The 57,490-nt window shown below is 73.1% G+C and carries 48 protein-coding genes (2 of these 48 only partly in view); 21 read left to right on the top strand and 27 right to left on the bottom strand.

Going from position 1 to position 57,490, the window contains the following annotated elements:
* Both PWG71_RS12825 and PWG71_RS12820 read right to left on the bottom strand, forming a co-directional pair.
* On the bottom strand, positions 1-1,385 hold the 5' portion of the coding sequence (locus PWG71_RS12825; RefSeq protein WP_274809912.1) for a PH domain-containing protein. 304 nt of this gene lie to the left of the window's left edge; the window shows 1,385 of its 1,689 coding nt (coding positions 1-1,385); the start codon lies at positions 1,383-1,385; the stop codon falls past the left edge of the window.
* On the bottom strand, positions 1,382-1,879 hold the full coding sequence (locus PWG71_RS12820) for a PH domain-containing protein (RefSeq protein ID WP_274809911.1): 498 nt from the start codon (positions 1,877-1,879) through the stop codon (positions 1,382-1,384). Before PWG71_RS12820 ends, PWG71_RS12825 begins: the two co-directional genes overlap by 4 nt.
* A 108-nt stretch (positions 1,880-1,987) precedes the next feature.
* Between PWG71_RS12820 and PWG71_RS12815 the strand changes: the two genes are divergently transcribed.
* Entirely contained in the window at positions 1,988-2,902 is a 915-nt protein-coding gene (locus PWG71_RS12815; RefSeq protein WP_274809910.1) for an SPFH domain-containing protein, read from the top strand.
* A gap of 15 nt (positions 2,903-2,917) precedes the next feature.
* Entirely contained in the window at positions 2,918-3,133 is a 216-nt protein-coding gene (locus PWG71_RS12810) for a hypothetical protein (RefSeq protein ID WP_274809909.1), read from the top strand.
* A 91-nt stretch (positions 3,134-3,224) separates the two neighbouring features.
* Here PWG71_RS12810 and PWG71_RS12805 read toward each other — a convergent pair whose 3' ends face one another.
* A complete protein-coding gene (locus PWG71_RS12805) occupies positions 3,225-4,886 on the bottom strand; it encodes an FAD-binding dehydrogenase (protein ID WP_274809908.1) in 1,662 nt (553 codons plus the stop codon).
* A 510-nt stretch (positions 4,887-5,396) separates the two neighbouring features.
* A complete protein-coding gene (locus tag PWG71_RS12800; protein WP_274809907.1) occupies positions 5,397-6,491 on the bottom strand; it encodes a Zn-dependent alcohol dehydrogenase in 1,095 nt (364 codons plus the stop codon).
* A gap of 172 nt (positions 6,492-6,663) precedes the next feature.
* On the opposite strand from PWG71_RS12800, the gene ku reads away from it, so the two are divergent.
* The 3 genes from ku (at position 6,664) to PWG71_RS12785 (ending at position 9,434) form a co-directional block, all read left to right on the top strand.
* Positions 6,664-7,593: a non-homologous end joining protein Ku gene (gene ku / locus PWG71_RS12795; RefSeq protein ID WP_274809906.1), complete on the top strand. Its 930-nt coding sequence runs from the start codon at positions 6,664-6,666 to the stop codon at positions 7,591-7,593.
* Between the two features lie 160 nt (positions 7,594-7,753).
* Positions 7,754-8,584 (top strand): dimethylargininase, encoded by an 831-nt coding sequence (ddaH, locus tag PWG71_RS12790; RefSeq protein ID WP_274809905.1) that lies wholly within the window; start codon positions 7,754-7,756, stop codon positions 8,582-8,584.
* A 226-nt stretch (positions 8,585-8,810) separates the two neighbouring features.
* Entirely contained in the window at positions 8,811-9,434 is a 624-nt protein-coding gene (locus PWG71_RS12785; protein WP_274809904.1) for a TetR/AcrR family transcriptional regulator, read from the top strand.
* A gap of 42 nt (positions 9,435-9,476) precedes the next feature.
* On the opposite strand, the gene PWG71_RS12780 is transcribed toward PWG71_RS12785, so the two are convergent.
* The 3 genes from PWG71_RS12780 to speB all read right to left on the bottom strand — a co-directional run bounded on the left by PWG71_RS12780 (position 9,477) and on the right by speB (position 13,602).
* Entirely contained in the window at positions 9,477-10,916 is a 1,440-nt protein-coding gene (locus PWG71_RS12780) for an aminobutyraldehyde dehydrogenase (RefSeq protein ID WP_274809903.1), read from the bottom strand.
* Between the two features lie 50 nt (positions 10,917-10,966).
* A complete protein-coding gene (locus PWG71_RS12775) occupies positions 10,967-12,442 on the bottom strand; it encodes a purine-cytosine permease family protein (protein ID WP_274809902.1) in 1,476 nt (491 codons plus the stop codon).
* A gap of 206 nt (positions 12,443-12,648) precedes the next feature.
* Positions 12,649-13,602 carry an agmatinase gene (gene speB / locus PWG71_RS12770; protein WP_274809901.1) on the bottom strand — a complete coding sequence of 318 codons (954 nt, stop codon included), beginning with the start codon at positions 13,600-13,602 and terminating at the stop codon, positions 12,649-12,651.
* A 232-nt stretch (positions 13,603-13,834) separates the two neighbouring features.
* Here speB and PWG71_RS12765 point away from each other — a divergent pair, with 232 nt between their 5' ends.
* Both PWG71_RS12765 and PWG71_RS12760 read left to right on the top strand, forming a co-directional pair.
* A complete protein-coding gene (locus PWG71_RS12765) occupies positions 13,835-15,349 on the top strand; it encodes a PucR family transcriptional regulator (RefSeq protein ID WP_274809900.1) in 1,515 nt (504 codons plus the stop codon).
* A gap of 412 nt (positions 15,350-15,761) precedes the next feature.
* Positions 15,762-17,081, top strand: coding sequence for a GAF domain-containing protein (locus PWG71_RS12760; RefSeq protein WP_274809899.1), 1,320 nt, complete (start codon positions 15,762-15,764; stop codon positions 17,079-17,081).
* 269 nt (positions 17,082-17,350) lie between these two features.
* Here PWG71_RS12760 and PWG71_RS12755 read toward each other — a convergent pair whose 3' ends face one another.
* Complete coding sequence (locus PWG71_RS12755; protein ID WP_274809898.1) at positions 17,351-17,869, bottom strand: hypothetical protein; 519 nt, start codon at positions 17,867-17,869, stop codon at positions 17,351-17,353.
* A 550-nt stretch (positions 17,870-18,419) separates the two neighbouring features.
* On the opposite strand from PWG71_RS12755, the gene PWG71_RS12750 reads away from it, so the two are divergent.
* Both PWG71_RS12750 and PWG71_RS12745 read left to right on the top strand, forming a co-directional pair.
* Complete coding sequence (locus PWG71_RS12750; RefSeq protein ID WP_274809943.1) at positions 18,420-19,652, top strand: aminotransferase-like domain-containing protein; 1,233 nt, start codon at positions 18,420-18,422, stop codon at positions 19,650-19,652.
* 48 nt (positions 19,653-19,700) lie between these two features.
* Complete coding sequence (locus PWG71_RS12745) at positions 19,701-20,651, top strand: D-alanine--D-alanine ligase family protein (RefSeq protein WP_446725018.1); 951 nt, start codon at positions 19,701-19,703, stop codon at positions 20,649-20,651.
* Between the two features lie 174 nt (positions 20,652-20,825).
* Here PWG71_RS12745 and PWG71_RS12740 read toward each other — a convergent pair whose 3' ends face one another.
* The 8 genes from PWG71_RS12740 to PWG71_RS12705 form a co-directional block, all read right to left on the bottom strand.
* The gene (locus PWG71_RS12740; RefSeq protein WP_274809896.1) at positions 20,826-21,764 is read right to left on the bottom strand and encodes an FAD binding domain-containing protein; all 939 of its coding nucleotides are present in this window, start codon (positions 21,762-21,764) and stop codon (positions 20,826-20,828) included.
* On the bottom strand, positions 21,761-24,361 hold the full coding sequence (locus PWG71_RS12735; protein WP_274809895.1) for a molybdopterin-dependent oxidoreductase: 2,601 nt from the start codon (positions 24,359-24,361) through the stop codon (positions 21,761-21,763). Before PWG71_RS12735 ends, PWG71_RS12740 begins: the two co-directional genes overlap by 4 nt.
* Before the next feature lie 174 nt (positions 24,362-24,535).
* Positions 24,536-26,338 (bottom strand): serine/threonine protein kinase, encoded by a 1,803-nt coding sequence (locus PWG71_RS12730; protein ID WP_274809894.1) that lies wholly within the window; start codon positions 26,336-26,338, stop codon positions 24,536-24,538.
* Positions 26,339-26,509: 171 nt separating this feature from the next.
* Positions 26,510-27,946 (bottom strand): NCS2 family permease, encoded by a 1,437-nt coding sequence (locus PWG71_RS12725; RefSeq protein WP_274809893.1) that lies wholly within the window; start codon positions 27,944-27,946, stop codon positions 26,510-26,512.
* 215 nt (positions 27,947-28,161) lie between these two features.
* A complete protein-coding gene (gene pucD, locus PWG71_RS12720) occupies positions 28,162-30,567 on the bottom strand; it encodes a xanthine dehydrogenase subunit D (protein ID WP_274809892.1) in 2,406 nt (801 codons plus the stop codon).
* Positions 30,567-31,934: an 8-oxoguanine deaminase gene (locus tag PWG71_RS12715; RefSeq protein ID WP_274809891.1), complete on the bottom strand. Its 1,368-nt coding sequence runs from the start codon at positions 31,932-31,934 to the stop codon at positions 30,567-30,569. The genes pucD and PWG71_RS12715 overlap by 1 nt, the downstream gene beginning before the upstream one ends.
* Positions 31,931-32,455, bottom strand: coding sequence for a (2Fe-2S)-binding protein (locus tag PWG71_RS12710; protein ID WP_274809890.1), 525 nt, complete (start codon positions 32,453-32,455; stop codon positions 31,931-31,933). Before PWG71_RS12710 ends, PWG71_RS12715 begins: the two co-directional genes overlap by 4 nt.
* Positions 32,446-33,318, bottom strand: a complete 873-nt coding sequence (locus PWG71_RS12705; protein WP_274809889.1) for an FAD binding domain-containing protein — start codon at positions 33,316-33,318, stop codon at positions 32,446-32,448. Before PWG71_RS12705 ends, PWG71_RS12710 begins: the two co-directional genes overlap by 10 nt.
* A gap of 225 nt (positions 33,319-33,543) precedes the next feature.
* Between PWG71_RS12705 and PWG71_RS12700 the strand changes: the two genes are divergently transcribed.
* Both PWG71_RS12700 and PWG71_RS12695 read left to right on the top strand, forming a co-directional pair.
* Positions 33,544-35,109, top strand: a complete 1,566-nt coding sequence (locus tag PWG71_RS12700) for a PucR family transcriptional regulator (protein WP_274809888.1) — start codon at positions 33,544-33,546, stop codon at positions 35,107-35,109.
* 31 nt (positions 35,110-35,140) lie between these two features.
* A complete protein-coding gene (locus tag PWG71_RS12695) occupies positions 35,141-35,842 on the top strand; it encodes a pentapeptide repeat-containing protein (protein ID WP_274809887.1) in 702 nt (233 codons plus the stop codon).
* On the opposite strand, the gene PWG71_RS12690 is transcribed toward PWG71_RS12695, so the two are convergent.
* Positions 35,826-36,650: an NAD(P)H-binding protein gene (locus PWG71_RS12690; protein WP_274809886.1), complete on the bottom strand. Its 825-nt coding sequence runs from the start codon at positions 36,648-36,650 to the stop codon at positions 35,826-35,828. The genes PWG71_RS12695 and PWG71_RS12690 overlap by 17 nt on opposite strands.
* An 81-nt stretch (positions 36,651-36,731) precedes the next feature.
* Between PWG71_RS12690 and PWG71_RS12685 the strand changes: the two genes are divergently transcribed.
* Complete coding sequence (locus tag PWG71_RS12685; protein WP_274809885.1) at positions 36,732-37,694, top strand: AraC family transcriptional regulator; 963 nt, start codon at positions 36,732-36,734, stop codon at positions 37,692-37,694.
* Here the strand turns inward: PWG71_RS12685 and PWG71_RS12680 are convergent.
* From PWG71_RS12680 to PWG71_RS12660, 5 genes are all read right to left on the bottom strand, one after another.
* Positions 37,662-38,621 (bottom strand): helix-turn-helix domain-containing protein, encoded by a 960-nt coding sequence (locus tag PWG71_RS12680; RefSeq protein ID WP_274809884.1) that lies wholly within the window; start codon positions 38,619-38,621, stop codon positions 37,662-37,664. The two genes, PWG71_RS12685 and PWG71_RS12680, sit on opposite strands and share 33 nt — an antisense overlap.
* Before the next feature lie 25 nt (positions 38,622-38,646).
* The gene (locus tag PWG71_RS12675) at positions 38,647-39,615 is read right to left on the bottom strand and encodes an alpha/beta hydrolase fold domain-containing protein (RefSeq protein ID WP_274809883.1); all 969 of its coding nucleotides are present in this window, start codon (positions 39,613-39,615) and stop codon (positions 38,647-38,649) included.
* A 94-nt stretch (positions 39,616-39,709) separates the two neighbouring features.
* Positions 39,710-40,621, bottom strand: a complete 912-nt coding sequence (locus PWG71_RS12670; protein WP_274809882.1) for an aminoglycoside phosphotransferase family protein — start codon at positions 40,619-40,621, stop codon at positions 39,710-39,712.
* Positions 40,622-40,692: 71 nt separating this feature from the next.
* Entirely contained in the window at positions 40,693-41,769 is a 1,077-nt protein-coding gene (locus tag PWG71_RS12665) for an endo-1,4-beta-xylanase (RefSeq protein ID WP_274809881.1), read from the bottom strand.
* Positions 41,770-41,828: 59 nt separating this feature from the next.
* Positions 41,829-43,082 carry a cytochrome P450 gene (locus tag PWG71_RS12660; protein ID WP_274809880.1) on the bottom strand — a complete coding sequence of 418 codons (1,254 nt, stop codon included), beginning with the start codon at positions 43,080-43,082 and terminating at the stop codon, positions 41,829-41,831.
* A 331-nt stretch (positions 43,083-43,413) separates the two neighbouring features.
* On the opposite strand from PWG71_RS12660, the gene PWG71_RS12655 reads away from it, so the two are divergent.
* Complete coding sequence (locus PWG71_RS12655; protein WP_274809879.1) at positions 43,414-45,228, top strand: serine/threonine protein kinase; 1,815 nt, start codon at positions 43,414-43,416, stop codon at positions 45,226-45,228.
* 54 nt (positions 45,229-45,282) lie between these two features.
* Here PWG71_RS12655 and PWG71_RS12650 read toward each other — a convergent pair whose 3' ends face one another.
* From PWG71_RS12650 to PWG71_RS12640, 3 genes are all read right to left on the bottom strand, one after another.
* Positions 45,283-46,212, bottom strand: coding sequence for a sucrase ferredoxin (locus PWG71_RS12650; protein ID WP_274809878.1), 930 nt, complete (start codon positions 46,210-46,212; stop codon positions 45,283-45,285).
* Positions 46,213-46,314: 102 nt separating this feature from the next.
* Positions 46,315-46,998, bottom strand: a complete 684-nt coding sequence (locus PWG71_RS12645; RefSeq protein WP_274809877.1) for a GntR family transcriptional regulator — start codon at positions 46,996-46,998, stop codon at positions 46,315-46,317.
* Positions 46,999-47,345: 347 nt separating this feature from the next.
* Positions 47,346-48,284: a LysR family transcriptional regulator gene (locus PWG71_RS12640; protein WP_274809876.1), complete on the bottom strand. Its 939-nt coding sequence runs from the start codon at positions 48,282-48,284 to the stop codon at positions 47,346-47,348.
* A 71-nt stretch (positions 48,285-48,355) separates the two neighbouring features.
* Here PWG71_RS12640 and PWG71_RS12635 point away from each other — a divergent pair, with 71 nt between their 5' ends.
* The 8 genes from PWG71_RS12635 to PWG71_RS12600 all read left to right on the top strand — a co-directional run bounded on the left by PWG71_RS12635 (position 48,356) and on the right by PWG71_RS12600 (position 56,677).
* Positions 48,356-49,645: an MFS transporter gene (locus PWG71_RS12635; protein WP_274809875.1), complete on the top strand. Its 1,290-nt coding sequence runs from the start codon at positions 48,356-48,358 to the stop codon at positions 49,643-49,645.
* Positions 49,646-49,680: 35 nt separating this feature from the next.
* Complete coding sequence (locus PWG71_RS12630) at positions 49,681-50,631, top strand: ring-cleaving dioxygenase (RefSeq protein ID WP_274809874.1); 951 nt, start codon at positions 49,681-49,683, stop codon at positions 50,629-50,631.
* Complete coding sequence (locus PWG71_RS12625) at positions 50,628-51,263, top strand: alpha/beta hydrolase (protein WP_274809873.1); 636 nt, start codon at positions 50,628-50,630, stop codon at positions 51,261-51,263. The genes PWG71_RS12630 and PWG71_RS12625 overlap by 4 nt, the downstream gene beginning before the upstream one ends.
* A gap of 162 nt (positions 51,264-51,425) precedes the next feature.
* A complete protein-coding gene (locus PWG71_RS12620) occupies positions 51,426-52,193 on the top strand; it encodes a sulfite exporter TauE/SafE family protein (protein WP_274809872.1) in 768 nt (255 codons plus the stop codon).
* 80 nt (positions 52,194-52,273) lie between these two features.
* Positions 52,274-53,152: an SPFH domain-containing protein gene (locus PWG71_RS12615; protein ID WP_274809871.1), complete on the top strand. Its 879-nt coding sequence runs from the start codon at positions 52,274-52,276 to the stop codon at positions 53,150-53,152.
* A gap of 563 nt (positions 53,153-53,715) precedes the next feature.
* Positions 53,716-54,750: a FecCD family ABC transporter permease gene (locus tag PWG71_RS12610; RefSeq protein WP_274809942.1), complete on the top strand. Its 1,035-nt coding sequence runs from the start codon at positions 53,716-53,718 to the stop codon at positions 54,748-54,750.
* On the top strand, positions 54,747-55,832 hold the full coding sequence (locus tag PWG71_RS12605) for a FecCD family ABC transporter permease (protein ID WP_274809870.1): 1,086 nt from the start codon (positions 54,747-54,749) through the stop codon (positions 55,830-55,832). Before PWG71_RS12610 ends, PWG71_RS12605 begins: the two co-directional genes overlap by 4 nt.
* A 35-nt stretch (positions 55,833-55,867) precedes the next feature.
* Positions 55,868-56,677 (top strand): ABC transporter ATP-binding protein, encoded by an 810-nt coding sequence (locus PWG71_RS12600; protein WP_274809869.1) that lies wholly within the window; start codon positions 55,868-55,870, stop codon positions 56,675-56,677.
* Between the two features lie 42 nt (positions 56,678-56,719).
* On the opposite strand, the gene PWG71_RS12595 is transcribed toward PWG71_RS12600, so the two are convergent.
* Complete coding sequence (locus tag PWG71_RS12595) at positions 56,720-57,298, bottom strand: GTP-binding protein (RefSeq protein ID WP_274809868.1); 579 nt, start codon at positions 57,296-57,298, stop codon at positions 56,720-56,722.
* Between the two features lie 21 nt (positions 57,299-57,319).
* Positions 57,320-57,490 carry the final stretch of a DUF742 domain-containing protein gene (locus tag PWG71_RS12590; protein WP_274809867.1) on the bottom strand. The gene runs 180 nt beyond the window's last position, so 171 of the gene's 351 nt are visible here — the last part of the coding sequence; the start codon falls outside the window, past its right edge; its stop codon occupies positions 57,320-57,322.

The raw sequence follows: 57,490 nt of genomic DNA, 5'->3' as shown, positions 1-57,490 counted from the left end.
GCCCGGTAGGAGCCGAACGCGTACCAGAACGCCATCGCGCCGAACGCGGCGCCGAGCACCCACCATCCCCAGGCCGGGGCGGACTCCACCGCGTACGTGGCCACCGGCAGCGGGTTGAGCTCCTCCTCGATCCCGTGGGCGACCTCCCACCAGGCGGCGGTGGCCAGCGAGTGCAGCCACGTCAGCGTCCCGGCCACGACCAGGCCCGCCACCGCGGCCCACCCGGCCCGCACGAACCGACGGCGCAGCGCGGCCCTCGGGTGCGGCGTCAAGGGCGGATCCAGGGGCGACTCCGGGGTCCGCATCAGGTCGGCGGCCAACGTGCGGGCGCGGGCCCGGGGCATGGCCGGGGAGAGGCGGCTCTTGGCCTGGGTCTTCTCGTCGTCACCCGCCGACAGACCGGTGGCGACCGCCCGTACGGCCGCGCCGCCCACCGCGCGCAGCACGAACGGTTCGTGCAGGGTGACGCCGTTGAGGCGGCGCCCCTCCACCGACAGCGACACGCTGGTGAGCAGGCCCCGGCGCAGGCGCACCGTTCCGTCGCCCTCCCGGGTCAGGCGGTAGTCCCACCAGGTCTCGACCGCCACGGCCAGGAGCACGACCGCGCCCGAGACCAACAGCGTCAACAGCGACAGCGGCACCACGACCAGAGCGCGGGTCATCACGAACGAGCCGATCTCGGCGGTGCTGGGCAACCCGGCCTGCTCGGAGATCCACCGGTAGATCCAGCCCTCGCTCTGGGCGTTGGCGCCGATCAGCGCGGCGATGGCGCCGATGCCGATGCCCAGGGTGGCGGTGGTGGCGGGGGCGTAGGAGAACCAGCGCGGGTCCAGCCGGGCCAGCTCCAGCCCGGTGGTCTCGTCGGTCTCCGCGCCCTCGGGGGTCGGACCGCCCGCGCCCGCGCGGTGGAGCAGTTCGCGGCGCAGCCGCTCACCCTGCGCGACGGTGACGAACTGGAGCTTGAGCCGGTCGGAGCCCGCCTGCTCGCCGGTGCCGATGGTGACCGAGCACAGGCCGAAGGGGCGGGTGTACAGCGGCGCGGCCACGTCCACGCTGCGCACGCGTTCGCGCGGCACCGAGCGGTAGGTCTTGGCGAAGACGCCCGAGCGCATCTCCATGCGCTCGTCGGTGACCCGGTAGGAGATCGCGCGCAGGATCACCATGTCGACGGCGGTCAGGCCGGCGATGAGGGCCAGGGCCCCGGGCAGGGGCGCGACGGCCCACCAGGGGTGGCCGAGGACGACGAGGACGACGGTGCCGATGATCGCGGTGGGGACGATGAACACCGCGCCGACGGCGGTGTCGGCCCACACGCTCAGCGGATGGATGCCCTGCCAGTCGCCCAGGGGGGTGCGATCGGTCGGCGGTGGCTGCACGGTGGTCATGTCGCGTCCCCCGGAACGGCCTGGGTGGTCTCGGTGAGCCGGTCGGCGACCCGCGTCGCCAACGCGTGGTCGAGGCCGGCGATCTCGATGGGGCCGGCGGCGGAGGCGGTCGTGACGGTCACGCTCGACAGTCCGAACGCCCGCTGGAGGGGGCCGCGTTCGGTGTCCACGGTCTGGATGCGCGACATGGGGGCCACCCGCCACTCCTGCCAGAGCCAGCCGCTGGAGGTGTAGACGGCGGTGTCGGTGACCTCCCAGCGGTGGACCCGGTAGCGCCACCGCGGCATCACCACGGTGATGAGGAGTCCCAGGCCGCCGATGACGGCGGCGGCGATGAGGAACCAGGGGCGTACCGGCTCCCAGATGAGCGCGGGGACGACCGGGATCACGGTCAGGGGCACGGTGACGGCCAGGGAGCGGGTCGTCCACCAGCGGACGGCTCGGGGGTCCACACGGTGCTGGGGTGGGCGCAGGCGCGGTGTGTCGGTGCTCATCGTGGCCGCGTCTCCTCTCGGTGTTCGGGGGTTTCGGAACCGGCTGTAGGAAAAGTGATATCACAATGCTATGCTCCGGTCATCACCCCCGAGGAGAACGGACCACAGATGGACGAACGGATCGAACCCGCGCCGCAGTACCGTGAGACCCCGGCCAGGACCCGGGACGGCATCGGCATGGCGGTCCTGGCCCTGGCGCTGATCCTGGTCGGGGCCGCCGTCGCCGGAGCGCCGTTCCTGATCGGCGTCGAGATCCTGCCGCTGTTCGTCGCCCTGCCGGTCGGCATCGTCATCGGCGCGATCGGCCTGTTCCTCTTTCTGGGACTGACCATGGTCGCCCCCAACGAGGCCCGCGTCGTGCAGCTCTTCGGCCGCTACGTCGGCAGTGTCCGCACCGACGGCCTGCGCTGGGTCAACCCGCTCACCGAGCGCACCGCCGTCTCCACCCGCATCCGCAACCACGAGACCTCCGTCATGAAGGTCAACGACGCCTCCGGCAGCCCCATCGAGATCGCCGCCGTCGTCGTCTGGCAGGTCGAGGACACCGCGCGCGCCACCTTCGAGGTCGACGACTTCGTGGAGTTCGTCTCCATCCAGACCGAGGCCGCCGTCCGCCACATCGCCGGCCACTACCCGTACGACTCCTACGACGCCGAGGGCGCCCTGTCGCTGCGCGACAACGCCGACGCCATCACCGAACGCCTGTCGAAGGAGATCGGCGAACGCGTCGAGGCCGCCGGCGTGCGCATCGTGGAGTCCCGGTTCACCCACCTCGCCTACGCCCCCGAGATCGCCCAGGCGATGCTCCAGCGCCAGCAGGCCGGCGCGCTGATCGCCGCTCGCGCGGAGATCGTCGAGGGCGCGGTGGGCATGGTCGACCGCGCCTTGGCCCGCCTGTCGGAGGAGCACGTGGTCGAATTGGACGAGGAGCGCAAGGCCGGCATGGTCAGCAACCTGTTGGTGGTGCTGTGCTCGGACCGGCCGGCCAGCCCGGTCGTCAATACGGGGACGTTGTACCAATGATCGGATGAGGTTGCCGTGCCGGAGCGCAAGAAGGTGCTGCTGAGGCTCGACCCCGCCGTCCACGACGCCTTGGCGCGGTGGGCGGGGCAGGAACTGCGCAGCACCAACGCCCAGATCGAGTTCCTCCTGCGCCGCGCCCTGGGCGACGCGGGACGGATGCCGAAGAAGGCCGGGGACATCCCCCGTCGCGGCCGACCGCGCAAGCAGGACCCCTCGGACACCGAGGACTGACACCCCCGCGCACACGACGGCGCCGGGCGCCCCGAGGGGGCCGCCCGGCGCCGTCCGCCGTTCGGCGGGTCCGGCCGGTGCCGGAAGAGGGTCAGAGGGCCGCGGCGGCGGCGCGACCGGCGGTGCGACCGGAGAAGAGGCAACCGCCGAGGAAGGTGCCCTCCAGGGCGCGGTAGCCGTGCACGCCGCCGCCGCCGAACCCGGCGACCTCGCCGGCCGCGTACAGGCCCGGCAACGGGGTGCCGTCGGCGCGCAGCACACGCGCGTCCAGGTCGGTGTGCAGGCCGCCGAGCGTCTTGCGGGTGAGGATCCGCAGACGCACCGCGATGAGCGGGCCCGCCTTGGGATCGAGGATCTGATGCGGTGCCGCCACCCGGATCAGCTTGTCCCCCCGGTAGTTGCGCGCCCCGCGGATCGCCGTCACCTGGAGGTCCTTGGTGAACGAGTTGACCATCTCACGGTCGCGGGCCACCACCTCGCGGGTGACCACGTCGGCGTCCAGCACCCCGTCGCCCGCGATCGCCTTCATCTTCCGGATGAGCGCGGGGAGCCGGTCGGCGACCGCGAAGTCCACCCCGTGCTCCTTGAACGCCTCCACCGGTCCCGGGGCGCCCGGCAGCACCCGCTTGAGGAGGAGCCCGACGTCCTTGCCGGTCAGGTCCGGGTTCTGCTCCGACCCCGAGAGCGCGAACTCCTTCTCGATGATCTTCTGGGAGAGCACGAACCAGGTGTAGTCGTGGCCGCTCCTCATGATGTGGTCGAGTGTGCCCAGGGTGTCGAACCCCGGGAAGCACGGGGCGGGCATCCTCTTGCCGGTGGCGTCCAGCCACAGCGACGAGGGCCCCGGCAGGATGCGGATGCCGTGGCGGGACCAGATCGGGTCCCAGTTCTGGATGCCCTCGGTGTAGTGCCACATCCGGTCCGGGTTGATGATCCGCCCGCCCGCGTTCTCGGTGATGGCGAGCATGCGCCCGTCGACGTGCTCGGGCACCCCCGACAGCATGTGCTCGGGCGGGTCGCCCAGGCGCGCGGGCCAGTTCGCGCGCACCAGGTCGTGGTCGGCGCCGATGCCGCCGGAGGTGACGACGACCGCCTGCGCGGCCAGTGCGAAGTCGCCGACCACGTCGCGGTTGCTGGCCTGCCCACGTTCGACGTCGCTGGGCGCGAGCACCGCGCCGCGCACCCCCGTCACGGTGCCGTCGGTGACGACGAGTTCGTCGACGCGGTGGCGGAAGCGCAGGGAGATCAGGCCGCGTTCGGCGGCGTCGCGCACCCGGCGTTCGAACGGGGCGACCACACCCGGGCCGGTGCCCCAGGTGATGTGGAAGCGGGGCACCGAGTTGCCGTGCCCGCCGGCCAGATGGCCGCCGCGTTCGGCCCATCCCACGATGGGGAAGAGTCGCAGCCCCATCTCCCGCAGCCAGGAGTACTTCTCCCCGGCGGCGAAGTCCACGTAGGCCTCGGCCCACTTGCGCGGCCAGGCGTCCTCGGGGCGGTCGAAGGCGGCGGTGCCCATCCAGTCCTGGAGGGCCAGCTCCTTGGAGTCGCGGATGCCCATGCGGCGCTGTTCGGGGGAGTTCACGAAGAACAGGCCGCCGAAGGACCAGAACGCCTGCCCGCCCAGGGACCGCTCGGGTTCCTGGTCGAGCAGGATCACCTTCTTGCCCGCGTCGGCCAGCTCGGCCGCCGCCGCCAGGCCCGCCAGGCCCGCGCCGACGACGATCGCGTCGGCCTGATCCGTTCCGCTGCTCATGGGGGTGCGTCTCCTCGGAGGTCGGCCGTGCCGGAGGGCACGGTGTGCGCGATGGTGACGACTGTGCTCCTTCGTGCGGTGGAGGGCAAGGGCGATGTGTGTCGTACGCCACGGCTTTTGTCAGGTGATGACAAACCCATCGGTACGCGCCCGGTGTTCGCCCCGGTGCCGTACCCGACCGTGGCGGTTCTGGTCGATCCGTGGGCCGCGGTGGCGGCGACGTCCCTGTTCGGTGCCGGGCGCGCTCGGCGCTCGACGGGCGGCGGCCCGATCGCCGTGTACGCCCTGACGTGGTTCTTCTCCGCACCGGCCTGCGCCGTCGCCTTCCCCGGGTCCCCGCCTTCCCCGGCGACGGTCGTGCTCGTCGCGGCCGTGTACCGGACCCGCTTCCCGAATCGGGGCCGCGGCGGGCCCCGCGGCCCCGGACCCACGAGCGCGAGCGGGAGGTGACGGCGGGGGGTTCCGAGGGGCGGACGTGAGCCGGGGGCGCCGGGCGGCGCCCCCGGTCGGTCAGGCGCCGAAGCGGATCAGCGAACGCCCGCCCTTGCCCTGGCCCATCCGCTCGAACGCGGCGGCGATCCCCTCCAGGGGGATCTCGTCGGTGACCATCGCCGCCAGCTTCAGATCGCCCGAGCGCACGCTCTCGGCGACGATCGGCACGTCGCGGGCCGGGTCGCTGGACCCGTACACGCACCCGCGCAGCGTGCGGGCCTGGTGGAACAGCTCCAGCGCGTTGAAGGTCACCTCGTCGTGGGCGGACCCCACGCCGACCACGGTGATCGTGCCCCCGCGTCGGCTGATGTTCCAGGCCGTGCGCACCACCTTGGCCGAGCCCACCACCTCGAACACGTGGTCGGCGCCGCGTCCGCCGGTGAGCGCCCGCACCGCCTTGAACAGGTGCTCGTCGGCGAGCAGGAACTCGGTGGCGCCCAGGGAGCGGGCCAGCTCCTCCTTGGCGGGGGAGACGTCCACGGCGATCACCGGGTCGGCCCCGGCCAGGCGGGCCGCCTGCAACACCGACAGGCCCACCCCGCCCAGTCCCATGACCACGGCGGACTGCCCGGCCCGCACGGCGGCGGAGTTGTTGACGGCGCCCCATCCGGTGAGCACCGCGCACCCCAGCACGGCCGCGGCCGCCGGGTCCAGGCCGTCGGGCAGCGGCACCACGGCGTCCGCGTCCATCACGGTGGCCTCGGCGAACGCGCCGCAGCCCAACCCGGGATGGACGGGGGTGCCGTCGGTGAGGTGGGCGTAGGGGACGGCGGCCCGGTCCAGGGCGTGTTTGCACAGGTGAGGCTCGTCGTTGCGGCAGAACCAGCAGGCGCGGCAGGCGGGCGCCCAGTTGAGGATGACGTGCTGGCCCGGGCTCACCGAGGTGACGCCCTCACCGACGGCCTCGACGGTTCCGGCGCCCTCGTGGCCCAGGACGGCGGGCCACTTCTGGGCGAGGGTCCCGTTGGACAGGGACAGGTCGGAGTGGCACACCCCGGCCGCGGCGATGCGGACCCGTACCTGACCGGGGCCGGGGTCGGGCAGTACCAGGTCCCGGATCTCGGGGGGCGCGCCCAGTGCGGAGAAGACGGCGGCCTTGACGGTCGTACTCATGGGAGGAACTCCAATCACGGACTGCCGTGACACTAGCAATACCGACCGGTCGGTTCACGAACGGGGCTCGGTATGGGAAGGTTTCGGTCCGAGGGATCCCCTGACCCGTTCTTTGTGCTTCTCGACCGGTATTTTGCCCGGTCACGGTGATCATGGGAGCAGGGGAGGCACCATGGTCAATCCTGTCTGGGTGGGCACTCTGATGTTCGGCGAGGTCCCGATAGGGGTCCGCCTCTACAGCGCCCGCGAACGGCGCGGTCCGGTCCTGCACCAGTTCGAACGCGGCACCGCCGACCGCATCCGCTACGTCCGCGTCAACGAGCGCACCGGCGAGGAGGTTCCCGCCGAGGACATCGTGCGCGGCGCCCGCACCGCCGTCGAGGACGAGTACGTCGTCCTCGAACCCGAGGAGGTGGAGGAGATCCTCCCGCACGGGTCGCGCACCATGCGCATCGACGGGTTCGTCTCCGAGGGCGCCGTCGGGCCCCTGTGGTACGCCGCGACCTACTACGTCGCCCCGCGCGACCCCGGCGACGCCGAGCCCTATCGGCTGCTCTACAGCGCCCTGGACCAGACCCGCCGGGCGGGCACCGCCACGGTGGTCCTGCGCGACCGCGAGTCCCCGGTCCTCATCGAACCGGCCCGGGGCGTGTTGTCGGCCTCCACCCTGTGGTGGCCGGACGAGGTGCGCACCCCCGACGACGTCATGCCGCCGGTTCCGCACGTCGCCCTGGGCAAGGAGGAACTGGCCCTGGCCCGCGAACTCGTCGGCTCCATGGCGATGGACTGGGACCCGGCCCACTACGACGACAGCTACGGCCACCGACTGACCGAGCTGGTCCGGGCCAAGGCCAAGGGGGGGACCATCACCCACCGTCCCGGCGACAGGAGCCGTCCGCGCCGTCCCGAGGGCCGCGGGGACGACGCGCTCCAGGACGCGCTGCGCCGCAGCCTGCCCGGCCCGCGACCGCCCGGCCGGGGCGAGGGCCGGCGCACCAAACGCGAACTGCTCCGGCGCGCCTCGGAACTGGACGTGCCGGGCCGCTCCAAGATGAACCGCGAGGAACTGGAGGAGGCGGTGTCCCGGGCGGGTGGGCGCTGATCACGATCCCTGCGGGTGCGGGGATCTTTTCATCGGACCGTTCCTCTTGGCCCGACCCGGGCGCGGGTATCCCTTCATCGAACGTGGTGGACCACGGGCGATAAAGACCTGTACCACCGCGGCTCGTCCCGTGTTCTGAACGGTTTTCACTGGAGGTTCAATGGAGAACCCGGCCGGTTCGGTGGCTGTTCGACGGCACTATCTGATGTGCCGTCCCACCTACTTCGCGGTCGAATACGCGATCAATCCCTGGATGGACCCGGCGGTGCGGGTCGACCGGGACAGGGCCATTCGACAATGGGAGGCGCTGCGCGACCTCTATCTCGAACTGGGGCACGAGGTCGACGAGATCGCCCCCATCGAGGGACTGCCCGACATGGTGTTCGCCGCCAACGGCGGCCTGGTGGTGGACGGCCGGGTCTACGGCGCCCGGTTCGCCAGCGCCGAGCGCACACCGGAGGGGCCCGCCTACCTGGAATGGTTCCGCGCGGCCGGGTTCTCCGAGACCCGCGAGCCCAAGCACGTCAACGAGGGGGAGGGCGACTTCATCACCCTCGACGACGTGATCCTCGCCGGTACCGGATTCCGTACCGACGCCGCCGCACACCAGGAGGCCGAACGTTTCCTGGGCCGCCCGGTCGTGACCCTGCAACTGGTCGATCCGCGTTTCTACCACCTGGACACGGCGCTGTTCGCCCTGCCGGGCGACCGTATCGCCTACCATCCGGGCGCCTTCTCGGCGGGGAGCCGCCGGGTACTGGAATCGCTGTTCCCCGACGCCCTGATCGCCACCGAGGACGACGCCCGGGTCCTGGGCCTCAACGCGGTCTGCGACGGGCGCAACGTGGTCATCGCCGCCGAGGCCACCGCATTGGCCGACCGGCTGCGCGCCGAGGGGCTGATCGTCCACCCGGTCGAGCTCGACGAATTGCGCAAGGCCGGCGGCGGCGCCAAGTGCTGCACGTTGGAGCTGCGCCCCGCGCGCCTGTGAGGCCGTACGCACCGCGCTGACAAGGGGCGGCCGGGAACCGCGCACTCCTGTGCGGCATCCGGCCGCCCAAACCTCCCCGAATGTGGGAAACGCCACCATGTGTAAGGGTGGACTCACCGGTAGTCACAGGTCATGCGGCCGCCACGGAATCCGAAGGCGTCCTCGCCGAAAACCGGGTGACGACAGGCCCTGGTGAAAACGCGGCAAACCAATAAAGTTCTGAAACGTGAAGACCAAACAGCGCAGACTGCCCCGTCGGATCCGTGAACAGCTGATGATCGATGCCGCCGTCACGGCCTTCTCCCGAAGCGATTACCACACGGTGCGCGTCGAGCAGATCGCCGAGGCCGCGGGCACGTCCAAGCCGACGATGTACCACTATCTGGGCTCCAAGGAAGGGATTTTCAACGCCTGTGTGCGCCGCGAATCCGAGCGGCTCATCCTCGCCCTGCGCACCGCCGCCCACGACCCCTCGATCCCGGCCGGGGACGACCCCCTGCGCCGCGGAATCCGTGCCTTCTTCGGATTCGTGGTCGACAACCGGGAGAGCTGGACCGTCCTGTACCGTCGCGCCGCCGCCCAGGGCGGCCCCTTCGCCGCCGAGGTGACCCGGGCGCGCGACCGCGTCCTGGCCGAGGTCACCGCCCTCATCACCACCTGCGGCGGCCTGCCCGGGGCCGCCGACTCCCGCGACGCCGAACTCCTGGCGCGGATCGCGGTCAGCACCGCCGACGCCTTCGCCGACTGGCTGCTGGACCACCCCGAGGAGAGCCCCGACACCATGGCCGACCACGTCACCGCTCTGACGTGGGCGCATCTGGAGGCCCGCACCGTCACGGCCGGAGGCTGAGGCGGGGCGCGTCCGTGCGCCGGAGCGCCCCGCCGCTCCGGCTCAACCGATCGCGCTCATCATGTGCTTGACCCGGGTGTACTCCTCCAGGCTGTAGGACGACAGGTCCTTGCCGTAACCCGAGTGCTTGAAGCCGCCGTGCGGCATCTCCGACACCAGCGCCCCGTGGGTGTTGATCCACACCGCGCCGAAGTCCAGCTCCGCGCCCACCCGCAGCGCCCGGGCGTGATCGGTGGTCCACACCGACGACGCCAGCCCCTGTTCCACGCCGTTGGCCAGCGCGACCGCCTCCTCCTCGGTGGCGAACCGCTGCACGGTGATGACGGGGCCGAAGATCTCCTCGCGCACGATCTCGTCATCGGGGCGCAGCCCCGTGACCACGGTCGGGGCCAGGAAGAACCCGCGATCGCCCACCCGGTGCCCGCCGGTCGCCACCGTCGCGTGCGCGGGCAGCCGCTCGATCAGCCCCAGGACGCGGGCGAACTGGTCGGCGTTGTTGAGCGGACCGAAGTCGCTCGTCTCCCCGCTGGGCAGCCCGGTGACCCGCTCCTTCGCCCGAGCGACCAGCTCGGCCACGAACGCGTCGTGCAGATCCTCGTGCACCAGCACCCGGGAGGCGGCGGTGCAGTCCTGCCCGGCGTTGAGCAGCCCGGCGGCCAGCACGCCCTCGGCGGTGTCGGCCGGGTCGGCGTCGCCGAAGACCAGGGCCGGCGCGTTGCCGCCGAGTTCCAGGTGCAGGACCTTGAGGTCCTCCGACGCCGCCTGGGCCACCTGCACGCCCGCCCGGGTGGAACCGGTCACCGAGACCAGCCGCACCGCCGGGTGGGAGGCCACCAGTCGGCCGGTGTCGCGGTCTCCGACCACCGTGTTGAGCACGCCGGCGGGCAGGACGCCGGCGGCCAGCTCGGCGAGCATCACCGTGGTGGTGGGCGTGGTCTCGGCGGGCTTGAGCACCACCGTGTTCCCTGCGGCCAGCGCCGGACCGATCTTCCAGACCGCCATCATCAGCGGGTAGTTCCACGGGGTGATGCCCGCGCACACCCCCAGCGGTTCACGACGGATCCAGGAGGTGTGGCCCTCCAGGTACTCGGCCGCGGCCCGGCCCTCCAGGTGGCGGGCGGCCCCGGCGAAGAACCTCAGGGTGTCCACGCAGAAGGGGATCTCCTCGTTCAGGACGTCCGCGCGAGGCTTGCCGGTCTCGCGGCACTCGGCGTCGGCGAACTCCTCCGCGCGGGCGGCCAGGGCGTCGGCCAGGGCGAGCAGGGCGTCCTGGCGGCGGGACGGGGTGGCACGCCGCCAGGCGGCGAAGGCCCGCAGAGAGGAGTCCATGGCCGCCTCCACCTCGGCGGCCCCGAAGACCCCGGACCGGCCGTGGACCTCGCCGGTGACCGGGTCGACGAGCTCCAGGACGGGGCCCTCCGGGGCGGGCAGCGGCTCGCCGTCGACGAGACCGGGCAGGGTGGCGAACTCGTGGATGCGCATGTGTCCTCGTGTCGATGGGGTGATGGAACGGGTGGGGCCGTGGGCGGTCGTCATCGGGCCGGGACGCTCGGACGCGGCTCCGGTTCGGGCTCGGACCCGGTGTCCGGCGCGGCCGGGACCAGTCGAGGCCCGGCGGGCCCGAACACCGACCGCGGCTCGGGGAAGAGCACCAGCGCCGCCGGGTAGACGACGGCGGCGGTAATCAGCGCCACCGGCAGGCTCAGGTCGATGCCGCCGGCCAGGTTCCCCAGCGGCCCCACCAGCATCGGTGTGTTGGCGAAGACCAGACCCATCGCGGCGGCGGCCAGCCAGGCGGCCATGGCGCGCCAGTTCACGCCCCGGGTGAACCAGTAGGCGCCGCCCTTGCGGCCCTCGTTGAACACCTGGAGGTCCTCGACCCGGTAGAACCCCCGCCGGAACAGGTAGCCCAGCATCAGGATGACCATCCACGGCGACGTGAGCAGCACGATGAGGATCACGAAGGCGTTGATCGTCTCGACGATGTCGAACAGGAACGTGCCGACGAAGATCAGCACCAGAGCCAGGCAGCCCACCACCACGGTGCCCTGCACCCGGTTCAGCCGCGGCACCAGGGAGGAGAAGTCCAGGCCGGTGCCGTACAGCGCGGTGGTGCCGGTGGAGAGACCGCCGACGAGGGCCACCAGCAGCAGCGGAAGGGCGTACCAGAGCGGGGAGACCACGGCCAGGCCCGTCACGTAGTCGCCGGGGTCGGCGACCAGGGTGGCGGTGGCCAGCCCGAAGAAGAACGGGAGCAGGGTCGCGACCTGCGCCAGGAACGGCGCGGCCAGCATCGACCGGGTGGAGTGGGAGGCGGGGATGTACCGCGACCAGTCGCCCAGGAACCCGCCGAACGACACCGGGTTGGCCATGATGGTCAGCACCGCCAGCACCCAGGTGGGCCAGAACCCGCCCAGGAGGTACTCGCCGCTGCCCGCGTACGACGGGTCGAAGGACCCGCCGTAGGCGACCACGCCCAGCAGCATCAGGGCGCTGCCGGCCACCACCGCGACCTTGTTGATCAGCAGCATGAACCGGTAGCCGTACACGCAGACCGCGAACACCGCCACCGCGATGACCCCGTAGGCCGCGGCGCGCAGTCCGTCACCGCCCTCGTACCCGAGGCGGGCGGCGGCGCCGACGATGGCGTCGCCGCTCACCCACACCGAGATGGAGAAGAACGCCACGGCGGTCAGCAGCGACAGCAGCGACCCCAGGGCGCGGCCGACCACGCCGAAGTGGGCGCCGGAGGAGACGGCGTTGTTGGTGCGGGTGCGCGGCCCGAACAGGGCCATGGGCGACAGGATGAGCGCGCCGACGATCACACCGACCACCGTCGCGGCCGCCGAGGCGGCGAACCCGAGCCCGTAGGCGATGGGCAGGGTGCCGAGAATGATGGTCGCGAAGGTGTTGGCGCCGCCGAACGTGAGCCGGAAGAGGTCGAAGGGCCGGGACGTCTGGGCCCGGACGGGGATCGGCGCGACCCCGTAGGTCTCGATCTCCGTCACCTTCTGTGGTGCTTCGATCTCTATCGGTGATGGGTCGTGGTGTGCGGACACGGCGTGCTCCTGAGGAGGGGGATGTCCCCGCGGGGCGTCGCGGGTGATGGGGATGAGAGGGGGCCCGACCCCGAAGGGGAGGGGTGCGGCGGCCGCGCGGCGCCGTTGACGCGCGACCGCCGGACCGGGGCCCGGACGGGCCGGGCCCCGGGGACTCAGGCCGTGCGGCCGTGGTTCAGCGCCAGCACGCCGACCAGGTCGTAGGCGACGTGGGAGGCGGCGGTGGAGGTGATCTGCGCGTGGTCGTAGGCCGGGGCGACCTCCACCACGTCGGCGCCCACCAGGTTGCAGGAGGACAGGCCTCGCAGGATCTCCAGCAGTTCGCGGCTGGTCAGCCCGCCCGCCTCGGGGGTGCCGGTGCCGGGCGCGTGCGCCGGGTCCAGCACGTCGATGTCCACCGACACGTACAGCGGCCGGTCGCCGATCCGCTGACGCAGGGCGTCGGCGATCTCGTCCACGCCCTTGCGCATGACGTCGGCGGAGGTGACGATCCCGAACCCGAACCGGCGGTCGTCCTCCAGGTCCTTCTTGCCGTACAGCGGGCCGCGGGTGCCCACGTGGCTGATCGCCTCGGTGTCGAGGATGCCCTCCTCCACCGCGCGCCGGAACGGGGTGCCGTGGGTGTAGGGCTCGCCGAAGTAGGTGTCCCAGGTGTCCAGGTGGGCGTCGAAGTGCAGCATCGCGATCGGACCGTGCCGCCGGTACAGCGAACGCAGCAGCGGCAGCGCGATGGTGTGGTCGCCGCCCAGGGTGACCAGGCGGGTCCCCGCCCGCACGAACTGCGAGGCGGCCTCGTCGATGGTCTCCACCGCGTCGCCGATGGAGAAGGGGTTGACCGCGATGTCACCGCCGTCGACCACCTGGGCGACGGCGAACGGGGACACGTCCAGCCCCGGGTGGTAGGGGCGCAGCAGCCGGCTGGCCTCGCGGATCGCCGAAGGGCCGAACCGGGCGCCGGGCCGGTAGGAGACACCGGAGTCGAAGGGGACGCCGACCACGGCGATGTCGGCCCGCTCGACCTGGTCGATGCGGGGCAGCCGCGCGAACGTCGCCGGTCCGGCGAAACGCGGTACGAGGCTGGAGTCGGTGGGTCCGATCGGTGCGCTCATCGGTCGGTGGTGTCCCTCTCGTGGTCGGCGCGCGCGGCGCGGCGGATGTCGGTGCGCACCGCGACGTCATCGGCGCAGGTCACACGCGTTTCGGTCAGGCTAGGCGGGAACAGGGTCACGCTCCAGTGGACGAATCGCACAGTTGAGTGTGTTCTTCTGGTCGGAACATCCCGAACGGTCGCGCACACGTCGACCGTGGTGACACGGGGGGAACACGGGCGGGGGAGCGCGGATGGAACGGGGCGAGGAACCCGGTGAGGTCGAGGGCATCGCGCTGGGAGTCGTGCTGGCCCGACGCGATCTGGACCTGCGCCCGGTCGTGGCGGCCGGGGACCCGAGGGTGACCTGGGCGGTGTCCAGCGAACTGGCCGATCCCACCCCCTATCTGCGCGGCGGGGAACTGCTGCTGACCGCCGGCAGTGACCTGCCGGCCGATGCCGCCGGGGTGCGCGCCTACGTCTCCGCCCTGGTGGAGACCGGGGTGGCCGCCCTCGGGTTCGGTGTGACCCCGGTCCACGACCTCGTTCCGGCCCACCTGGTGGAGCAGTGCCACCGACAGGGGCTGCCCCTGATCGAGGTGCCCCGGCCCACGCCCTTCGCCGCGGTCGGCCGGGCCGTCGCCGAGGCCTTGGAGGAGGTCCGTCTGCGGGACCTGCGCCGCCTGGGCGAGGCCCACCGCGACATGGCCCGCGCGATCTCCGCCCCCGACCCCGGCGATCGGATCCTGCGGGTGCTGGCCTCGGCCCTGCGCGCCTGGGCCCTGGTGCTCGCCCCGGGGGGCGGGGGAGCGGTGCGCGCCACCCCCGACGCCCCGACCGATCCGGGTCCGGAGACCGCCGAACTCCTCGACCGCCTCACCGCGCCGGCCGGACCCCGGAGCGCCAAGTCCCGCCTGGGCGACGCGGAGGTGTTCTGGCACACCGTGGGCACCCCGCCCCGCGAGCACGGGGTGCTCCTGGTGGGCCGACCCGAACCGTTGGGCGTCACCGATCGCGCCGTCCTGCGCACCGCCACCGCCCTGCTGGACCTGATCGCCCGCACCACGCCGAGGCCGCCTCCGGTCCCGGGCGCGCTCGTCGCCGCGCTCCTGCTCGACGACGATCCGGGCGCGGGGGCCGCACCGCTGCTGGCCGACCTGGTCGGCGCCCCGGACGCGATCCGCTACCGGGTCCTGCGGGCCGTCCCCGACGGACGGACCCGTCCCACCCCGCCCGCCCGGCTCCCCCTGCCCACGCCGGTCGTGGGGGCCCTCCCCGACGGCACGGTCCGCGCCGTACTCGCCGACAGGGGCGCCGCCGCGCACCGAGCCGACCTGGACGCCCTGGTCCCGCACGGATGGATCGCCGTGATCGGCGACCCCGTGCCGACCGGAGCGCTGGCCGGGGCGGACCGCCGGGCGGGCGCCCTGATGGCCCGCGCCCGCACGGTGGGCGCTCCGATCCTGTGGGAGGAGGACGCGGACCCCTTCGCGTCCCTGGTGGACGCGGCCGGCACCGACGCGTTCGCCCGTCGGGTCCTGGGGCCGCTGGCGGAGGACGACGACACCGCCCGGACGCTGCGCCGCACCCTGCGGGCCTGGCTGACCCGACACGGCGGCTGGGACCGGGCCGCCGCCGATCTGGGCGTGCACCGCAACAGCGTCCGCTACCGGATCGGCCGGATCGAACGCGAACTGGGGGTGGACCTGGCCGATCCCGAACAGCGGATGCGGCTGTGGTTCGCGCTCACCCGTCTGTCCGGGGGATGAACCGCGGTTTCCGTGCCGAACGGGGTACCGCGGGCCCGTCGAGGGCCGCCGCGTCCCGGAACCGGGTCCGTGGTGCACGTGCGTCCGTCCGGTGCCGACGCCCGACCCGAACGGGCATCGGCCTCCACCGGACCGCGGTGACCTGTGGTGATGGAATCGTCGGTGGGAACACCCCTTCGGCCGTTCCTGTCCGTTATCGGCCAATGGTGCGCCATCCCTTGCGCGGTGGCTGTTCTCGACCTTCGCGATGGTGGAGGCTGGAGGGCCACCCCGCGGCACCCCTCATCGAAAACGGAGGTGGAAGGCGCCATCGACTTCCGAAACGCGCCTCTGTCGCGGTTCGCTCACCGACGCCGAATCCGAAGCAGGACACTGGATGGACGCCACCGTGAACACGAGGTCAGGGAGCCTTATGTCGTTTCCCCCGTTGGACACGGCCCTGCCCGCAGGGGTCGATGCCCGCGAACACGCGCTCCTGCTGCGCCGGGTACACCAGGCCTCCCTGAGCGGGGATCCGAGTCCGGCCCGGCCCCGTCCGGTCATCGAGGACTCGTGGAGCCGGATGCGCCGTTTCGGCATCGACCCCGACGCCGGGCCGCCCCCGCGCATGGTCTCCCTTGAGGAACTCCACCGGCGCAGGGAGGACTCCCCCATCTCCGAGGTCCTGCCGCTCATCCGCCGATCACTGGTGTCGGTGGCCGACGAGGCCGACCACATCATGCTGGTCACCGACGCCTCGGGACAGATCCTGTGGCGGGACGGCGCGCACCGGATCCGCGCCATGGGCGACCGGGTCGGTCTCATCGAGGGCGCCTACTGGAACGAGGGCAGCACCGGCACCAACGCCATCGGCACCGCACTGGTGGTGGGGCGGCCGGTGCAGGTCTACTCGGCCGAGCACTTCGTGCGCAACCTGCACGCCCTGACCTGTGCCTGCGCCCCCATCCACGATCCGCGCGACGGCCGCCTGCTCGGCGCCATCGACGTCACCGGACCGGTCAGCACCGTCCACCCCTCCACGCTGGCCCTGGTCAGCGCCGTCGCCCAACTGGCCGAGGCGCACCTCCAGAGCATCCACCACACCCACCTGGAGCGGTTGCGCTCGGTCGCCGCGCCCCTGTTGGCGGGGATGAGGGAACGGGCCCTGGTCGTCGACGACACCGGGTGGACCGCGGCCGTCGTCAACATGGAACCGGTCCGCCGGGTCCTGTTGCCCAAGCACCACGAGACCGGGACCGCCTGGCTGCCGGCCCTGGGGGAGTGCTCCCTGGAACCGCTGCCGGGCGGCTGGCTCATCCGTCCCCGGCCCGCGGAGTGCGCCTCCCCCTCCACCGTCACCCTCGATCTGTCGGGCCCCGCTCCGGCGGTGACCGTGGCCGGCAGCAGTGGCCGTTGGGCGCACCGGCCCACCCCGCGTCACGCCGAACTGTTGCTGCTGCTGGCCGTCCACCGGTCCGGGCGCACCGCCGCCCAGCTCTCCCACGACGTGTTCGGCGCGGTCGGGCACGTGGTGACGGTGCGCGCCGAACTGTCGCGGCTGCGCCGTCACCTGGGCGGTATCGTGGAGAGCCGCCCCTATCGCTTCAGCGAGGACGTGGTGGTGCGGGTCGTGCTGCCCGACCATCCGGAGGACCTGTTGCCGGGCTCGGTCGCCCCCGGGGTGCGCGCCCTGCGCTCCCGGGTCGGTTCCGGCGAGCGGGCGATTCCGCTGGGTGCGGAGTCCGCAACCTAGTGCAACCGTTGCGGTCCGGCGGTCGGACGCGTTCCATGGGGTGTGCGCGGCCCCTACCGGGGACGATCATCGGGCGAGAGAGGGCACGACGGTCGTCGAACCGGGAGCGGTACCGGCGTTCGTCGCCTTCACGGACCTTGAGGGGGGTCCCGGAGGCGACGGGCGCGTCCACAGGCCGGAGGTGGGCCCGGGACCTCGGGGGAGTCCCCGGGCCGTCCGCGCGTCGGCGGCGTCCCGGCTCGGTCTCTCCGGGGCGCCGCCCTCCCCGTTCAGCCGCCGACGCGGGCCGTGTCCGACCGCCGCTGCGTCGCGTCGTCGGCGACGGTCGGCGCGCACTGGAGACAGTCCATGCGGAAGACCTCCTCGCCGTCGACGGTGCCCACGAACGTCCCGGGCAGTCCGTCATCGCCCACGGGCCGGGCGGCCAGCGCCTCACGCGACAGCTCCCCCTCGAAACGGACCTCCGCGCCCTGCTCGGTGGCCCCGGCGCAGTGGACGGTGGTGCCGTCCGCCCGGTCGGCGTCGTCGCCCGCCTCCCGGGAGGGCGAGGCGTCGACGGGCGGTGTGACGGAGCACTCCAGGGCACCCTCGATCGGGTGGCCCTCCCGGGCGAAGGCGCGCTCGGCTCCCGGGCGCAGCACGGTGATCGACAGGGCCTCGGCGGTCTTCTGCAACTCCACCACGGCGGGGTCGACCTCCGCCGCGGGCGCGCACGAGGCCAGGGCCCAGGCCGTCCCCAGCAGCAGGACCGCCAGCGGTGCGCCGGTCACGGTCGAGCGGACTCCCATGTCTTCCCCCCGGATCATCGGCCGCGCCCGCGGGGCGCGGTGTTCCCGCCCCCACCGTCCCCGAGGCGGGCGCTCCGACCCGGATCCGACACGGTCACCGGGGGTGAAGAATCGTTCATGATCCGGTCATCGGTGTGCGCGTCGCACCGGCGGAACGGGTACCCCTCGGGTGATGATCCGGACAAGTCCGCCGAAAGGGGAGAACGTGACTAAAAGCGTGAATCCCCATGTGGTCAGGGGGCCGGACCACGCCCTGCGTTACACTCGGTGCATTTACCGGACCGTGTTCGCGCACGGCCCGTCCGGCCCGAGCGTCACATCGGGATAGCCCCGGCCCGGCCGTCACCGGCGACCCGTGTGAACCACAGGTCCGTCGCGGGCGTCGTAACCAGGACCAACGATGATCCCGGAACGACGTCGCGGCGAACCGCCCGACCGTCCTTCCCAACGGAGGTGGATCGTGTCCACTGACCCCCGAGAGCAGCAGCCCGACCGACAGGGCTCGCGCATCGACCCGCACGTCGGCCGCTACGCACGCCGAGCACAGGGCATGGTCGCATCGGAGGTCCGGGCACTCTTCGCCGTCGCGTCCCGCCCCGAGGTCGTCTCCCTGGCCGGTGGCATGCCCAACGTCGCCGCGCTGCCCCTCGACCAGATCGGCGAACTCGTCAAGGACGTCGTCTCCGAGGAGGGCGCGGCGGCCCTACAGTACGGTTCCGCCCAGGGCGACCCGATCCTGCGCGAGCAGCTGTGCGAGTACATGAGGCTGGAGGGCATCAGCGCCTCCGCCGACGACGTCATCGTCACCGTCGGCTCCCAGCAGGCACTGGACCTCATCACCCGGGTCTTCGTCGACCCTGACGACGTCGTCCTCACCGAGGCGCCCACCTACGTCACCGCCATCAACACCTTCGCCGCCTTCCAGGCCGACATCCGGCACGTGGGCATGGACGAGCAGGGCGTGATCCCCGAGGAACTGGAGGAGGCCCTGGTCCGCGCCGAGCTGGACGGGCGCCCGGTCAAGTTCTTCTACACGATCCCCAACTTCCAGAACCCGGCCGGCATCACCATGAGCACCGAGCGCCGGACCGCGGTCGTGGAGGCCTGCCGGCGCCACGACGTCCTCATCGTCGAGGACAACCCCTACGGGCTGCTGCGCTACGACGGCGAACCCCGGCCCACCCTGTACTCCCAGGGCGAGGGCAACGTCGTCTATCTCGGCTCGCTGTCCAAGACCCTGTCCCCGGGCCTGCGCATCGGCTGGGCCCTGGCCCCGGCGGCGGTGCGCGCCAAACTCGTCCTGGCCGCCGAGTCGGCCATGCTCAGCCACTCCACCTTCAACCAGCTGGTGGTGCGCCGCTACTTCAACATGTTCCCCTGGCGCGAGCAGATCAAGGTCTTCAACGACATGTACAGCGAGCGTCGCGACGCCATGCTCGCCGCCCTGAGCACGATGATGCCCGACGGCTGCACCTGGACGCGCCCCGAGGGCGGCTTCTTCGTCTGGGTCACCCTGCCCGAGGGCATCGACGCCAAGGCCATGCTGCCCCGCGCCGTCAGCGAACGCGTCGCCTACGTGCCCGGCACCGGTTTCTACGCCGACGGCCGCGGTCGCCAGAGCATGCGGCTCAGCTTCTGCTACCCCACCCCCGACCAGATCCGCGAGGGGGTCCGTCGCCTGGTCGGAGCGATCGAGGGCGAAGTGGACCTGCGTGATACGTTCGGCACCACCCTGGTCCCACCCACCGAGGGCGACCAGGCACCCGCCCCCGACCTGCCCTGATCCCGAGGGGCATCGAGCACCATGACAGCACAGAAGGAGGTCCGCGCCGTGGCCGACCTTGACCGCGTTCTCGTTCTCGCCGGGGGCCTGTCCCCCGAACACGAGGTGAGCGTCCACTCCGGGCGCAGCGTCGCCGAGGCGCTGCGCCGCCTGGACGTGGAGGTCCAGGTCGCCGACGTCGACTCCACCCTGCTGGACCGCCTCGCCGCGGACCCGCCCCAGGTGGTCTTCCCCGTGCTGCACGGGTCTGCCGGCGAGGACGGCACCATCCGCGAGGTCCTGGAGCTGATCGGGGCCCCCTACGTGGGCGCCCGCCCCGCCGCCTGCCGGCTGGCCTACTCCAAGCCCGCGGCCAAGGCGCTCATGGCCGCCCACGGGGTGCGGGTGCCGCGCGGCGCGGTCCTGCCCAAGTCCGCGTTCCACGACCTGGGCGCACCGGCGCTGCTGACCCGCCTGGCCGACCGGCTGGGGTCGCCGCTGTTCGTCAAGCCCGACCGGGGCGGTTCGGCGTTCGGCGCCACCCCCGTCACCGGGGTCCAGGACCTGTCCGCCGCCCTGGTGTCGTGCTTCGCCTACAGCGACTCCGCCCTTGTGGAGGAACAGGTGCAGGGCACCGAGCTGGCGGTGGGCGTGCTCGACGCCGGGAACGGCCCCATCGCCCTGCCGCCGGTGGAGATCGTGCCCGACGGCGGCGTCTACGACTACGCGGCCCGCTACACCGCCGGGCGCACGGAGTTCTTCTGCCCGGCCCGGGTGACGGACGAGGTCGTCGAGGCGGCCCGCGAGGTGGCGCTCACCGCGCACCGCACCCTGGGGCTGCGGGACCTGTCCCGCACCGACCTCATCGTCACCGACGACGGCGAGGTCATCTTCCTGGAGACCAACGTGGCCCCCGGGCTGACCGAGACCTCCACCTTCCCGATGGCCGCGGCCGCCGCCGGACTGGACTTCGCGGTCCTGTGCCGTGAGCTGGCCCACCAGGCACTGCTGCGCGGCTGACCCGCGCGCGAAGGGGCCCGTCACCGGACGGGCCCCTTCGGTGTCTCCCGGCCCCATCGAAGGGCCGGTCGGCCACCACGCCACGGCGGCCCACCGGCCCGGTCGGACCCGTGTCACCGGCCCGACGCCCCGATGACATCACGTCCCCGCGGGGGCGGGCAAGGGGTGTTCGGATCAGGGCGACAGGGCCCGGCCGATCACGTCCGTGAGGGTGGCCCGCACCAACTCCACCTTGTAACGGCTGCCCGGCAGCGGAGAACAGCGCGCGACCACCTCGGCGAGCGCGGCGTCCACCTCCGGGCCGGGGGGCGCGCCCGGTACCGCGCCCACCAGCGCGGTCTCCACCTCCGGTAGCCGTAGCGGGACGCGGGCCACCGCGCCCACGGCCACCGCGGCCCGCTCCACCGTCCCGTCCGGGTTCGGTGACAGCCGGACCACCGCCTCCACCAGCGGCCACTCCGCCCGGGACCGGCCGGCGGCCCGTCGGTGCGCGACCCGATCGCCCGGTATCCCGGCCGGCAGCGTCACCGCCACCAGGATCTCGTCGGGCGAGAGCCGGTGGTCCCGCACGGGGTCGACGGCGTCGTACAGGTCCGCGATGGGCAGCGTGCGCGCTCCGGACGGACCGACGACCTCCACCCGGGCGTCGTGCGCCAGGAGCGCCACCGCCAGGGACGACGGATGCGGGGCCGCGCAGACACCGGAGTCGAACACCACCCCGTGCAGGTGATCGCCCTCCCGGGACGGGCACCCCATGCCGCCGGAGCGGGCGCACGAGAACACCGGACTGCGCAGATAGGCACAGCGGGTGCGCTGGAGCAGATTGCCGCCCACCGTCGCCGTCCCACGGATCTGCGGGGTGCCCAGCGCCCCGGCGGTCAGGGCCAGGGCCGGGTGGGAGTCCAGGCCGGCCAGCGCGGCGACCGTGGTCATCGCGCCGATCCGCACCGTTCCGTCGGCGTTAGGGCCGATCCCGCGCAGGTCGGCGACGCCGGTCAGGTCCACCACCGCGCCGGGAGCGGCCTGCTCGACGCCCCCGGCGCGGGGGCGGGCCCCCTCGGCCAGCGCGGCCAGGGCCCCGCCCAGCGAATCGGGTCGGACGATGGTGCTCATCGGATCCCCTCGATCAGTCGGTCCGGGCGCAACGGCAGGTCCCGGGGACGCCACCCGGTGGCGTCGAAGACGGCGTTGCCCACAGCGGCGGCCACGCCCACGACGGACACCTCGCCCAGTCCGACGCCGCCGCCGGGGACGTGCTCGAACCCCTCCCGGTGGAAGTACACCTCGGTCTCGGGCACGTCGCCCAACCCCGGGATGCGGTAGTCCTCCAGGTCGTCGGTGAGCACCGCGCCGGTGTTCGGGTCGTGGCGGCGCTCCTCGAACAGGGCCTGGCCCACGCCCTGCACCACGGCGCCCTCGCACTGGTTGCGGGCCTGGCGCTCGGAGTAGATCCGCCCGGCGGCGATCCCCGCCCAGCAGCGGGTGGCGCGCACCCGCCCCAGCAGGGTGTCCACCTCCACCTCCATCACGTGCACGGCGCCGCTCATGCCCCGGCCGATGGCCAGGTCGTCGGCCATCGCGGGGATCAGCGGCCCCCAGCGGTCGCGGACGCGCCCGCCCACCACGCTCAGCCCCTCGGCGGCGGCCAGCGCCTCCTTGAGGACGTGTTCGTCGATCGGCCCCCGCTCCGGGACCCGCGGGTCACGGTCGCGCAGCGCCGAGCGCAGCCGGTCGGCGGCGTCGGCGGCGGCCGGGCCCATCGACGCGGTGGTGCGGCTTCCGTAGGAACCGGTGCCGTGGACCGAGGAGGAACGCCCGATCTCCACACGCACCCCGCCGCCGGGCAGTCCCAGCCGGTCGGTGATGGTGTCGGCGAGCACGGCGCGGATACCGGTGCCCAGGTCCTGGGTGGCCGCGCGGGCCACCAGCGCGCCGTTCTCCACCACCAGCTCGACCCGGGCCCTGGGCCCGTACAGGTACAACCAGTTGGCGGCGGCCACGCCCACCCCGCGTCGGAACCGGCCGGTGCGCGGCCCCCGGGGGCGGTCGCGCCACAGGTCGGTGCGGGCGGCCCGTTCGTACAGCGCGCGGCGTTTGACGTTGCCGTCCCAGCGCAGCCGCAGGGAGAGCGGGTCCTCGCCCAGTCGGCGGGCCATCTCGTCCACCGCCTGTTCCAGCGCCCAGGCCATCGGCGGTCCGCCGGGGCCGCGCATGGGCAGGCCGGGCGGGCGGTGGGTGACCACGTCGAAGTCGCGCACCCGGCGGGGCGCCCGCCCGTACATGAGGAAGGCCAGGGTGGCGGTGCTGGACCCCACCGAGACGCCGCCGTCGCCGTGGGAGTCGACGCTCATCGCGGCCAGGTCCCCGTCCCGGTCGGCCAGGAGCGCCACCCGGGTGCGGGTTCCGGGCCGGTTCCCGGCGTCGGTGAGCTCCTCGGCCCGGGTGAAGGAGACCCGGACCGGGGCCCCGGCCACGCGGGACAGTTCGACGGCGGCCCGGATGTCGGAGGAGATCCCGTTCTTGGCCCCGAAGCCGCCGCCGACGTGTTCGGTGACCACGTGCACCCGGTCCCGGTCCAGGTCCCAGCGGGAGGCGACCTGGTCGGCCAGCTTGCTCACCGACTGGGTGGAGACGAACAGGCGCAGACCGTCCTCGTGCCAGTGGGCGACGCACACGTGCGGTTCCAGGGGACTGTGCAGATGGGTCGCGGTGGTGTACTCCTCGGCCACCAGCAGCGGGTCGCCGGCGGCCGAGGCGGAGCGCAGGCGCGCCACGGCGGTGGGGCCGCGCCAGCTCAGGACCCCCGGGCCGCGCACGTTGCCGGTCCACGGGAGCGGGGGGGTGGGGGCCTCGCCGTAGGCGGGGGCGGCGGCGCGGTCGGCCTTGGTGGGGTGGACCAGGGGCGCGTCGGGGGAGCGGGCGGCGTCGAACCCCACGACGGCGGGCAGCGGGTCGTAGTCGACGGCCACGGTGGCGGCCGCGGTCCGGGCGGCCTCGGGGGTGGGCGCGGCGACGGCGGCGATGGGCTGGCCGACGTAGCGCACGGTGCGGTCCGGGGGCAGGAGTTCGACGAGGGGGGTCCGCCCGTCGGCGGCGCGGACGGAGCGGACCCGGGCGTGGGGGAGGGTCGAGCGGACGATGACGCCCTCCCATGAGCCGGGCGGGGCGAGGTCGGCGCTGTAGCGCGCGCGTCCGGTGACCTTGTCCAGCGCGTCGAGACGGGGCGGGGCCTCCTCGGGTTCGGTGTCGAACTCCCCGGCGCAGGCGGCGGCGACGGCGGCGGCGATGCCCTCGTAGGCGCCGCAGCGGCACAGGTGTCCGGCCAGGGCGTCGGCGATGGTCTCCCGGTCGGGCCGGGTGTCACCGTGTTCGGCCCGCCAGGTGTCGACGAACACGGAGGCCTCGACGACGAACCCGGGGGTGCAGAAACCGCATTGGAGGCCGTCGTGGGCGGCGAAGGCGCGCTGGACGGGGTGGTCGCCGCCCAGCCCCTCCACGGTGGTGACGGTGCGTCCGGCCAGTCGGTCGGCGGGCAGCAGGCAGGAGACGGTGGGGGAGCCGTCGACGAGGACCGTGCAGGCTCCGCACACACCGGTGCCGCAGGCGATCTTGGTCCCGGTCAGGCCGAGGCCGTCGCGCAGGTGTGCGGCGGCCGTGGCGGTGGTCGAGTCGGGGACGGGGGTCGGGTGACCGTTGACGTGAGCGTCCATGTCCTCTTCCCGGAGACAATGTTGTCAGTGACAACGTAGGGGTGACGCCCCGGGGTGTCAACGGGATTCCCGGCAGGGATCCACTGAGGATCCACGTGGTCAAGGTGACGGTTCCCGACGTGACGGAAGGACTCGGACCACCATGCGCGCGGCCACGCCGCCCGTCCTGGGGCCTCACTCTCCACCGGTGCCGTCGGTCCCGGTACCGCCGCCGCCCTCGCCGGTGGTGTCGGTCCCCTCTCCGCCGCCTTCGCCGGTGCCGCCGCCCTCGCCGCCGCCCTCGCCCTCACCGGGGTCCGGGTCCCAGCAGGCCTCGGGGTCGGTCTCACAGTCGGGCGGGTCGACGGGCACGCAGTCCGGGTGGTGCGGGTCGGTGTGACAGTCGACCTCCTCACCGCCGCCGCCGCCGGTGTGCTCGGTCCCCTCGTCGGGGGGCGTCCAGGTGCCGGTCCCGTCGTCGGTGTCGACGGGCTCCTCCTCACCGCCGCCTTCGTCGCCCTCCTCGCCGGTGGCCGGGTCCTCCACGACGTCCTCGGACGAGGGGGTGGAGCCGACCGGTTCCACGGGCGGGGGAGCGTACTGGCCGGAGACCCAGAACAGGACGCCGCCCAGGGCGGCGAGCACCACCAGGGCCCCCGCGGTCACCCAACCGGCTTTGGAGCGTCGTCGACGCGAGCGACCGCCCCGCGCCACCGATCGGCCTCCGTGGGGAGGGGCGCCGTCGGGCGGGATGGTGCCGCCGGTCCGGTCGTGCGCCCCGCCCGGGGCGATGTAGGGGGTGACCCGGGTGGCCGGGAACGCCCCGTCGGGGCCGGATCCGGGGACGCGCGAGGTGGGCGCGCCGAGCCAGGGTCCGTCGGTGCCGTCACCGGCGGGGGCGCCGGTGCCCCCGCCGGCGGCCCTCGCCCCGGTGCCCTCGGCGCCGCCCGCCTCGGAGGCGGCCCCGGCGTGGGGGTCCACGGTGGTCAGGGCGCCGGTGCCGGGGCCGGTGTCGGGCGGACCGGAGTCCTCGCGGCGCGGGTCGGGCACGTACGGTGCGAGGCCCGCGACGGCCCCGGCGGCCCCGGCGGTGCCGGGTGCGGGGAGGCCGGGCACGGGGACGGCGTTGATCCTGGCGGTGTCGGTGACCACGGCGGTGGAGGTCTGTTCGAGCAGGAGGGTGGGGGCCTGGGGCGCGGGGCCGCGGCCCAGGAGCGCGCCCAGGACGTCCATGCCGGTGGGCCGGCGATCGGGCTCCTTGTCCAGGCAGCGTTCCAGGAGGGGGCGCAGGCGTTCGGGGACGTCGGTGAGGTCGGGCGGTTCGGTGAGGACGCGGTCGATGATGCCCATGGTCGTCTCGCCGGGGAAGGCGCGCCGTCCGGTGGCGGCGTAGACCATGACGGCGGCCCAGGAGAACACGTCGCTGGCGGGCCCGAGGGTCTTGCCCCGGATCTGTTCGGGGGACATGTAGGCGGGGGTGCCGGCGACGCTGGTGGTCTGGCGGGTGGCGTCGACGATGCGGGCGATGCCGAAGTCGATGACGCGGGGCCCGTCGGGCCCGAGGATGACGTTGCCGGGTTTGAGGTCGCGGTGGACGACCCCGGCCTCGTGGACGGCGGCCAGCGCGGTGATCGTGGCGATGGCGAGGCGGTCCAGGTCGGGTCCGGTGCGGGGACCGTCGTCCTGGACGGCGGAGCGCAGGGTGGGGCCGGGGACGTACTCGCTGGCGATGTAGGGCGGCTCGGCGTCCATGTCCGCGTCGATGATCGCGGCGGTGCAGAAGGGCGCGACGCGGCGGGCGGCGGCGAGTTCCTGGGCGAAGCGGTCCCGCTGGCGGGTGTCGCCGTCCCAGGCGTGGCTCAGGACCTTGACGGCGGTGGGTGTCCCGTCGGGGGTGTGGGCGAGGTAGACCGTGCCCTGACCACCGCTGTCGATGCGGGAGACGACGGTATGGGGACCGATCTGTGCCGGGTCTGTGGGGAGGAGCGGTGTGGTCATGGGTGCGCCCTGTCCGTGGGGAGCCGCCCGCTGCGGCCTCCATCGCTCACTGTGACGTGGTCGGCGGGGTGTGGGGACCTGACCTGAAGGTAATAATCTGCTTACTTTTTTCGGACGGGGAGGCCGGTCCGCCGTTTTTCGGGCGAACCGGCCTCGTTGTTCGGTGCGGGGTCAGAGCCCGAACGCGTGCATGGAGAAGTCGAAGAGGAAGACGGCGGTGAGGACCCACATGAGCGGACCGACGTCGCGGGTGCGTCCTTGGGCGGTGCGCAGGACGGTGTGGGCGATGATGCCGACGCCGATGCCGCCGGCGATGTCGTAGGCGAAGGGCATCATCGCGATGGTGAGGAAGGCCGGGACGGCCACTCCCATGTCGGTCCAGTCGATGTCGCGGACGTGGGTCATCATCAGGACCCCGACGAGGACCATGGCGACGGAGGCGGCCTCGGCGGGGACGATGGAGAAGACGGGCGCGAAGACGATGGCGGTGAGGAAGAGCCCGCCGGTGACGACGCTGGACAGGCCGGTGCGGGCGCCCTCGCCCACGCCGGCGGTGGATTCGACGAAGACGAGCGTCGCGGAGGAACTGGTGAGCCCACCGACGACGGCGCCGGTCCCGTCGGTGACGAGGATCTGGTTGACGCGGGGCATGCCGCCGTCGACGTCGGTCAGGCCGGCCTTGGCGCCGATGGCGAGGATGGTGCCGACGGCGTCGAAGAACCCGGCGAGGACGAGGGTGAAGAGGATGACGCCGGCGGTGGTGGGACCGGCGGTGGTCCAGGCGCCGAAGAGGTCGACCTGGAAGAGGAGCCCGAAGTCGGGGACGGCGATGGGGCTGTCGGGGAGTTCGGGCGCGCCGCCGCCCCATTGCGCGGTGTCGAGGCCGAAGGCGTGGTGGACGATGACGGCCAGGGCGGTGGCGCCGACGATGCCGTAGAAGATGGCGCCGGGGATGCCGCGGACGAGGAGGACGCCGGCGAGGGTCAGGCCGATGACGAAGATGAGGATGGGCCAGCCCAGGAGGTGGCCGCCGTCGCCGGCACCGCCGAGCTGGAGGAGGCTTCCTCCTTCGCCCTTGCTGACGAATCCGGCGTTGGTGAGGCCGATGAGGGCGACGAAGAGGCCGATGCCGACGCCGATGGCGATCTTGAGGTCGCGGGGCAGGGCGTTCATGACGGCGGTGCGGACGCCGGTGACGACCATGGCGATGATGATGACGCCCTGCCAGACGACGAGGCCCATGGCTTCGGGCCAGGTCATGACGGGGGCGGCCTGGTAGGCGACGACCGCCATGACCCCGAGGGCGGCGGCGCAGGCGATGGGCGCGCGTCCGACGATGCCCATCATGATGGTGACGAGCCCCGCGGAGAGGGCGGTCATGGTGGTGAGCTGGGCGGGGTCGAGGTGGTCGCCGTTGACGTCGGTGGCGCCGCCGAGGATGACGGGGTTGAGGACGATGATGTAGGCCATCGCCATGAAGGTGGTGAGTCCGCCGCGGAGTTCGCGGGCGGGGGTGGAGCCGCGTCCGGTGATGGAGAAGTAGCGGTCGAGCCAGGATCGACCTTGGGGGGCGGTGTGCGGGCGCTGGGCGCTGTCGCGTGTGGTCATGTCCCCTCCTGGAGGGAAACGGGGCGGCCTTGGGTCGCCTTTTGTGTTTGAACGATCACTCTGTGTGGTCGTCGGTGGCCGTGCCGGGACGTCGTCGTCTCCGGGGGCGCGGGGCGGTGGCGCACGTGTGCGTTGGGCGTGCGCCGTGGGCCGCTCACCGGGTGGGTGAGGGGGCCGGTGGTGCGGCGGGGTGGCCGCCGCACCACCGGTGGGTTCTACAGGGGGATGCCGACGATGTCCTCGGGGCGTACGGGCGCGTGGGTGAGCGCCCTGCCTGTGGCGGCGCGGACGGCGGCCACGACGGCCGGTGTGGAGGACAGCGTGGGGGGTTCTCCGGCGCCGCGCAGTCCGTAGGGGGAGTGCGGGTCGGGGTGTTCGAGGACCTCGATGCGCATGGGCGGGGTGTCGAGGATCGTGGGGATGAGGTAGTCGGTGAAGGACGGGTTGCGGATCTGTCCGTCGCCGACCTGGATCTCCTCCATGAGGGCCAGGCCCAGACCCTGGGTCGAGCCGCCCTGGATCTGGCCGATGAGCTGGAGGGGGTGCAGGATCTTGCCGACGTCCTGGACGGCGTCCAGGGCGATGACCTTGACGAGGCCGAGTTCGACGTCGACGTCGACGACGGCGCGGTGGACGCACATGCCGAACTGGGTGTGGGACGAGCCCTGGCCGAGGGTGGGGTCGAGCATCTCGGTGGGGCGGTGGTGGTATTCGCGGGTCTCCTCGACGACGGTGCCGTCGTCGAGGAGGTCGGCGAGGGAGACCAGGGCGCCCCGGGCGCGGGAGACGATCTTGCCGCCGGTGAGGGTGAGGTCGTCGTCGCCGACGCCCTCGGGGATGTGGCCCCGGCCGCGGGCGAGGGCGTAGACCTCGTCGCGGACGGCGTGGCAGGCGGTGCGGACGGCGCCGCCGGTCATGTAGCTCTGTCGTGAGGCGGAGGAGGAGCCCGCGGAGCCGACGCCGGTGTCGGCGGGGGCGATGACGACCTTCTCGACGCCGAGTTCCGTGCGGGCGATCTGGCCCTTGACGGTGACCAGGCCCTGGCCGACCTCGGCGGCGGCGGTGTGGACGAGGACGACGGGTTCGCCGCCGGCGACTTCGAGTCGGACGCGGGCGGTGGAGTAGTCGTCGAAGCCTTCCGAGAAGCAGAGGTTCTTGAGTCCGACGCCGTAGCCGATGCCGCGGACGACGCCTTCGCCGCGGGTGGTCCCGGCGACGCCGCCGGGGAGGGTGCGCGAGTCGGCGGGGTCGGGGAGGTCCTCCCGGTCGGGGGGCAGGGGGAGGTCGCGGGCCTGCCGGAGCATGTCGGCCATGGGCAGGGGCATGTCGATCTCTTGGCCGGTGATGATGCGCGATCCCTGGGCCATGGAGTTCTTGACGCGCAGGTCGACGGGGTGCATGCCGAGGGCGTCGGCGAGGCGGTCCATCTGGGACTCGTAGGCGAAGCAGGCCTGGACCGCGCCGAAGCCGCGCATGGCGCCGCAGGGCGGGTTGTTGGTGTAGACGCCGTAGGCGTCGACGCGGGCGTGGGGGATCTCGTAGGGGCCCAGGCCCAGGGAGGAGGCGACGCCGACGACGGCGGGGGTGGCGGAGGCGTAGGCGCCGCCGTCCACGATGACCTCGGCGGTGGCGTAGAGGAGGGTGCCGTCGGCCAGGGCGCCGTGCTCGTAGCGCATCTTGGCGGGGTGGCGGTGGACGTGCCCGTAGAAGGATTCCTCGCGGTTGTAGACGATCTTGACGGGCTTGCGGGTGTGGAGGGCGAGCATGCAGGCGTGGATCTGCATGGAGAGGTCCTCGCGGGCGCCGAAGGCGCCGCCGACGCCGGCCAGGGTGATGCGGACCTTGTCCTGGGGCAGGTCGAGGGCGGGGGCGATCTGGCGCTGGTCGACGTGGAGCCACTGGGTGGCGACGTAGAGGTCGACGCCGCCGTCCTCGGCGGGGACGGCCATGCCGGACTCGGGGCCGAGGAAGGCCTGGTCCTGCATGCCGACCTCGTATGCGTCGGCGACGATGACGTCGGCGCGGGCGCGCAGGGCCTCCAGGGCGGCGTCGGGGTCGCCGGTGGTGAAGTCGCCGGTGCGGATGGGCTGGTGGCGCAGGCGGTTGCCGCGCTGGTTGTACTCGGGGTGGTCGGGGATGGTGCCGGGTTCGTGGACCAGGGGGCACTGGGGGTCCATGGCGGCGCGGCGGGAGTCGGTGATGGGTTCCAGGACCCGGTAGTCGACGCGGACGCGCTCCATGGCGCGGCGGGCGGTCTCGGGGTGGTCGGCGGCGACGATGGCGACGGGCTCGCCCTTGTAGCGGACCTTGCCGTAGGCGAGGACGGGCTGGTCCTCGAATTCGAGGCCGTACCGCTTGGCGCCGGGGACGTCCTCGTGGGTGAGGACGGCCTCGACGCCGGGGACCTTGAGCGCCTCGGTGATGTCGATGGAGAGGATCTCGGCGTGGGGGTGGGGGCTGCGCAGGGTGGCGCCCCAGAGCATGTCCTCCATCCACATGTCGGAGGAGTAGGCGAACTCGCCGGTGACCTTGAGGGTGCCGTCGGGGCGCAGCGGGCTGGCGCCGATGCCGTCCTTGGTGGTGCTGGTCAGGTCGGTGACGGTGCGGGTGGTCGCTGGCATCAGCGGTTCACCTCCTGGGTGAGGCGCTTGTGGGCGTTGCGGCCGCGGGCGGCGGCGGTGTCGCGGGTGACGGTGGTGAGGTCGCCGTCGGTGACGACGGGGCGGGCGCCGACCCACAGGTGGGTCAGGGGCGGGGTGGGGCCGAAGACGGCGGCGATGACGGGGTCGTCGATGACGTCGTGGCCGAATCCGTCGACGCGCCACAGGGCGATGTCGGCGAGTTTGCCGACGGTGAGGGAGCCGAGCTCGGTGTCGCGGCCCAGGACGCGGGCGCCGCCGAGGGTGGCCATGTGCAGGGCCTGGCGGGCGGTGAGGGCCTGGGGGCCCTTGCGGGCGCGGGCCATGAGGAGGGCCTGGTGCATCTCCCCGGCGAGGGGGGTGAGTTCGCTGGAGGCGGGGCCGTCGACGCCGAGGCCGACGGGGACTCCGGCGGCGAGGAGTTCGGTGGTGCGGCAGATGCCGGCGCCCAGGCGGGCGTTGGAGGTGGGGCAGTGGGCGATGCCGGTGCCGGTGGCGGCGATGCGGTCGATGGCGTCGTCGGAGAGGTGGACGGCGTGGGCGAACCAGACGTCGGGTCCGAGCCAGCCGAGTTTCTCGGCGTACTCGACGGGGGTGCAGCCGAACTCGGACCGGCACTGCCGTTCCTCGTCGAGGGTTTCGGCGAGGTGGGTGTGCAGGCGGACGCCCTTGTCGCGGGCGAGGTGGGCGGCCTGGACCATGAGGTCGCGGCTCACCGAGAAGGGGGAGCAGGGGGCGACCGCGATGCGGGTCATGGACGCCGCCGAGGGGTCGTGGTGGGTGTCGATGGCGTCGGCGGTGCCGGCCAGGGCCCCGTCGAGGGTCTCCACGACGCTGTCCGGCGGGAGGCCGCCCTGGCTGTGGCCGCGGTCCATGGAGCCGCGGGCCAGGTCCAGGCGCACCCCCACCCCGAGGGCGGCCCGGACCTGGGCGTCGACGATGTCGCCGCGTCCGGCGGGGTGGATGTAGTGGTGGTCGGAGGCGGTGGTGCAGCCGGACAGGGCCAGGTGGGCGAGTCCGGCGGTGGTGGTGTCGGCGACGATCTCGGCGTCGAGGCGGTGCCAGATCTCGTAGGAGCCGACGAGCCATTCGAAGAGGGTGCCGTCGGTGAACAGGCCCTGGGTGGCCCATTGGTAGAGGTGGTTGTGGGTGTTGACCAGGCCGGGGGTGGCGAGGTGGCCGCGGCCGTCGATCCGGGTGGCGTCCGCGGGGATCAGGTGGGCGGGTGCGGGGCCGTCGCCGACGGCGGTGATGACGCCGTCCCGGGCGATGACGTGCCCGTTGGGGTGTTCGGCGCCGTCGACGGTGGCGATGTGGGCGCCTTCGATGACCAGGGCGTGGGTGCTCATGCGGGGCTTCCTGCGGTGTCGGTGTCGGCGCGGCGGGAGGCGGCCAGGTGGACGGCGTCGAGGATCTTCTCGTAGCCGGTGCAGCGGCAGAGGTTGCCGGCGAGGGCTTCGCGGATCTCGGAGTCGGTGGGGATGCCGTGGCCCGCGTCGACGGTGCGGTTGAGGAGGTCGTCGGTCTGGACGAGGAGGCCGGGTGTGCAGAATCCGCACTGGACGGCTCCGGCCTCGATGAAGGCCTGCTGGACGGCGCCCAGGGGGCGGTCGCCGCCCTTGCCGGGGCCCTCGGCGAGGCCTTCGACGGTGCGGACGGCGCGGCCCTCGGCCTGTCCGGCGGCGACCATGCAGGAGCAGACGGTGACGTCGTCGAGGTAGACGGTGCAGGATCCGCATTCGCCCTGTTCGCAGGCGTTCTTGCTACCGGGAAGGCCCAGGCGTTCGCGCAGGACGTACAGGAGGCTCTCGCCGGGCCAGACGTTGTCGGCGGTGACGTCTTCTCCGTTGACGTTGATGTTCACGCGCATGGGGCGGTTTCCTTGCGGTAGTCGGTGATGGACCAGGTCAGGGTGCGTCGTGCCATGACGGACAGGGCGTGGCGGCGGTAGGCGGCGCTGCCGCGCTGGTCGTCGATGGGGCGCGCGGCGGCGGCGACGAGTTCGCCGAAGCGGCGGACGGTGGTCTCGGGGAGGAGGCCGGGTGCGTCCCAGTCGATCTCGTGGGTGAGGAAGTCCTCGGCGGCCTCGGCGCGCAGGGGGGTGGGGCCGGCGGAGCCGATGCCGGTGCCGACGGTGCGGTCGCGGCCGTTGAGGGCCAGGGCGAAGGAGGTGACGGCGATGACCATGGCGTTGCGGGTGCCGATCTTGGCGAAGTGCTGGGGCCCGGTGGGCGTGGGCAGCAGGATCGCGGTGATGAGTTCGTCGTCCTGCCGGGCGGTGGTGCGGAAGGAGAGGTAGAAGTCGCGGGCCTTGACGCGGCGTCGGCCCCGGGTGGAGGCGAGTTCGATGGTGGCGTCGGTGGCCAGGAGCGGCGGGTGGGTGTCGCCGGCGGGGGAGGCGCCGCCGAGGTTGCCGCCGACGGTGCCGCGGTTGCGGATCTGGGGGGAGGCGACGGTGCGGGAGGCCTTGGCGAGCGCGGGCGCCAGGGTGGGGAGTTCGGCGATGACGCGGGTGTAGGGGACGGCGGCGCCCAGGCGGGTGTGGCCGTCGTCGGTGGTCTCCCAGTGGGTGAGCTCGGGGATGCGGGTGAGGTCGAGGAGCACCTCGGGGCGGTGTTTGTCGAAGTTGAGTTCGACCATGACGTCGGTGCCGCCGGTGATGGGAACGGCGCCTGGGTGCTCGGCCTTGGCCTCAAGCGCCTCCTGCAGGGTGGAGGGGCTCAGGAATCGCATGTGAAAGGGTCCTCGTGTCTCGCGTGCCCGGTTGATGTTGTGAAGTAGAGCACTGTGATGTCGCGGCTTCCATCCGGTGATGACATGAAGTGATGGGGTGGGCAACGGTTATCGTTGGTCGTTTCCTACAAGTGGCGTACGTGGGAGCGTTCGTACGTCCCCACCATGCAAGTCCCGTATCGTCTCGGGGACCATCATCGACACACGGACTCAAGAGGGACGTTCATGCGTCTTGACGATTTGATCGCGGTCGAGCGGCTGCACCTGCGCTTCCTGGTGGGCGCGGAGCAGGCCGATCGTGAGGTGCGGTGGGCCTACACCACCGACCTGCTCGAACCCGCGCGGTATCTGCGCGGGGGCGAGCTGGTGCTGACCGGGATGATGTGGCACGGGGGTCCGGAGGCCGCGGATCGGTTCGTGGCGTCGGTCGTGGCGGCGGGCGCGGTGGCGATCGGTGCGGGGACGGCGCTGGGGGCGGTCCCGGAGGACCTGGTGGAGGCGTGTCGGCGGCGGGGGATGCCGCTGGTGGAGGTGCCGCCGGAGACGTCGTTCGGTGCGGTGACCGAGGAGGTGCTGGGGTCGCACACCCGGCGCCGGTTCGCGGGGTTGGCGCGGCACCGGGACCGGTTGCGGCAGGCGGTGGCCGAGGTGGCGGCGGGCGCTGATTTCGCGGAGGTGTTCGCGCGGGCGTCGGCGCAGGTCGGGGTGCGCGCCTGGGTCATCTCGTCGACAGGTCGGCTGGTGGCCGGCGACGGTGAGGGCCTGGGGGCGGGGGAGCGGGAGTGGTTGGCCTCGCGCGCGTTGTCGTGGCCGTTGCTGCCGCACACGACCCGGGTGGCGGGCGCGGGGGAGACGGTGGTGACGGTGCGGGCGGTGGCGACGTCGCGGTCGCACCCGCTGTCGCGGTGGTTGCTGGTGTGCGCCGGTGATGAGGCGTTGTGGGGCGAGGAGGAGCGCGAGACGGTCGCGGAACTGGAGTCGGTGGCCGTGCTCGCGCGGGGCCGGCTGGAGGAACGGTGGAGTACCGAGGCCCGTCACCTGGAGGGGGTGGCGCGGTTGCTGGCGGCGCAGCGGTTCGACGAGGTGGCGGCGTTGCTGCGGGGCACCCCCGAGGGCGAGGGGGAGGATCACGTGGTGATCAGCGCGGTGATGCTGCCGACGCCGCGTTCGGGTGAGCTGACGCGGCATGTGGTGGCGGAGCTGGTGGCGGGGTCGCCGGGCGCGGTGGTGACCGGTGACGGCGACGGCGACACGTTGGCGTTGGTGCCGGTGCCGGCGGGTGAGGCGACCCGGGCGGCCGAGGGGGTGCGTGCGGCGCTGGTGGCCGGTGCGCGGGTGTTGGAGGGCGGTCTGCTCGATCACCGGTTGGCGTTGGGGTCCTCATCGGCGGCGCGGGGCGTCCCGGAGCTGCGGGGGGCTGCGGTGGAGGCCCGGCACGCCCGTCGGTTGGCGGAGTTGCGGGGCGGCCGGTGGCGGGTGATCGCCGGCGCGGAGATCGATTCGCACGAGCTGCTGCTGGCGTCGGTGCCCGAGGAGGTGCAGAGCTCTTACCGGGAGCGACTGCTGGGGCCGCTGATCGCCTACGACCGTGATCACCGGTCGGAGCTGGTGGAGACGTTGGAGCGGTTCTTGGAGCATTCGGGGTCGTGGCAGCGGTGCGCGGCGGCGATGCACGTTCACGTGAACACGTTGCGGTACCGGATCGGTCGGGTGGAGGAGCTCACCGGTCGGGATCTGAGCGAGCTGGAGCACCGGGTGGATCTGTTCCTGGCGTTGAAGTTGCGCGATTGAACGTCGTCGGGTCCCGGTAGTGTGCGCGCCCATGGGCGTTGATCTTTCTCAGGAACGGTTCGAGGGCGCGGATCTGGCGGGTGCGGATCTGCGGGAGGCGTGGGCGCAGGGGGCGGACGGGCCTCGGGTGCTGGTGGGGTGTGATCTGACCGAGGCGGATCTGCGCGGGGTGGATCTGCTGGACGCGGTCGTGGAGGACTGCCGGTTGGAGGGGGCGCGCCTGGAGGGCGCGGTGCTGGAGGGGGCGAAGGTCACCGGGGGCGGCGCGGCGGGTGCGGTGTTCGGGGGCGCGGAGTGCACCGAGGCGCGGTTCGAGCGGGTGGATCTGGCCAATACCCGGTGGCAGGGGTCGTTGTTGACGGACACGGTGTTCTCGGGGTGTCGGATGACGGGGGCGGGGCTGACGTCGTTGCGGGGGGTGGGGTACTCCTTCTCGCATTGCAACCTGATGTTGGCGCGGTGCAAGGGGATCGATCTGCGGGGGCGGGTGCTGGAGGGTCTGCGTCTGGACGAGGCGGATCTGGCGGCGGCCGATCTGCGCGAGACGGTGTGGGTGGATGCGCGGTTGCGGGGCGCGTCGTTGACCGGCGCGAAACTGGCGGGCGCGGACCTGCGGGGCGCGGATCTGGGGGAGTTGACGTTGGCGCAGGCGCAGAACCTGCGCGGGGCGGTGATCGGCCCCGCGCAGGCGCGGATGTTGCTGGGGGCGTTGGGGATCACCCTCGCCGAGTGAGGGTTTCGGTCAGGGTGCGGGGCGGGCGGCCGAGCACCTCCTCCACGCCGGTCGAGAGGTGGGACTCGCGGCCGCGGGCCAGCGGACCCAGGACGTCGGCCCAGATCAGGGCCACCTCCTCGGGGATCCCGTCGGCGACCCGCTCGGCGACGAACTCCTCCACGGTGACGGGGGTGTGGGTCAGGGGCGTCCCGGCGGCGGTGAACGCCGCCGCGACCTCGTCCAGGGTCAGCGGGCGGGGGCCGGACAGCTCGTAGGTGCGGCCCTGGTGCCCGTCGCGGGTGAGGGCGGCGACGGCGACCTCGGCGATGTCGTCGGTGTCGACGTAGGGGCAGGCGGCGTCGTGGACGGGTAGGCGCAGGTCACCGGCGGTCACCAGGGGCGCGAAGAAGCCCTCGGTGAAGTTCTGGGTGAACCAGGTGGGGCGCACCACGGTCCACTCCAGGTCGCTGTCGGCCAGGGCCTTCTCTCCCCGGAGGTGGCCGTTGTCGGTGTTGGGGCGGTCGGAGTAGTAGTCGGGGACGTCGGCGCCGCGGGCCGAGAGCAGCACCAGCCGCTCCAGCCCTCGGTCGCGGGCGGCGGCGACGAGGTCGGGGGTGCGGGGGTCGGCGTCGTTGGGGACGACGTAGGCGGTGCGCACCCCGTCCAGGGCGGCGTTCCAGGTGGCGGGGTCGGTCCAGTCGAAGCGGTGGGGCGCGGTGCGCGAGGCGGCGCGCACGGTGTGGCCGGCCTCTCGGAGCAGGTGGGCGACGCGGCGTCCGGTGGTGCCGGTGCCGCCGATGACCAGGATGGGTTCCGTGTTCGTCATGGAAGGAAGTCCATCACCGATGGGTGAGACGATCCATGGCCGGAAAGCTCATGGGCATGTGTGATCGTCTACGGTGGGGGGATGGACGCACTCGCTGACCTGTTGGACGGGATCCGTGCCCGTGGGGCGTTGTTCAGTCGGTCGATCATGGAACCGCCCTGGTCGCTGTGCTTCGACCACTCCCTGCCGCTGTCCCTGATCACCATGGTGCGCGGCCGGTCCTGGATCGTTCCCGAGCGCGGTGAGCCCATCGCCCTGGCCGTCGGGGACATCGCGGTGCTGCGCGGCCCGGCCGTGCACACCGTCGCCAACCCGGCCGACGCCGCCACCACCGGCACCGTCCTGTCGGGGCTGGGGTGTGTGGGCCCGGACGGTGCTCGGTTGAACGAGGACATCGTGCTGGGCGTGCGCACCTACGGGCACTCCCTGGACGCCCCCGACCTGCTGCTCAGCGGGAGCTACGACGTCACCGGAGAGGTGGGGAGACGGCTGCTGTCGGCGCTGCCCGAGGTGCTGGTGGTGCCCGCCGACGCCTGCCATGATCCGCTGACGGAGATGATCGTCAACGAGGTGAGCTGTCAGGTGCCGGGCCAGCAGGTGGTGCTGGACCGGTTGCTGGACCTGGCGCTGGTGACGACGCTGCGGACCTGGTTCGACCGGCCCGAGGCCGACCCGCCCGCCTGGTACACGGCCTTGGGCGATCCTGTGGTGGGCGCCGCGCTGCGGGCGATGCACAACCGGCCCGACGCGGCGTGGACGGTGGCGGGCCTGGCGGAGGCGTGCGGGGTCTCGCGGGCCACGCTGGCCCGTGATTTCACGGCGCTGCTGGGGACCCCGCCGATGACGTACCTGACCGAGTGGCGCATCACGCTGGCCGCCGACCTGTTGCGCGACACCGAGGAGACGGTGGGCGCGATCGCCCGCCGGGTGGGGTACGCCGACGCGTTCGCGTTGAGCGCGGCGTTCAAACGGGTGCGGGGCCTCACCCCCACCGCCCACCGTAGGGGCGGATCAATCCGGGAGGTACAGGCGGCGCACCTGTAGGGCGATCTGGAGGCGCAACCGCCCCGGGACGGTGCGCACGTTCCAGCCCAGGAGGCGTTCTGCGCGTTCCAGCCCCTGCTGGGCGGTGGAGTGGTGCACGCCCAGGGCGGCGGCGGCCGCGCGCACGCTGGGGGCTGTGGCCAGGGCGTCGGCGAGGGCGATCAGGGCGGTGGAGTCCCGGGCCAGCCGGTCCAGGGCGGCCACGTCCGGTGGCGGCGGGGTGTCGGGGCGGACGGTGTCCGCGAGCGGGAGCAGGGCGCCCACGTGTTCGGCGCGGACGAGGACGGGCCCCGGGTCGGCGCCGGTCCCGGTGGCGGTGAAGCGCAGGGCGCGGCGGGCGTCGGCCAGTGACCCGGGCAGGTCGGCCAGGGATGCGGCGGGGCCGACGCCGGCCCTGGCGGCGCCGGGGTCCTCGCCGGGGGCGATCAGGCGCACCGGGCCCCGGTGGGGCGCCAAGGCGGACAGCCGGGTGGCGGGGGGCAGGCCGGCGCGGCGGGCGGCGGCCAGCCGTTCGGTCTCGTCGCGGTCGGGGTCGGTGAGGAGCGCGGCCAGGGGAGGCGCGGGCGGCGGGGTGCGGTCCAGGTGGTCGCCGATCGCGGCCGCGGCGCGCTCCAGCACCATGGCCAGGACGGGTCCCGCCGGGTCGGTGGTCTCCACCCACAGCACGGCGGTGCCGATGGCGGTGTGCGGCCAGGCCGGGTCCGGGTCCGGGAGCGCGGTGCGGGTGAGGTGGCCGTCGGGGCGGGCGCGCAGGCTCAGGGCGCGGGCGGGGTCGACGAGTGCCGCGGGGAGCCCGGACAGGACGGTCGCGCCGCGCACCAGGGGTTCCAGGCCGGCTCCGTGCAACCGGTCGAAGTAGGCGATGACCTTGACGGCGGCCTCGGCCTGGGGATCCAACGCGCCGACCCGGCCCAACAGTTCCCTCATGGGTCCAGTGTGCCCGGCACCGGGGTCAGGCGCCCAGGGTGCGGCGCAGCCAGGACAGGCGCGCGGCGGCGGCCTCGCGGGAGAGGGCGGCGTGGGGCGCGAAGTTGTCGAACCCGTGGAAGGCGCCGGGCCACACGTGGAGTTCGGCGATCCCGCCCGTCTGCCAGAGGCGGGTGGCGTAGTCGACGATCTCGTCGCGGAAGGTCTCGGTCGAGCCCACGTCCAGGAACGCCGGGGGCAGGTTCGACAGGTCGGTGGCGCGGGCCGGGGCGGCGTAGGGGGAGACGTCCGGGCCGCCCCTGGCCTCGCCCAGCAGGGCGCTCCAGCCGGTGTCGTTGGAGGTGCGGTCCCAGACGCCCAGTCCGGCCATCTGGTGGGCCGAGACGGTGTCGTTGCGGTCGTCGAGCATGGGGTAGACGAGCAGTTGGGCGCTCAGGCGGGGGCCGCCCCGGTCGCGGGCCAGCAGGGCGGTGGCGGCCGCCAGTCCGCCGCCGGCGCTGGCCCCGCCCACGATCACCCTGGCGGCGTCCAGGGCCGGGTGGGCGGTGGGATCGGTGAGGTGGACCAGCCCGCTGTAGCAGTCCTCGACGGGGGTGGGGTGGGGGTGCTCGGGGGCCAGCCGGTAGCCGATGGAGGCCACGGCCAGGCCCAGGGAGTGGGCCGTGGCGAGGAGCTCGGGGATCTCGGAGCCCCGGTGGTTGCCCACGATCATCCCGCCGCCGTGGATCCAGTACAGCAGCCCGGTGGGGGCGTCGGTCCAGGTGGGGCGCCAGAGGAGGAGGGGGACGTCGGCGCCGTCGTGGCCCTTCACGGTGAGGGCGTGTTCGGTGTAGTGGCCCTCGTGGGTGAAGTCGCCCTCGACGGCCTGGGCGGCGCGGGCGGCGCGCATGGGGCCGATGAGGTCGGGGGTGATGGACGGGGGGATCTGGTCGCCCAGCAGGGCCAGGGAGGCGGCCAGTTCGGGGTCGAAGGGCGGCGGTGGTGGTGTGCTCACGGGGTCTCCTGTCGAGGTGGGACCCCATTGTGCGTGCCCCGGCGGGCAGGGCGGTAGCGCCGGGCGGCGGGATGGTGCCCGCCGTGTGGCGGGGTCAGGCGCCCAGGGCGCGGGCGAGGGTGAGCATCTGTCCGTGGCCGGTGGGATCGCCCTCCTCCAGGGGCCAGACGGTGTTCTCCAGGACGCGGACCAGGGTCCAGGCGCGGGCCCGGTCCCGGTCGATGCCGGTGGCGTCGGTGAGCAGGTCGAAGCGGCGGCGCAGCAGGCGTTCGGTCTCGGGCCCGTGGGGGAAGCGGTTCCACAGCGCGGGCAGGAGTTCGTAGCCGGGGTCGCCGACCAGCGGTTTGGGGTCGATGGCCAGCCAGGGGCCGCGTCCGGTGCCGGGCAGGGGGGCCAGGACGTTCTGGTAGTGCAGGTCCCAGTGCAGGAGGCGGTCGCCGGCGTCGGGGGCGATGTCGGCGGCGATGTCGGCCCAACGGGTGAGCGCGTCGGCCAGGCCGTGGGGGAGGGGGGTGGCGGTGAGACGGCGGGTGCGGGCGACGAGGTTCCGGGTCATGGCGCCCAGGTGGCGCATGTGGGGCGGCCCGTGGTGGGTGTTGAGGGTGGTGAGCAGGCCGGCGATGATCTCCAGCGCCTGGTCGACGCCGTGGGCGTCGATGGTGGAGTCCAGGTCGCGGGTGTGGTCCAGGGCCTCCAGGAGCAGGGTGCCGGTGGCGGGGTCGTGGTCCAGGAGGCGGGCGGCGCCGCGGCCGTCCCAGAGACGCAGGGCGTCGGGTTCGCCGCGGGTCTCGTCGTCCACGGGTTGGATCTTGAGCACGGCGGGGCGACCGTCGGCGGTGGTGACGGGGACGACGAGGGAGACGGCGCCGTGCAGGGGCGCGCCGGTCGGGGTCAGGTTCCAGGCCCGCGACCGCTCGTCGGCCTTGCGGGGCAGGTCGGCGACCCAGTCGGGTCCGCAGGAGCGGGTGAGGGCGCGGGCGATGTCGTCGGAGACGTGGACGGTCACGAGGGCGGCTCCCGGGCGGTGTGCGGTCCTCGGGAGCCTATCGGTGACGGATCAGGGCGGCCCCGGGGTGCTCACGCGCGGGTGGCGGCCGTGCGGGGCCGGGGGCGACGTGAGAGGGCCTCGACCATGCCGGCCAGGGCGGGCTTGGGCCGGTAGGAGTCGTCGAAGGGCAGGGCGGCGGTGTAGCCGGGGAACCATTCGGGGATCCAGGAGTGGGCGTCGGTGACGCCCCAGACGGTGACGTTGACGCAGCCGTCGACCTCCAGACAGGCGACCAGGATGTCGTGGTACTCGCGGCGCTGCTCGGCGAGGTCCTCTGCGGTGACGGGTTCGGGGATGCGCACGTCGACTTCGCTGATGGTGACCTCCAGACCGAGGTCGGTGTAGCGGCGCATCTGGTCGGCGAGGTCGTCGGGGACGTTGCCGTGGACGAAGTGGCCCTGGAATCCGACGCCGTGCAGGGGGACGCCGCGGTCGACCAGATCGGTGACCAGGGCGTGGAGGGCGTCGGCCTTGGGTCCGGCCCTCTCGATGCCGAACTCGTTGATGTACAGCCGGGCCTCGGGGTCGGCGGCGTGGGCGCTGTAGAGGGTCTGGGCGATGTAGTCGGGGCCCAGCACGTCGTACCAGAGGTTCTCGCGCATGTTCGGGCCGTGGTCCTCCAGGGGTTCGTTGATGACGTCCCAGGAGGTGACGCGGCCCTCGTAGCGGTCCATGACGGTGGTGACGTGGTCGTGGACGACCTCGCGCAGGGTGTCGGCGTCCCAGTCGCCCTGGGAGAGCCAGGCGGGTTGCTGGTTGTGCCAGAGCATGGTGTGGCCGCGCACGTTGAGGTCGCGGGCGGTGGCGAAGTCGACGAGGGTGTCGGGGCCGCTCCAGTCGTACTCGCCCCGTTCGGGTTGGACGTGCTGCCACTTCATGGTGTTCTCGGCGGTGACGGAGGTGTAGTGGTCCTCGATGACGTTGCGGTAGCGGCGGTCGTTGACCAGGGGGTTGACGGCGACGGCGACGCCGAGTTCGATGCCGTGTCCGCGGGCGAGTTCGGGCAGACGGTGGCCGTCCTGGGTGGGCGGGCCGGGCAGGACCGTGATGAGGATGCCGGTGACCGTGAGGATGACGGTGCACAGGGCGGCGGCGATCAACAGCACCCCCTTTCCGTTGCCGGGTGCTCCCCTGTCGGGTGCGGTGGTGTGGTGTGGTGGCACCCTTACCCCTCTTCCGTGGTGACGGGGAAGGAGCGCAGGGCGCGCAGGGTGGTGGTCGGGCGGTGCGCGGGAGTTCCGGCCGGGCGCAGGTGCGGGGCGCGGGCGGCCAGCGCGCGCAGGGCGATGCGTCCTTCCAGTCGGGCCAGTGGTGCTCCCAGGCAGTAGTGGATGCCGCCGGAGAAGGCGAGATGGTCGGATGCGTCGGCGCGGGTGATGTCGAAGCGGTCGGGATCGGTGTAGTGGTCGGGGTCGCGGCCGGCGGAGGCGATGAGGCACAGAACGTACTGGCCTCGCCGCACTCCGTGTCCAAGTATGGACGTGTCGTGGCCCGCCCAGCGGGAGGTCATCTGCACCGGCGGGTCGTAGCGCAGGATCTCCTCGACGGCGTTCCCGGCCAGGTCGGGGTCGGCGATGAGGCGGTCCCATTGGGAGCGGTGGCGCAGGAGGGCCGCGGTGCCGTTGCCGATGAGGTTGACGGTGGTCTCGAACCCGGCGATGAGCAGCAGACGGCACATGGAGCGCATGTCGGCGGGGGTGAGTCCGCCTTCGTCGGTGGCGGCGGTGAGGGTGGAGATGACGTCGTCGCGCGGGTCGGCGCGGCGTTGGGCCATGAGGCGGTCGAACATGGTGTCGAGGTGGGCGGCGGCGGTGTGGATGCGGCGCAGGTGGCGGGCGGAGCGCGGGCCGTCCAGGGAGGAGCCGATGGTCTCGCCGAGCGCGACGAACGCGGCGTGGTCGTCGTCGGGGATGCCGAGCAGACGGGTGATGACGATGATGGGCAGGGGCTGGGCGAAGTCGGTCATGAGGTCGAAGCGGCCCTTGGCCAGGGCCTTGTCGAGGAGTTCGTGGGCGATCTCCTCGATCTGGACGGCGTAGCGTTCGAGGTGGCGGGGGCTGAACGCGGGACGGGCCAGGGCGCGCAGGCGGGTGTGCTCGGGCGGGTTACGGGTGAGGAAGGACAGGTCCAGGACGTCCAGGCCGGGGGGCGCGTCGGCGGGGTCGAAGGGGCGGACGCCGAAGGTGCGGTCGCGCAGGACGTGCTGGACGGCGTCGTGGGTGGTGGCGGTGAGGAACCCGAGCCTGCTGGTGATGAAGGGGCCTTGGGCGCGCATGCGCCGGTGGGTGGGGTAGGGGTCGGTGCGCCAGGGGTGGTGCAGGAGCCGGGTGACGTGGTCACCTGTCCGGGCGGTGAACCAGGTGGTGGCCTGGGCCAGACGCAGACGGGCGTCGGTGCTCAGGGTGTTCAGGGCCGGCATGGCGTGTTCCTCTCGACGGGTACGACCCTAGGTGGGGTGGGGCGGGGGCCGCGGTGGGCGAGGGCGAAGTTGGCCGATGCAGGCCAGGGGGGAACTCCGCGGGGTCGTGGCGCGTTGTCGGCGCACCGCGGGCGGGTGGGCTCCGGGTAAGGGTCGCGTGTCGTCGCCGCGTCCCGGTCGGGTGAACCCGGAGGGTGGGGTGGGGCGTCGAACCGGGTGAGGCGTCTCGGGTCCACCGTGCCCGCCCGGTTGGCTACGATCGCTGGGGTCTGGTGCACGTGTGGTGTGCGAGACGTTGTCGGGTGCGACGAATGCGGAAGGACTGAGGACGTTGGGTCCCCTTGAGAACACCGATCCCGATCGCATCGGCCGGTACCGGCTGATCGGACGCCTGGGGGCGGGCGGTATGGGCCAGGTGTTCTTCGGCCGGTCCGCGGGCGGGCGCGCGGTGGCGATCAAGCGGGTCCATCCGCACATGGCCACCGACGCCGCGTTCCGGGAGCGGTTCGCCCGGGAGGTGGCCGCCGCCCGTCAGGTGAGCGGTGCGTTCACGGCGCCGGTGATCGACGCCGGTCCCGAGGACGAGGTGCCGTGGCTGGTCACCTCCTATGTGCCGTCGTTGCCGTTGGACGAGGCGGTGGCCGCCCATGGGCCGTTGCCGGAGCCGACGGTGCGGGTGCTGGCGGCGGGGCTGGCCGAGGCGTTGGCCGAGATCCACCGGGTGGGCCTGATCCACCGGGACCTGAAGCCGGGGAACGTGCTGTTGGCCGAGGACGGACCGCGGGTGATCGATTTCGGGATCGCGCGGGCCACCGATGGCACGGCGGCCACCCAGTCGGTGATCGGCACCCCGGGCTTCATGAGCCCTGAGCAGGTGCAGGGGGACGTGCTGACGCCGGCGAGCGACCTGTTCGCCTATGGGGCGGTGCTGGCGTACGCCGCGTCGGGGACGGGGCCCTTCGGTGAGGGGTCGATGCCGACGATGGTGATGCGGATCATCGGTCGGGAGCCGGACCTGGCCGGGGTGCCGGAGTCGTTGCGGCACCTGGTGGCGGCGTGCTTGAGCAAGGACGTGCGGGGCCGTCCCACGCCGGGGGAGATCCTGGACTATCTGGGGGACGTGCACGCGGGGGCGACGTGGTTGCCGCCGGCGGTGATGACGGGTGTGCAGGAGCAGGTGGCCCGGGTGAACCGGGCGTTGGAGGAGTCGGCGGAGCAGACCGGCACCCATGGGCGCGGTGAGGGCGCCCATGATCCGACACGGGTCTGGGGCGCCGCGGCGGCCGGCGGCGCGGCGGGTGCCGTGGCCGGGGGCGCCGCGGGCGTGTGGGCCGACGACCAGGCCACGCGGGTGGCGCCCGGCGGTGGTTTCGGGACCCCGGATCAGGGGGCGACCTCGGTCCAGGGCCAGGGGCACGCGCCGACTCGGCAGTACGGCGCGCAGCAGGGGCAGGGGCACGCGCCCACCCGGCAGTACGACGCGCAGCGGCCGCCCACCGCCGACCAGGGCGCGGGGCGGGACGGTGAGGATCCGTACGCCGACCTGTACGGGGGCCGCCGTGACGAGGTCCGCTCCGACGCCGAGGAGCTGCGTCGCCGCGAGTACGAGCTCCACCAGGAGCAGCTGCGGGAGCAGCAGCGGCTTCAGGAGCAGGAGCGGGCGCGGCAGGAGCAGTACGCGGCCCAGCAGCGGCGCCGCCACGATGAGCAGTTGGAGGAGCGGCGCCGTCAGGAGGCCGATCGCGCCCACCGTGAGCGGGTGCGCGCCGAGCAGGAGGCGGCGCGGCGGGCCCAGGCCGAGGCCCGTGAGGCCGGACGGCCGAGCCTGTGGAGTTTCGCCAAGCTGCTGCCGCTGTTGATCCTGCCGTTCATCCAGATCCCGCTGGGGTACGGTGCGGCGTTGGCGTGGGCGTGGTTCACCACCGAGACCGATGTGTGGACCGGTGCGGCCTACGCGTTCGAGCCGTTGTCGATGGACGGGTTCTGGCACGCGCTGATGTTGGGGTACTTCATCCTCAACAACCTGGTGTCGTTGGAGTTCCTGGTGCGGTCGCTGCGGACGTCGTTCGTGACCGGCGCGGTGCTGGCGCTGGGCGTGGTCGCGGCGACCAACGGGCTGTTGTACAGCTTCGGTTTCTGGGGCTGAGACGCCCGCCCGGGACCGCCGGCGCGCGGTCTCGGGTCCTCCCCCTTCGGGAGGTCAACCGCTCAAGGCGGGCAGGCCCTCGATCTCGACCACGCGGTGGTGGACGGGGCGGCTGGGCTCCAGCGCCGAACAGGTGGTCGGGCAGGCGGGCCCCTCCTCGCGGGCGACCGAGACGGTGTACAGGCCCTCGCCGTGGCCCAGGGTCACGCGGACGCCGTCGGAGGTGTCCTCCTCACCCAGGTGGGTGACCTCGTCGACGCCGACGGTGCCCAGGTGGGCGCGCAGGGCGGCCTCGGCGGCCTGGACCGCGGAGGAGTCGCTGCACCGGCCGCGGAAGTTGTCGGGGACGATGCGTCCCCTCTCCAGGGCGGTGACGGTGTGCACGGCCGAGACGGGGTCCAGCCGGCCGAAGTAGGCGCCCTGGGGGAGGGCGACGAGGTTGGCGGCGAACCGGTCGCCGCCCACGTGGGTGGTCTCCCAGACCTCGGCGTCGGTGTCGGCCAGGGCGGCGGCCACGGGACGGCCCAGGACGGCGCAGCAGGGGTCCTTCTTGGCGTGGGTGCACACCAGGTACAGGGTGTGGTCGACGGGGGTGCCGAAGTCGGGCGGCGTGGGGTGTTCGGCCGCGGTGATGTCGTAGGCGAGGAGTTCGGCCTGGTCGGTGAAGTCGATGCGGCGCACCCAGGGGGAGGTGCGGCTGACGTGGGCCAGGTAGGCGCGGTGGGGTCCGTGGTGCTCGCGAGGGGGGCCGGGGCGCTTGATGAGCTGGGGTTTGACGTCGTGGCCGGCGATACGGGCGGCCAGTGCGGAGACGACGTCCTTGTCCAGGCCGGGGCTGGTGAAAGCGGGGTGCCGCCAGGGCCCGGGGTGTTCGATGAGCAGCCATCCGATGGTGCGTCCGGCCGTTCCGGCGATCTGCTCTCCGGTGTGGCGGGCCAGGGCCGAGCAGCCCCGGCTGCCGTCCGGGGCGGTGGGTAGGCGCACGGGTCGGGTCCAATCGGAGCGGGTACGGACATGCGGGCGCGCGAGGTGCTCGGGAGGTGCCCGGACACGTTCGCGCGTCGACGTTAGGTTAGCCTACCCAATTCATTGATCGTCCGTCGCGGGGGGTCGGCTTCTCAGCATGCGCATCAGCGCGTCGCGGGCGGAGGCGACGTGGGCCTCGGCGTGTCGGGCGGCGGCCTCGGCCTCGCGTCGGATCAGCAGGTCCGTCAGGGCGCGGTGTTCGTCCACGACGACCTCGCGGTAGTGGGGGTGGCCCAGGCGGATGCGGGTGAGCTGGAACAGGTGGACCGGGGAGCGCACCGCCTGCCACGCCCGTTGCAGACGGGTGTTGTCGGCGAGTTCGTAGAGACGGTCGTGGAAGCCCAGGTCCAGCCGGAGCAGTTCGGGGGCGTCGGCCCCCCGGGCCAGGGCGTGTTCGAGTGCGTGGACCAGGCCGGCGAGTTCGGCCAGGTGGGAGTCTGTGGCGCGAGTGGCGGCGCGGTGGGCGGCCAGGCGCTCCAGGGCGCCGCGCACGGTGTAGACCTCGTCGACCTCGGTGGGGGTGGGCTCGATGACGCGGGCGCCGCGGTGCCACTGGCTGACGACCAGACCCTCCTGTTCGAGGAGGGCCAGGCCCTCGCGGACCGAGCCGCGGCTGACGTCCAGACGGGTGGCCAGGTCGACCTCGCGCAGGGGCGCGCCCGGGGGCGGGGAGCCCTGGAGGATGGACTCGCGGATGCGGTCGGCCGCCTCGTGGGCGAGTCCGCGCCGTCGGGCCCTGCGCATGCGCCTCCTCGGTGATGGGATGGTCGGGTGCCTGGGGAAGTGTAGGGCGCACACAGTGGAAAGTGAGAACCGTTCGGGTCTCGGTCCGGTTGCGGACGGGTGCGTTCCACTTCCGTTTTGTTGACATTCGGACAAGTGCCGGCCGACTATGGGGCGCGGCCGTCGCGGTCCGGATACCGTCCTGATCCGGAACGCGGCGGCCATCGTGCGTTCAGGAGGGTGCGGAGATCCCGCGGGTGCGGCCCACCCCGGTGATCAGGGCCACGGGACGTTCGGCCGCAGGGTGTTCGGATCGTGTCATGGGGCCATCGTGCTGGCGGACCCCTCGGCCCGACAACGGGATTTCCCTACCCGGTCAGGTCGGGGATCAGGCGGGGTCCGTGGCGGCGCACGTGCTCCAGGAAGGTCGTCACGGCCGGCGGGGTGTAGCCGCCCCCGGACCCGGCGGCGGGGTGGATCACCCCGATGGGGCGGACGGCGTCGTGGTCGGCCAACGGGAGTTCGGCGGTGGTGGGCAGGGGGCCGCGCGGGCGGGCCGGCAGGACCGACACCCCCAGCCCGGCACCGACCAGGCCGCGGGCCGTGGCGATGTCGTCGGCCTCGAAGGCGACCTCGGGGGTCAGGGCGGCCCGGTCGGTGAGCCGGTCGGTGAGGTGGCGCACCCCCCGTCCGGGTTTGAGGAGGACGAACTCCTCCCCGGCGACCTCGGACAGGGCGACCTCGCGGTCGGTGCGGGCCAGTCGGTGGTGCTCGGGCACCACCAGGCGCAGGGCCTGGGTGTGCAGGACGGTGCAGACCAGGCGGGGGTCGGTGGGCAGGGGCGAGGTCAGGGCCAGGTCGGCGCCGCCTTCGGCGAGGCGGCGCAGCGAGGGCGCCCAGGCCTCCTGGATCAGGGTGAAGCGCACGTCGGGGTGGGTGCGCCGGAAGCCGCGCAGCAGGGCGGGGACCACCTCCACGCCCAGGGTGGGCAGGAAGGTGAGGGTGACGCGGCCGTGGTCGGCGTCGGTGAGCTCGCCCACGCCACGGGCCAGATCGGTCAGGGCGCGCTCCACGTGCGGGAGCAGGAGTCGGCCGGTACGGGTCAGGCGCACCCCGCGGCCGGTGCGTTCCACGAGGGTGAGCCCGGTCTCCTCTTGCAGACGGGCCATCGCCCTGCTCAGGGTGGGTTGGGGCATGCCCAGGATCTCGGCGGCGCGGGTGACGTGCTCGGTCCGCGCCAGGGCGGCGAGCATGTGCAGGCGAGGGGCCAGGATCCGGGTGATGCGGTCGATGTCCTCGGGTTCCATGCGTTCCAGTATGAGTCCACGCGTGTTCATGCATTGGACGTATCGGTCGATGGGTTTCTAGCGTGGGCGACATGAACACGCGGATCCTCATCGATGACCGTCCCCGTGCCGGGACGTCCGCGTACCGACGCATCGTGGTGGCGATGGTCGCCGTGGCGGTGGCGACGTTCGCCCAGCTGTGGTCGGTGCAGCCGGTCCTGCCGGAGATGGCGGTCGATCTGGAGGAGTCGGCGGCGCGTGTGTCGTTGACGGTGTCGGCGGCCACCGGTGCCCTGGCGGGCTTCGCGCTGGTGTGGAGCGGACTCGGGGACCGGTTCGGACGCGTGCGGGTGATCGCGGTCTCGCTCGCGGTGGCGACCCTGGTGGGGTGCGTCGCGCCGTGGGCGGGCGACCTGTGGGTGCTGGTGGTGTTGCGGGCGGTCCAGGGCGCCGCGCTGGGCGGTGTGCCGGCCGCGGCGGTCGCGTACCTGACCGACGTCCTGCATCCGGCGGACGCGGCGCGGGCGGTGGGGATCTACATCGCCGGGAACCCGTTGGGCGGGATGGGCGGGCGCCTGGTGGCGGGGTGGGCGGCCTCGGCGGGCGGGTGGCAGTGGGGGGTGGCCGCCGGTACCGCGGTGGGCGTGGTGGCCTGGATCGTGTTCGTGTGCGCGCTGCCCCGGGGGACGCCGAGCGCGCGGACCCGTCCGCCGGGCGGGGCCCGGCCGCGGGGCCGCTGGCGGGCGGCGCTGGCGGTGCCGGGGATGGTCGCGCTGTACGCGCAGGCGCTGTTGCTGATGGGCGCGTTCATGACGGTGTACAACCTGCTGGGGTTCCGGTTGACGGGGGAGCCGTTCGGGTTGTCGCAGGCGGTGGCGTCGTCGCTGTTCGTCGCCTACACGGCGGGGATGGCCGGGTCGGCGTGGTCGGGGCGGGCCGGCGACCGGTGGGGCCCCTACCGGGTGCTGGCGGTGTCGGTGGTGGCGATGGGCGGGGCCGTGGCGGTGCTGGCCGTGCCCTCGCTGCCGGTGATGGCGGCGGGACTGGTGGTGTTCACGTTCGTGTTCTTCTGCGCGCACGCCACCGCCTCGGCGTGGGCGGCGCGGCGTGCGGGCCTGGGACGGGCGCAGGCGTCGTCGCTGTACACGCTGGCGTACTACATGGGGGCGAGCCTGCTGGGGTGGGCCGGCGGGATCTTCTACGACCGGTGGGGCTGGGGCGCGGCCCTGGTGTTCGCCGGGGTGTTGTGCGCGACGGCGCTGGTCGCCGGGGTGGGGTTGCGTTCGAAGGTGGAGGCGTTGCCCGATGCCGAGCCGTCCTTGACCGGATCGGGAGGGACCGCGGGGAAGGGTGGGATCGGGAGGTCTCCCAAAGTGGTTTAAGATTCAACCACCTGATCGTGAGGGAGGGTGATGACGTGGACGTACGTCCCGCGGGGATCCACCATGTGACCGCGATCGCCACGGATCCGGCGGCCAACGCCGACTTCTACCGCAACGTGCTGGGGATGCGCCTGGTCAAGCGCACCGTCAACTTCGACGACCCCACCACCTATCACCTGTACTACGGCGACCGGGTGGGCAACCCCGGCACCATCATGACGTTCTTCCCCTGGCCAGGGGCGCCCCGTGGGCGCATCGGCGCCGGTCAGGCCACCGTCACCACCTTCTCGGTGCCCGAGGGATCGCTGGGCTGGTGGGCCGGACACCTCGACGCGCTGGACGTGCCCTTCACCCGTCCGGTGGAGCGCGACGCCGAGGACGTCCTGTCCCTGCGCGACCCCGACGGTCTCGTCATCGAACTGGCCGCCGCCCCCGACCACCACGACACCGATCCCTGGGACGGGGGCGCGATCCCCACCGACCACGCCGTGCGCGGCATCCGCTCGGTCACACTGACCGAGCACCGGGTGGAGGACACCGTCGCGATGCTCTCCGACAGCCTCGGGTTCGAGCTGGAGGGCGAGTCCGCCGGCCGGGTGCGCTTTCGCACCGGGGCGGCCGGGGACGCGGTGGGCACCATCGTCGACGTCGTCGCCGACCCGGGCGCCGAGCGCGGACACGTCGCCGCCGGCACCGTCCACCACGTCGCCTACCGCGCCCCCGACGGTCCCGTCCAGGCGTCCTGGCGCGAGAGCCTCCTCGCCGAGGGGGTGGGCGTGACCGAGATCCGCGACCGCAACTACTTCACCTCCATCTACTTCCGCGAACCCGGCGGGGTGCTGCTGGAGATCGCCACCGACGGCCCCGGTTTCGACTACGACGAACCCCTGCTGGAGCTGGGGCGCTCCCTGCGGCTCCCGCCCTGGTTGGAGCCCGATCGCGAGAGCATCGCCGCGGCACTGCCGCCCCTGGAGACCGGCCGGTGAGCGGGGTCGCCGACTTCGTCCACGTCGTCGAACCCGCCCACCGGCCCCGGACGCCCACCCTGCTGCTGCTCCACGGCACCGGCGCCGACGAGCGCGACCTGCTGCCGTTGGGGCGGGTCCTGGCCCCCGGCGCCGCCCTGCTCTCACCGCGGGGCAGGGTCGACGAGCACGGCATGAACCGCTGGTTCCGGCGGTTGCGCGAAGGCGTCTTCGACGTCGACGACGTCATCGACCGCGCCGAGGAACTGGCCGCGTGGGTGCCCGTCGCCCTGGAACACCACGGCCTGGCCGCCCCGGTGGTGGCGGTCGGCTTCTCCAACGGGGCCAACATCGCCGCCGCCCTGATGCTGCTCCATCCCCGTCTGCTGGACGGGGCGGTGCTGCTGGGCGGTGGGTACCCGTTGCAGGGTCGCGAGCCCGGTGCGGCGGACCTGTCGGGGCGGGCCGCCTTCCTGGGCGTCGGGCTGACCGACCCGATCAGCACCCCCGACCAGGCGCGGCTGCTCGCCGACCACCTGTCCGCGCTGGGCGCCGACGTCGAGCTCTCGGAGCACCCCGGCGGCCACCAGGTCCCCCCGGCGGTGCTGGAGGGGGCCCGGTCCTGGTTCGAAGGGCGCTTCGGGCCTCACTAGACCGCGACGGCGTCCCCTGTACCCGGGCGCCGTCGCTCCCCGGGGTGCGGTTCGTCCCCGTGCGTCCGCACCCCGTTAGACTCCTTCCCGCATCCCCTCTCCGCACCTCCCCGCCGGGAAAGAACCCATGATCATCCCTCTTCGTGCGCACGGGCGCTGACCGTGGAACCCGAGGTCCTCGGCCTGCTGCTCCTGGTCGGTGTCGCCGCCGGTTGGGTCGACGCCGTCGTCGGCGGCGGCGGTCTGCTGCTCCTGCCCGCGCTCATGGTCGCCGCCCCCACCACCCCTTTGGCCACCCTGCTGGGCACCAACAAGCTCGGCGCGATCTTCGGCACCGCCTCGGCCGCCCTGGCCTACGCCCGCAAGGTCCCCCTGGACCGCGCCGTGGTGGTGCCCACCGCCACCCTGGCCCTTCTGGGGGCGGGCGGCGGCGCGGCCCTGGCCACCGCGCTGACCACCGACGTCCTCAAACCCGTCATCATGGTCGTCCTGGCCGGGGTGGCGCTGCTGGTGTACCTCAGGCCCGCCATGGGCGCGGTCTCCGCCCCCGAGCTGCGCACCCGCAACCGGATGCTGGCCGCCGTCGCGCTGGCCGGCCTGGGGGTGGGCTTCTACGACGGGCTCATCGGTCCGGGTACCGGGGTCTTCCTCATCATCTCCCTGACCGCCGTGCTGGGCATGGACTTCGTGTCCGCGTCGGCCGCCGCCAAGATCGTCAACGTCTGCACCAATCTGGGCGCCCTCGTCGTGTTCGCGATCGGCGGTCACGTCGACTGGATCCTCGGGCTGGGACTCGCGCTGTGCACCATCCTGGGCGCCCAGATCGGCGCGCGCATGGCGCTCCGGCGGGGGTCGGGTTTCGTGCGGGCGGTGTTGCTGGTGGTCATCGCGGCGTTGTTGATCCGCATGGGGTGGGACACCTTCTCCTGACGTCCCAGGGGATCCGTGCGGACACGGGGAGCGTCCGAGAGGTGTGAACGGATCCCCCTTCTGAGACGGACGGTGCGACGATGACACCACGCGGAATGTCCGCCGCGATCACCGCCACCCTGACGGCCCTGGTCCTGACCGCCTGTTCGGTCAGTGCGGGGCCCGACAAGGTGGGCCTGGAGTACGACGCGGGCGCGTTCTCCTCCACCACCTTCGACAGCTGCATCCTCCCGGGCAACCGCCAGTACCACGGGCCGGGCGACCAGACCTTCCTGTACCCCGCCGGGCAGCGCACCTTCGAGTTCTCCGGGGCCGACGGGGCGGAGACGCACTCCGCCACGGTCGTGTCCAAGGACGACCTGGAGCTCACCGTGACCGGCCTGGTCACCTTCAGCCTCAACATCGAGTGCGAGCGCCTCCAGGAGTTCCACGAGCGCCTGGGGCTGAAGTACATCGCCTACGAGGACCCCGGGTGGGTCGACCTGTTGCGCGACTACATCGGCCAGCCCCTCAACAGGGCCCTGGACGACGCCACCAAGGAGTACGCCTGGCGCGACCTCTACACCAGCGCCGAGGCCAAGGCCGAGTGGGAGAAGAAGGTCGGGGACCTGACCTCGGCCTACATCGCCGAGCAGGGCGGCGGCGAGTTCTTCTGCTCGCCCACGTACACCGGTGGCGGGGAGGACTGCGGCACCCCGCAGCTGACCATCCAGCAGCCCACCCCGCCCGAGGAGGTGCGCAAGGCCCTGACCCTGGCCCAGGAGGCGGTGGAGATGACCACCGCCCAGGAGCAGGAGAACGAGCGGATCGACAAGGAGCTGGAGGCCATCGAGGAACTGGTGGAGGTGCTGGGCCCGGAGGGCTACATCCTGTACCAGGCCCTGAAGGACGGCAAGGTCGACTTCATGCCCATCCCCTACGGCAGCGGCGTCAACGTCACTCCGCGCGGGGGGAACTGAGTCCCGGGTGCGGGCGCGCGGGTCCCGGGGGACGCCTCCGGGACCCGCCCCGCGTCACGCGGCGCGGCCGGCCTCCCCGGTCGGCGCCGCCGTGGCCCCCTCGACGATGCGCTCGGCGCGCCGACCCGTGTGGACGCCCCGATGATCGGATCGGGTCCGGCCGGGGACGACAGGCCGCCGTCGGTCTCCTCGGGCAGGAACGGGGTCATCCCCCGGACGGGACGCCGGGGTGCCCATGGTCGCCACCGGGTGATGGCCCGGCGACGTCACCGCGGCCGGTGTCGGACGCCACAACGGCGCCGTGGACGGTCCCGGTCGGGAGCCCATCGGGGGGAGGGCGGGTTCCGGTGGGGGTGCGACCGGTCACCCCGGGGCGGTGACCGGCGCCGAGGGCGCGGGTTCCGAGGCGGGCGCGCGGGCGGCGGGGGAGGGGGACCCTTCCGTGCGAACCTTACCCAGGTAAGGCTAACCTGTCCTGGTCCGTTATCGTTGATGGCACGGCCTTCGACCACGACATCCCCGTGCGGACGCCTCCGATCACCCACACGACGAACGGGGAAGCCGTGGCCCTGCGCGCGCCCACCCTCGCACCCCCCACACCCACGCGACGCGTCCTACGGCCCGTCGGTCTGCTCGCGGCCCTGGTGGCTCTGGGGGCGTGCGTCCTGCTCAGCATCACCGTCGGCGCCAAGCCCATCCCCGCCGTCGACGTCTGGGCGGCCCTGACCGAGCACGACGGCTCCTACGACCACAACGTCATCCGCACCCTGCGCGTCCCGCGCACCGTCATCGGCGTGTTCGTCGGGGCGGCCCTGGGGTTGGCCGGCGCCCTCATGCAGGCACTCACCCGCAACCCCCTGGCCGAACCCGGCATCCTGGGCGTGAACTCCGGTGCGGCCGCCGCGGTCGTCCTCGCGGTCTTCGCGTTCGGAGCCGGCGGGACCGGTCTGGTCTGGCCCGCCTTCGTCGGCGCCGCCGTGGCGGCCGTCGCCGTCCACACCCTGGGGTCGCGGGGACCGGCCAACGCCACCCCGGTCCGCCTGGCGCTGGCCGGCACCGCCGTGGCCGCCGTCCTCCAGGGCCTCATCCACGGTGTGATCGTCCTCAACGACTTCGTGTTCGACCGCATCCGGTTCTGGCAGGTGGGCTCCCTGGTCGGCCGCGACCTGGAGATCTTCTGGCAGGTCGCCCCCTTCCTCGTGGCCGGGATCGTGCTGACCCTGTGCCTGGGGCCCTCCCTCAACGCCGTCGCCCTGGGGGACGACCTGGCCGCGTCCCTGGGCGCGCGCGTCCCCGCCATCCGCACCCTGGCCGCGATCGCCGTGATCCTGCTGTGCGGCGCGGCCACGGCCGCCGCCGGCCCCATCTGGTTCGTTGGCCTGATCATCCCCCACGTGGCCCGCCTGATCACCGGCCCGGACCAACGGTGGTCGCTGCCCTACTCCGCGGTGCTCGGCGCGGTCCTGTTGACCGCCGCCGACACCGTGGGCCGCGTCATCGTGCCCGGCGACGAACTGGAGGTCGGCATCATCACCGCGTTCGTCGGAGCGCCCCTGTTCATCGCCCTGGTCCGCAGCAGAAGAATGGCCGCGCTTTGAGCACCTCGACCCTGTCGCGTCCCCGCACCGGAACCCGGATCACCCCACGCGGTTCCCTCGCCCTGCGCCTGGGCGACCGCTACTCCGTCCTGGTGCGTCCGCGCACCCTGATCGTGGCGCTGCTCCTGGTCGTGGTGGCCGCGGCCGCCCTGGTCGTGTCGGTGTCCGTGGGCGATTACGAGATCCCCCTGGCGGCGGTCCCCGCCGCGATCGCCGGGTACGGCGAACGCCTGGACGTGTTCTTCGTCCAGGGGGTGCGCCTGCCGCGCGCCCTGACCGCCCTGGGGGTGGGCGCCGCCCTGGGGCTGGCCGGCGCGGTCTTCCAGAGCCTGTCGCGCAACGCCCTGGGCAGCCCCGACATCATCGGTTTCACCAGCGGCGCGGCCACCGGTGCCGTCGCGATCATCCTCCTGGTCGGCGGAGGCCGGCTGGTGGTGTCCATGGGCGCGATCGCCGGCGGTCTGATCACCGCCGTCGTCGTCTACCTGCTGGCCATGAAGAACGGCGTCCAGGGGTACCGTCTGGTACTGGTCGGCATCGGCGTCTCGGCGATGCTGGGCGCGGTGCGCGACTACCTGTTGACCCGGGCCGAGCTCACCGACGCCATGGGCGCCCAGATCTGGATGATCGGCAGCCTCAACGGCCGCGGGTGGGGCGAGGTCATCGCGGTCTGGCTGTCCCTGGCGCTCCTGGGGCCGATCCTGTTGACACTGGGGTCGCGGTTGCGGTTCATGGAACTCGGCGACGACACCGCCCGCGCCCTGGGCGTGTCCACCCAGGCCACCCAGGTGGCGGCGCTGACCGCCGCCAGCGCCCTGACCGGGGCCGCGATCGCGGTGTCGGGGCCCATCGGGTTCGTGGCCCTGGCCGCCCCGCAGCTGGCCCGCCGGCTGACCCGCACCGGCGGCACCACGTTCGTCGGTGCGGCCCTGATGGGCGCCGCCCTGTTGGTCGTGGCCGACCTGGTGGCGTTGCGGGCCCTGGCGCCCACCCAGCTCCCGGCCGGTGTGGTCACCGCCGTCATCGGCGGCGGCTACCTCATCTGGCTCCTGTACACCGAAGGGCGGCGCGGCCGCGCCTGAGCCCGCCCGATCCGCGCAGCACCCGAGGAAGAGGCATGACCGTTCACCACATCGACCGTCTCAGCGGGCAGGACCTGACGCTCGCCTACGACCAGCGCGTCATCTCCGAGGATCTCGCCGTCACCATCCCCGACCACTCGTTCACCGTGATCGTGGGCCCCAACGCCTGCGGCAAGTCGACGCTGCTGCGCGCCCTGTCGCGGACCCTCAAGCCCGCCAAGGGGAGGGTGCTGCTGGACGGCCGGGTCATCGGCTCCTACGCGGCCAAGGAGGTGGCGCGCCGGCTGGGGTTGCTGCCGCAGACCTCCATCGCGCCCGAGGGCATCGGCGTGGCCGACCTGGTGGCCCGGGGCCGGTTCCCCCACCAGGGGTTCCTGCGCCAGTGGTCCAAGGACGACGAGCGGGTGGTGGCCGAGGCGATGGAGGCCACCGGTGTGGCCGATCTCGCCGACCGGTCGGTGGACGAGCTCTCGGGCGGTCAACGCCAGCGCGTGTGGTTGGCGATGGTACTGGCCCAGCAGACCCCGCTGTTGCTGTTGGACGAGCCCACCACCTATCTGGACATCGCTCACCAGATGGACATGCTGGACCTGTGCGCGCAGCTGCACGACGAGCGCGGGCACACCCTGGTGGCGGTCCTGCACGACCTCAACCACGCCTGCCGGTACGCCACCCACCTGATCGTGATGAAGGAGGGGGAGATCGTCGCGGAGGGGGAGCCGGCCGAGGTGGTCACCGTCGAGCTGGTCGAGCACGTCTTCGGGTTGCCGGTGCGGGTCATCCCCGACCCCGAGACCCACACCCCGATGATCGTCCCGGTGGACCGGCGCCGTCAGGTGCGGTGAACCACCGCCGGGTGGGGACGGTGGACCCCCGTCCCCACCCGGTCAGGCGCCCGACAGCTCCAGGCGCAGCACCAGTTCGACCAGTTCCACCACCACGCCCTTGACGGAGGCGCGGTCGCGGGCGTCGCACAGGAGCACCGGGACCGGGTCGGCGACGTCCAGCGCCACCCGCACGTCCTCGGCCCGGTGGGAGCTCTGGCCGTCGAAGCAGTTGACCGCCACGACGAACGGCACCCGACGTGCCTCGAAGAAGTCGATGACGTCGAAGCAGTCGGTGAGGCGGCGGGTGTCGGCCAGCACGACCGCGCCCAGCGCCCCCTCCACGAGTTCCTCCCACATGTGGGAGAACCGCCGTTGACCCGGGGTGCCGAACAGGTACACCACGGTGGTGGGGTCCAGGGTGATACGGCCGAAGTCCAGGGCGACCGTGGTGGTGGTCTTGGTCTCCACCCCGTTCAGGTCGTCCACCGCCGTGCCGGCGATGGTCATCTCCTCCTCGGTGTGCAGTGCCTCCACCTCGCTCAGGGCCGACACCAGGGTGGTCTTGCCGGCCCCGAACCCTCCGGCCACCACGATCTTCAATGTGTCGGGCGCCGGCCCGAACACACGTGTTGCGCTCATCGTCGTCCCGTTCACGGTTGCTCACAGTTCCTTGACGCGCGCCAGCACCGCGCGCAGCGTCGCCTCGTCGGGCCGATGCCGTTCCCGTTCGGGGGTGCGGGCCATCACGTACCCCCGGTCCACCAGGTCCGCCAGCAGGACCCGCACCACCCCCAGGGGCAGCCCCGATCGGGAGGCCGCCTCGGCGACGGT

The sequence above is a fragment of the Nocardiopsis sp. N85 genome (genome assembly GCF_028882275.1).
Taxonomy (GTDB): Bacteria; Actinomycetota; Actinomycetes; order Streptosporangiales; family Streptosporangiaceae; genus Nocardiopsis; species Nocardiopsis lambiniae.
The sequence above is the reverse complement of the archived record's forward strand: the minus strand, read 5'-3'. Positions and strand labels throughout refer to the sequence as shown.

Excerpts from the sequence above, each read along its gene's own strand:
- PWG71_RS12820 (WP_274809911.1), bottom strand. The coding sequence starts at position 1,879 with ATGAGCACCGACACACCGCGCCTGCGCCCACCCCAGCACCGTGTGGAC.
- PWG71_RS12815 (WP_274809910.1), top strand. The coding sequence starts at position 1,988 with ATGGACGAACGGATCGAACCCGCGCCGCAGTACCGTGAGACCCCGGCC.
- PWG71_RS12805 (WP_274809908.1), bottom strand. The coding sequence starts at position 4,886 with ATGAGCAGCGGAACGGATCAGGCCGACGCGATCGTCGTCGGCGCGGGC.
- PWG71_RS12800 (WP_274809907.1), bottom strand. The coding sequence starts at position 6,491 with ATGAGTACGACCGTCAAGGCCGCCGTCTTCTCCGCACTGGGCGCGCCC.
- ku (WP_274809906.1), top strand. The coding sequence starts at position 6,664 with ATGGTCAATCCTGTCTGGGTGGGCACTCTGATGTTCGGCGAGGTCCCG.
- ddaH (WP_274809905.1), top strand. The coding sequence starts at position 7,754 with ATGGAGAACCCGGCCGGTTCGGTGGCTGTTCGACGGCACTATCTGATG.
- PWG71_RS12780 (WP_274809903.1), bottom strand. The coding sequence starts at position 10,916 with ATGCGCATCCACGAGTTCGCCACCCTGCCCGGTCTCGTCGACGGCGAG.
- speB (WP_274809901.1), bottom strand. The coding sequence starts at position 13,602 with ATGAGCGCACCGATCGGACCCACCGACTCCAGCCTCGTACCGCGTTTC.
- PWG71_RS12765 (WP_274809900.1), top strand. The coding sequence starts at position 13,835 with ATGGAACGGGGCGAGGAACCCGGTGAGGTCGAGGGCATCGCGCTGGGA.
- PWG71_RS12760 (WP_274809899.1), top strand. The coding sequence starts at position 15,762 with ATGTCGTTTCCCCCGTTGGACACGGCCCTGCCCGCAGGGGTCGATGCC.
- PWG71_RS12755 (WP_274809898.1), bottom strand. The coding sequence starts at position 17,869 with ATGGGAGTCCGCTCGACCGTGACCGGCGCACCGCTGGCGGTCCTGCTG.
- PWG71_RS12750 (WP_274809943.1), top strand. The coding sequence starts at position 18,420 with ATGGTCGCATCGGAGGTCCGGGCACTCTTCGCCGTCGCGTCCCGCCCC.
- PWG71_RS12740 (WP_274809896.1), bottom strand. The coding sequence starts at position 21,764 with ATGAGCACCATCGTCCGACCCGATTCGCTGGGCGGGGCCCTGGCCGCG.
- PWG71_RS12735 (WP_274809895.1), bottom strand. The coding sequence starts at position 24,361 with ATGGACGCTCACGTCAACGGTCACCCGACCCCCGTCCCCGACTCGACC.
- PWG71_RS12730 (WP_274809894.1), bottom strand. The coding sequence starts at position 26,338 with ATGACCACACCGCTCCTCCCCACAGACCCGGCACAGATCGGTCCCCAT.
- PWG71_RS12725 (WP_274809893.1), bottom strand. The coding sequence starts at position 27,946 with ATGACCACACGCGACAGCGCCCAGCGCCCGCACACCGCCCCCCAAGGT.
- pucD (WP_274809892.1), bottom strand. The coding sequence starts at position 30,567 with ATGCCAGCGACCACCCGCACCGTCACCGACCTGACCAGCACCACCAAG.
- PWG71_RS12715 (WP_274809891.1), bottom strand. The coding sequence starts at position 31,934 with ATGAGCACCCACGCCCTGGTCATCGAAGGCGCCCACATCGCCACCGTC.
- PWG71_RS12710 (WP_274809890.1), bottom strand. The coding sequence starts at position 32,455 with ATGCGCGTGAACATCAACGTCAACGGAGAAGACGTCACCGCCGACAAC.
- PWG71_RS12705 (WP_274809889.1), bottom strand. The coding sequence starts at position 33,318 with ATGCGATTCCTGAGCCCCTCCACCCTGCAGGAGGCGCTTGAGGCCAAG.
- PWG71_RS12700 (WP_274809888.1), top strand. The coding sequence starts at position 33,544 with ATGCGTCTTGACGATTTGATCGCGGTCGAGCGGCTGCACCTGCGCTTC.
- PWG71_RS12695 (WP_274809887.1), top strand. The coding sequence starts at position 35,141 with ATGGGCGTTGATCTTTCTCAGGAACGGTTCGAGGGCGCGGATCTGGCG.
- PWG71_RS12690 (WP_274809886.1), bottom strand. The coding sequence starts at position 36,650 with ATGACGAACACGGAACCCATCCTGGTCATCGGCGGCACCGGCACCACC.
- PWG71_RS12685 (WP_274809885.1), top strand. The coding sequence starts at position 36,732 with ATGGACGCACTCGCTGACCTGTTGGACGGGATCCGTGCCCGTGGGGCG.
- PWG71_RS12680 (WP_274809884.1), bottom strand. The coding sequence starts at position 38,621 with ATGAGGGAACTGTTGGGCCGGGTCGGCGCGTTGGATCCCCAGGCCGAG.
- PWG71_RS12660 (WP_274809880.1), bottom strand. The coding sequence starts at position 43,082 with ATGCCGGCCCTGAACACCCTGAGCACCGACGCCCGTCTGCGTCTGGCC.
- PWG71_RS12645 (WP_274809877.1), bottom strand. The coding sequence starts at position 46,998 with ATGCGCAGGGCCCGACGGCGCGGACTCGCCCACGAGGCGGCCGACCGC.
- PWG71_RS12640 (WP_274809876.1), bottom strand. The coding sequence starts at position 48,284 with ATGGAACCCGAGGACATCGACCGCATCACCCGGATCCTGGCCCCTCGC.
- PWG71_RS12635 (WP_274809875.1), top strand. The coding sequence starts at position 48,356 with ATGAACACGCGGATCCTCATCGATGACCGTCCCCGTGCCGGGACGTCC.
- PWG71_RS12615 (WP_274809871.1), top strand. The coding sequence starts at position 52,274 with ATGACACCACGCGGAATGTCCGCCGCGATCACCGCCACCCTGACGGCC.
- PWG71_RS12600 (WP_274809869.1), top strand. The coding sequence starts at position 55,868 with ATGACCGTTCACCACATCGACCGTCTCAGCGGGCAGGACCTGACGCTC.
- PWG71_RS12595 (WP_274809868.1), bottom strand. The coding sequence starts at position 57,298 with ATGAGCGCAACACGTGTGTTCGGGCCGGCGCCCGACACATTGAAGATC.